Source organism: Streptomonospora sediminis (assembly GCF_054778995.1).
Genome location: NZ_BAAGYZ010000119.1, coordinates 1 through 44,936 on the forward strand (window position 1 = coordinate 1; position 44,936 = coordinate 44,936).

At 72.0% G+C, this 44,936-nt stretch carries 35 protein-coding genes and 1 pseudogene; 15 read left to right on the top strand and 21 right to left on the bottom strand.

Annotated features, from left to right (window positions below):
• Window positions 1–78 precede the first annotated feature (78 nt).
• From ACYVD5_RS23550 to ACYVD5_RS23560, 3 genes are all read right to left on the bottom strand, one after another.
• The gene (locus ACYVD5_RS23550; protein ID WP_461003312.1) at window positions 79–1,368 is read right to left on the bottom strand and encodes a sensor histidine kinase; all 1,290 of its coding nucleotides are present in this window, start codon (window positions 1,366–1,368) and stop codon (window positions 79–81) included.
• A gap of 37 nt (window positions 1,369–1,405) precedes the next feature.
• Window positions 1,406–2,074, bottom strand: a complete 669-nt coding sequence (locus tag ACYVD5_RS23555) for a response regulator transcription factor (RefSeq protein ID WP_461003313.1) — start codon at window positions 2,072–2,074, stop codon at window positions 1,406–1,408.
• A gap of 236 nt (window positions 2,075–2,310) precedes the next feature.
• Window positions 2,311–2,853 carry a GtrA family protein gene (locus ACYVD5_RS23560; RefSeq protein ID WP_461003314.1) on the bottom strand — a complete coding sequence of 181 codons (543 nt, stop codon included), beginning with the start codon at window positions 2,851–2,853 and terminating at the stop codon, window positions 2,311–2,313.
• Between the two features lie 128 nt (window positions 2,854–2,981).
• Here ACYVD5_RS23560 and ACYVD5_RS23565 point away from each other — a divergent pair, with 128 nt between their 5' ends.
• Window positions 2,982–4,139, top strand: coding sequence for a 5-(carboxyamino)imidazole ribonucleotide synthase (locus tag ACYVD5_RS23565; RefSeq protein WP_461003315.1), 1,158 nt, complete (start codon window positions 2,982–2,984; stop codon window positions 4,137–4,139).
• A 154-nt stretch (window positions 4,140–4,293) separates the two neighbouring features.
• On the opposite strand, the gene ACYVD5_RS23570 is transcribed toward ACYVD5_RS23565, so the two are convergent.
• From ACYVD5_RS23570 to ACYVD5_RS23590, 5 genes are all read right to left on the bottom strand, one after another.
• Window positions 4,294–4,854, bottom strand: a complete 561-nt coding sequence (locus tag ACYVD5_RS23570) for a peptidoglycan-binding domain-containing protein (protein WP_461003316.1) — start codon at window positions 4,852–4,854, stop codon at window positions 4,294–4,296.
• 110 nt (window positions 4,855–4,964) lie between these two features.
• Window positions 4,965–5,975, bottom strand: coding sequence for an adenylate/guanylate cyclase domain-containing protein (locus ACYVD5_RS23575; protein ID WP_461003317.1), 1,011 nt, complete (start codon window positions 5,973–5,975; stop codon window positions 4,965–4,967).
• Window positions 5,976–6,202: 227 nt separating this feature from the next.
• Complete coding sequence (locus ACYVD5_RS23580; RefSeq protein ID WP_461003318.1) at window positions 6,203–6,895, bottom strand: CAP domain-containing protein; 693 nt, start codon at window positions 6,893–6,895, stop codon at window positions 6,203–6,205.
• 214 nt (window positions 6,896–7,109) lie between these two features.
• Window positions 7,110–8,132, bottom strand: a complete 1,023-nt coding sequence (locus ACYVD5_RS23585) for a biotin--[acetyl-CoA-carboxylase] ligase (protein WP_461003319.1) — start codon at window positions 8,130–8,132, stop codon at window positions 7,110–7,112.
• Window positions 8,133–8,285: 153 nt separating this feature from the next.
• A complete protein-coding gene (locus ACYVD5_RS23590) occupies window positions 8,286–10,886 on the bottom strand; it encodes a phosphoenolpyruvate carboxylase (RefSeq protein ID WP_461003343.1) in 2,601 nt (866 codons plus the stop codon).
• Window positions 10,887–11,444: 558 nt separating this feature from the next.
• On the opposite strand from ACYVD5_RS23590, the gene ACYVD5_RS23595 reads away from it, so the two are divergent.
• The 6 genes from ACYVD5_RS23595 (at window position 11,445) to ACYVD5_RS23620 (ending at window position 19,061) form a co-directional block, all read left to right on the top strand.
• Complete coding sequence (locus tag ACYVD5_RS23595) at window positions 11,445–13,049, top strand: acyl-CoA carboxylase subunit beta (protein ID WP_461003320.1); 1,605 nt, start codon at window positions 11,445–11,447, stop codon at window positions 13,047–13,049.
• Between the two features lie 109 nt (window positions 13,050–13,158).
• A complete protein-coding gene (locus ACYVD5_RS23600; RefSeq protein WP_461003321.1) occupies window positions 13,159–13,404 on the top strand; it encodes an acyl-CoA carboxylase subunit epsilon in 246 nt (81 codons plus the stop codon).
• A 117-nt stretch (window positions 13,405–13,521) separates the two neighbouring features.
• Window positions 13,522–15,312 (top strand): acetyl/propionyl/methylcrotonyl-CoA carboxylase subunit alpha, encoded by a 1,791-nt coding sequence (locus ACYVD5_RS23605; protein ID WP_461003322.1) that lies wholly within the window; start codon window positions 13,522–13,524, stop codon window positions 15,310–15,312.
• A 630-nt stretch (window positions 15,313–15,942) separates the two neighbouring features.
• Complete coding sequence (locus ACYVD5_RS23610) at window positions 15,943–16,023, top strand: putative leader peptide (RefSeq protein WP_461003344.1); 81 nt, start codon at window positions 15,943–15,945, stop codon at window positions 16,021–16,023.
• 112 nt (window positions 16,024–16,135) lie between these two features.
• A complete protein-coding gene (locus ACYVD5_RS23615) occupies window positions 16,136–17,644 on the top strand; it encodes a dicarboxylate/amino acid:cation symporter (RefSeq protein WP_461003323.1) in 1,509 nt (502 codons plus the stop codon).
• A gap of 145 nt (window positions 17,645–17,789) precedes the next feature.
• Window positions 17,790–19,061: a chemotaxis protein CheA gene (locus ACYVD5_RS23620; RefSeq protein WP_461003324.1), complete on the top strand. Its 1,272-nt coding sequence runs from the start codon at window positions 17,790–17,792 to the stop codon at window positions 19,059–19,061.
• Window positions 19,062–19,239: 178 nt separating this feature from the next.
• Here the strand turns inward: ACYVD5_RS23620 and ACYVD5_RS23625 are convergent, their stop codons facing one another.
• Complete coding sequence (locus tag ACYVD5_RS23625) at window positions 19,240–20,619, bottom strand: NAD(P)H-quinone dehydrogenase (RefSeq protein WP_461003325.1); 1,380 nt, start codon at window positions 20,617–20,619, stop codon at window positions 19,240–19,242.
• Window positions 20,620–20,765: 146 nt separating this feature from the next.
• On the opposite strand from ACYVD5_RS23625, the gene ACYVD5_RS23630 reads away from it, so the two are divergent.
• Entirely contained in the window at window positions 20,766–21,230 is a 465-nt protein-coding gene (locus ACYVD5_RS23630; RefSeq protein ID WP_461003326.1) for a gamma-glutamylcyclotransferase, read from the top strand.
• 163 nt (window positions 21,231–21,393) lie between these two features.
• A complete protein-coding gene (locus ACYVD5_RS23635; protein ID WP_461003327.1) occupies window positions 21,394–22,224 on the top strand; it encodes a purine-nucleoside phosphorylase in 831 nt (276 codons plus the stop codon).
• Window positions 22,225–23,039: 815 nt separating this feature from the next.
• Here the strand turns inward: ACYVD5_RS23635 and ACYVD5_RS23640 are convergent.
• The 5 genes from ACYVD5_RS23640 to ACYVD5_RS23660 form a co-directional block, all read right to left on the bottom strand.
• Window positions 23,040–23,636, bottom strand: a complete 597-nt coding sequence (locus tag ACYVD5_RS23640; protein ID WP_461003328.1) for a PH domain-containing protein — start codon at window positions 23,634–23,636, stop codon at window positions 23,040–23,042.
• A complete protein-coding gene (locus tag ACYVD5_RS23645; protein ID WP_461003329.1) occupies window positions 23,633–24,730 on the bottom strand; it encodes an adenosine deaminase in 1,098 nt (365 codons plus the stop codon). Before ACYVD5_RS23645 ends, ACYVD5_RS23640 begins: the two co-directional genes overlap by 4 nt.
• A 58-nt stretch (window positions 24,731–24,788) precedes the next feature.
• The gene (locus ACYVD5_RS23650; RefSeq protein WP_461003330.1) at window positions 24,789–26,030 is read right to left on the bottom strand and encodes a M20 family metallopeptidase; all 1,242 of its coding nucleotides are present in this window, start codon (window positions 26,028–26,030) and stop codon (window positions 24,789–24,791) included.
• A complete protein-coding gene (locus tag ACYVD5_RS23655; RefSeq protein WP_461003331.1) occupies window positions 26,017–27,267 on the bottom strand; it encodes a glutamate--cysteine ligase in 1,251 nt (416 codons plus the stop codon). Before ACYVD5_RS23655 ends, ACYVD5_RS23650 begins: the two co-directional genes overlap by 14 nt.
• Window positions 27,268–28,089: 822 nt before the next feature.
• Entirely contained in the window at window positions 28,090–29,286 is a 1,197-nt protein-coding gene (locus tag ACYVD5_RS23660) for a YihY/virulence factor BrkB family protein (RefSeq protein ID WP_461003332.1), read from the bottom strand.
• Window positions 29,287–30,206: 920 nt separating this feature from the next.
• Between ACYVD5_RS23660 and galT the strand changes: the two genes are divergently transcribed.
• The 4 genes from galT (at window position 30,207) to ACYVD5_RS23680 (ending at window position 35,194) form a co-directional block, all read left to right on the top strand.
• The gene (galT, locus tag ACYVD5_RS23665; protein ID WP_461003333.1) at window positions 30,207–31,358 is read left to right on the top strand and encodes a galactose-1-phosphate uridylyltransferase; all 1,152 of its coding nucleotides are present in this window, start codon (window positions 30,207–30,209) and stop codon (window positions 31,356–31,358) included.
• Window positions 31,355–32,341, top strand: a complete 987-nt coding sequence (galE, locus tag ACYVD5_RS23670; protein ID WP_461003334.1) for a UDP-glucose 4-epimerase GalE — start codon at window positions 31,355–31,357, stop codon at window positions 32,339–32,341. Before galT ends, galE begins: the two co-directional genes overlap by 4 nt.
• A 164-nt stretch (window positions 32,342–32,505) precedes the next feature.
• Window positions 32,506–33,678 carry a galactokinase gene (gene galK / locus ACYVD5_RS23675; protein WP_461003335.1) on the top strand — a complete coding sequence of 391 codons (1,173 nt, stop codon included), beginning with the start codon at window positions 32,506–32,508 and terminating at the stop codon, window positions 33,676–33,678.
• A gap of 271 nt (window positions 33,679–33,949) precedes the next feature.
• On the top strand, window positions 33,950–35,194 hold the full coding sequence (locus ACYVD5_RS23680; protein WP_461003336.1) for an LCP family protein: 1,245 nt from the start codon (window positions 33,950–33,952) through the stop codon (window positions 35,192–35,194).
• A 589-nt stretch (window positions 35,195–35,783) separates the two neighbouring features.
• On the opposite strand, the gene ACYVD5_RS23685 is transcribed toward ACYVD5_RS23680, so the two are convergent.
• Both ACYVD5_RS23685 and ACYVD5_RS23690 read right to left on the bottom strand, forming a co-directional pair.
• Window positions 35,784–37,001, bottom strand: a complete 1,218-nt coding sequence (locus ACYVD5_RS23685) for an NADP-dependent isocitrate dehydrogenase (RefSeq protein WP_461003337.1) — start codon at window positions 36,999–37,001, stop codon at window positions 35,784–35,786.
• A gap of 275 nt (window positions 37,002–37,276) precedes the next feature.
• Window positions 37,277–37,660 carry a DUF3017 domain-containing protein gene (locus ACYVD5_RS23690; RefSeq protein WP_461003338.1) on the bottom strand — a complete coding sequence of 128 codons (384 nt, stop codon included), beginning with the start codon at window positions 37,658–37,660 and terminating at the stop codon, window positions 37,277–37,279.
• Between the two features lie 482 nt (window positions 37,661–38,142).
• On the opposite strand from ACYVD5_RS23690, the gene ACYVD5_RS23695 reads away from it, so the two are divergent.
• Window positions 38,143–38,748: an FHA domain-containing protein gene (locus tag ACYVD5_RS23695; protein ID WP_461003339.1), complete on the top strand. Its 606-nt coding sequence runs from the start codon at window positions 38,143–38,145 to the stop codon at window positions 38,746–38,748.
• Between the two features lie 161 nt (window positions 38,749–38,909).
• On the opposite strand, the gene ACYVD5_RS23700 is transcribed toward ACYVD5_RS23695, so the two are convergent.
• The 3 genes from ACYVD5_RS23700 to purN form a co-directional block, all read right to left on the bottom strand.
• A complete protein-coding gene (locus ACYVD5_RS23700) occupies window positions 38,910–39,761 on the bottom strand; it encodes a bifunctional methylenetetrahydrofolate dehydrogenase/methenyltetrahydrofolate cyclohydrolase (RefSeq protein ID WP_461003340.1) in 852 nt (283 codons plus the stop codon).
• A gap of 71 nt (window positions 39,762–39,832) precedes the next feature.
• Entirely contained in the window at window positions 39,833–41,401 is a 1,569-nt protein-coding gene (purH, locus tag ACYVD5_RS23705) for a bifunctional phosphoribosylaminoimidazolecarboxamide formyltransferase/IMP cyclohydrolase (RefSeq protein ID WP_461003341.1), read from the bottom strand.
• Window positions 41,398–42,066, bottom strand: a complete 669-nt coding sequence (purN, locus tag ACYVD5_RS23710; protein WP_461003345.1) for a phosphoribosylglycinamide formyltransferase — start codon at window positions 42,064–42,066, stop codon at window positions 41,398–41,400. The genes purH and purN overlap by 4 nt, the downstream gene beginning before the upstream one ends.
• A gap of 306 nt (window positions 42,067–42,372) precedes the next feature.
• Between purN and ACYVD5_RS23715 the strand changes: the two genes are divergently transcribed.
• On the top strand, window positions 42,373–42,792 hold the full coding sequence (locus tag ACYVD5_RS23715) for a DUF4190 domain-containing protein (RefSeq protein WP_461003342.1): 420 nt from the start codon (window positions 42,373–42,375) through the stop codon (window positions 42,790–42,792).
• 50 nt (window positions 42,793–42,842) lie between these two features.
• Here ACYVD5_RS23715 and ACYVD5_RS23720 read toward each other — a convergent pair whose 3' ends face one another.
• Window positions 42,843–44,300 carry a cell division protein PerM gene (locus ACYVD5_RS23720; protein WP_461003346.1) on the bottom strand — a complete coding sequence of 486 codons (1,458 nt, stop codon included), beginning with the start codon at window positions 44,298–44,300 and terminating at the stop codon, window positions 42,843–42,845.
• Window positions 44,301–44,838: 538 nt separating this feature from the next.
• A pseudogene (locus tag ACYVD5_RS23725) lies at window positions 44,839–44,936 on the bottom strand (succinate--CoA ligase subunit alpha); the annotation flags it as partial.

Genomic DNA, 44,936 nt, shown 5'->3' on the forward strand with positions numbered 1-44,936 from the left:
GGCGGCTGAGCCCGCCGCCCGGCGACCGCCCCCGCCCGCAGCCGCCGGGCGCGGTCGCCGGCGTACGGTTCGGCAGGCTCACGCCGGGCTGGCGGCGGCCGATTCGACGGTGCCCGGTGCAGGGGGCAGGAACAGGGCGAAGGTGGTGGGCCGCGCCTGGATCAGCTCGATGCGGGCGCCCTCGGACTCGGCGATGTGGCGGGCCAGGGCGAGGCCCAGACCGGTGCCGTTGCCGCCGGTGACCTCGCGCTCGAAGAGCCGTCCCGCGATGTCCTCGGGCACGCCCGGCCCTTCGTCGCTGACCTCGACCCGCACGGTGCCGCCGCCGTGGACCGTGCGCACGGTGACCGTGCCGGCGCCGTGGCGGCGCGCGTTGTCGACGAGGCTGGACATGATCTGGGTGAGGTCGGTCTCGGGTATGCGGGCCGACAGTCCGCGTTCGCCGGTCAGGACCACGTCGCGGCCCTCCCTGCGCAGGATGGGCGACCACTCCGAGACGAAGCGCCCGAGGGAGTCGTCGAGGGCAACCGCCTCGGCCTCGGCCTGCTGGCTCTTGCGGGCCCTGCCCAGCAGGCTCTCGACCGTGTCGACCAGCCGCTCGGTCTGGGCCAGCGCCGCCTCGCCCTCCTCGCGGACGGTTTCGGGGTTTTCGGCCTCGGCGATGATCTCCTCCAGCCGCATCGACAGCGCGGTCAGCGGTGTGCGCAGTTGGTGGGAGGCGTCGGTGGCGAAGTGCCGTTCCGTGGCGATCAACCCGGCGATCCGCTCGGCGCTGCGGTCGAGCACCTCGGCGACCCGGTCGGCCTCGGAGATGCCGTAGCGGTGCCCCCACGGGGTGACAACGCCCGAGCCCAGCCGCTCGGCGGTCGCGGCCAGGTCGACCAGCGGCAGGGTGAGCCGGCGCGCCTGCAGCATGGCCAGGCCCACTGCAACCCCCATGGCCAGCAGGGACAGCGACGCGATACCCAGCCAGGCGTTGAGGATGTTCTCGCGCACGCGCTCGGTGCCGCGCCAGACCGTGACGGAGTTGCCCGTCGCCGAGGACGCGGTGGCGTGCAGGGTTTCCGAGGCGCCGGGCCCGCGGGGCTCGATCCGCCAGCCGCCGGCGGTGATGACCTCGCCGGTGGCCGCCAGCCTGACCTCGATGTGGCGGTCGGGATGGACCTCGGTGAGCCGTCCCACGTCGACGCGGTTGCGATCCTCTAGCTCGCTGTCGACCTCGGCCGCGATGACCTGGGCTTCCTGCTCCACCTGGCGCTCGGCCTGGCTGCTGACGGTGGTGTAGGTGAGCGCGCCCAGCGGCAGGCCCAGCAGGAGGACCGCGATGACGGTCACCACCAGCGTGGAGAACAGCATCCGCCTGCGCATGTCACACCCCTACTGCCCGGCGGCGGGACGAGCCCGACTAATCGCGTTCAAACCGGAAGCCGACACCCCGCACCGTCGTGATGTAGGACGGCTGGTTCGCGTCGTCGCCGAGCTTGCGGCGCAGCCACGATATGTGCATGTCGAGTGTCTTGGTGGACCCCCACCAGTTGGTGTCCCATACCTCCCGCATTATCTGCTCGCGGGTCACCACCTTTCCGGCGTCGCGCACCAGAACCCGCAGCAGGTCGAACTCCTTGGTGGTCAGTTGCAGCTCGCGGTCGCCGATCCAGGCGCGCCGGGAGTCGTTGTCGATGCGCACACCGTGCACGACCGGAACCTCGGCGCCGCCTCTGCGCAGCAGTGCGCGGACGCGGGCGAGCAGCTCGGCCAGCCGGAACGGCTTGGTGACGTAGTCGTCGGCGCCCGCGTCGAGGCCCACCACGGTATCGACCTCGTCGGCGCGGGCGGTCAGAATCAGTATCGGTGTGCCGTGGCCCTCGGCTCGCAACCGACGGGCCACCTCCAACCCGTCCATTTCGGGCAAGCCGAGATCGAGGACCATCAGATCGATATCGCCGGCGCGGGCGCGGTCGAGGGTCTCATTGCCGTTGACGGTCACCTCGACGGAGTATCCTTCGCGGCGGAGTGCGCGCGCGAGGGGCTCGGAGATCGAAGTATCGTCTTCGGCCAGCAAAACGCAGGTCATAGGGTTGATCGTAAAACGATGGCACGTATTTCCCTATTATGCGCGCCGCAAGGCTCCCGGTTGACCGGAAATACGCCTGCCGCATAACGGACAAAATCCGAAAAACCGCCTGCGAACCAAGAATTCTTTACCGCCGCCTGCGGCGAATTTACCGCCCGGCGAAATCCCGCGGGCCGTATCGGCCCGGTCCGCCGGACCGATCGCGCGGCCCCGCACGCGCCCCCCGGCTCCGGCCGTCAGGAACGCTCGGGTCCCGGCGCGGCAACCTCGGCGCCGGACGCTGCGTTGCCCGCCGCGCCACCGGCCGAATGGGAATCCGCCGGCCGCGGCGCGGGTTCGGCAACCGGCGGCGCCGGAAACACCCATCTGCGGTAGGACCAGAACCGGAACAGCGACCCCAGCCCGACACCGACCACGTTGCCGGCGATGTTCTGCGCCAGCGGGCCGTCGAACCCGAGCAGGTAGACCGACGTGCCAAGGCACCCCAGCTGGATCGCCAGCCCGACCGCGTTGAACACGAAAAACAGGCCGTACTCGCGGGCCAGGCCGGTGCGCGCGCGGTGCCGGAACGTCCAGTACCGGTTGCCGAAGAAGGCCACCACCGTGGCGACCAGCACACCCATCGCCTGGCCCGCCAGCGGCGGAGCGTCCAGCACCAGCCAGCAGAAGTTGGTGGCCGGCACCTGGACCACGTAGGCCGCGCCGCCGACCGTGCCGAACTTGGCCAGCTCGCGGACGAACCGCGGCAGCCAGGACGCGAGCCTGCTCACCGGTTGCACTGGGGGTTTCCGCTCCTTTGGCCGGGTGGTCACTAGAATTCCGTGGGGCGCCGCAGAAGGCGGCTGCCAGCCTACTCCCGCCCTTCGCTGCACCATCAGCGTAGAAGTCGTCAACGAGTTGAGGAACAGTGAGCGAGCAACATCGGCCCGTCCCCCGTGTCGGGATGGTCGGCGGCGGGCAGCTTGCCCGGATGACCCACCAGGCGGGAATCGCGCTGGGCGTGGATTTCCGCGTCCTGGCCGGGTCCCCTGCCGACAGCGCGGCGCGCGTCTGCGGCGACGTCCAACTGGGGGACGACCGGGGGCTCGCCGACCTGCTGGCCTTCGCGAAGTCCTGCGACGTGCTGACCTTCGACCATGAGCACGTGCCCGAACCCGTGCTGCGCGAGGTCGAGGAGACCGGCGCCGCTGTGCGTCCCGGCCGCGCCGCGCTCCAGCACGCCCAGGACAAGCTGCGCATGCGCACCCGTGCCCGCGAGCTGGGCGTGCCGTGCCCCCGCTGGCGCGCGGTGACCGCCATCGGCCAGATCGAGGCGTTCGCCGCCGAGACCGGTTGGCCGATCGTCCTCAAGGCCGCACGCGGCGGCTACGACGGCAAGGGCGTGTGGATCGCCGGCGACCGCGCCGAGGCACTGGCCGTGCTGGAGCGCGCCGACGAGAACGGTGTGTCCCTGCTCGCCGAGGAGAAGGTCGGCTTCCGCCGCGAGCTGGCGGTGCAGGTGGCCCGGTCGCCCTACGGCCAGCTCGCGGTCTACCCGGTCGTTGAGACCGTGCAGCGCGACGGCATCTGCCACGAGGTCATCGCCCCGGCCCCCGGCCTGGACGACGACAAGGCCACCGCCGCCCAGGAGCTGGCCATCGACCTCGCCCACGCCCTGGACGTGGTCGGCGTGCTCGCGGTGGAGCTGTTCGAGACCGCCGGCGGCGTGGTCGTCAACGAGTTGGCGATGCGCCCGCACAACTCCGGGCACTGGACCATGGACGGGGCGCGCACCTCCCAGTTCGAGCAGCACCTGCGCGCGGTGCTCGACCTTCCGCTGGGATCGCCGCGCGCCACCGCTCCCTACACGGTGATGGCCAATGTGCTCGGCGGCGAGGACCCCGACGTCTACGGGCGCTACATCCACGTCATGGCCAAGGACCCCGCGGCCAAGGTGCATTTCTACGGCAAACAGGTGCGCCCGGGCCGCAAGATCGGCCACGTCAACGTGGCGGGCGACGACCCCGCCGACCTGCTTGCCCGCGCCCGCGACGCGGCGTCCTACCTGCGGGGCGACCAGGGCTGAGCCGCGGGTGCGCGGGTGCGCGGGCCTGCGCACCCGCGCGTCCGGGGCTGCAGGTTTCGGCCACTGGACCATTCGCCCATTCGCCCATGCCGCCATGCGGTCGGCGGGGCAGGGAACGGCGGTGGTACCGGGGCGGCGGCTGCGGCCGCCGGCTCTACTGGTCTTCGGCGCCTTCGGCGTACATCGCGCGGAAGGTGACCGGGCCGATGACCCCGTCGACACCGATGCCCCGGTCGCGCTGGAACGCCTTGACCGCCGCGGTGAAGCCGCCGTACCCGGAGGGGGAAGGGCTGAACCCGAGGTGGGTGAGCGAGTGCTCCAGCCCGTTGGCCATCGCATGGCGGGGGTCGCCGGCGCTCATGAGGCCGACGTCGTCGCGGAGCTCCACCCATGTCGCCCCGTCGACCGCGCCGGTGACCGGCAGCCCGCGGTCGCCCTGGTACTGCTCGACGGCGGCGCTCATGTCGTCGTCGAAGGTGACGATCGGTTCCTTCGGGTAATAGCGCTCCTCGGCCAGGATCGCGGCCGCGGCGAGCACGCGGTAGTCCCGGTCGCCTTCCTCCAGCCGCACCCACGGCTGGGCCCGGATGGACTCGGCCACCTCGGGCGGTGTCTGCGCCCCGTCGGCGAGGGCCGCCGGAGCGGTCATCCCACCGCTGCCGAGTGCGATTCCCAGGGCGACTGCGGTTGCGGCTATCCGGCGCTTGGCGGTCAAAGGGGGCCTCCTGCTGCATGGCCGGGGGGTCGGGTTTCGCCGGATGTTAGCCGACGGCCCGCCGCGGTTGCCATGCCGCCGCGCAGCGCGCAGCGCCCCCGGTGGGCGGGTCAGCCCGCCACCGGGCCGGCGGGTTCGAAGCTGCGGCGCAGGGCGTAGGGCTGCAGCTGGCCCAACCCGTGGGCGTGGCGCGCCCGGACCGCCACCACCTGCAGCGACGAATCGTCGCTCAGCAGCTCGGCGAGCGCATCGTCGATCAGGACGGTGCCGGGGCGGGCGAACGAGGTCAGCCGCGAGGAGCGGTTGACCGTGGTACCGAACACGTCGCCGAGCAGCGCCAGCACCGGACCGTAGGCCAGCCCCACCCGCACGTCGGGGACCTCTATGTGGGTCTTGACGCCGTCGGCGAGCTGCAGCGCGATCTCGGCGGCCTGGCCGGCGGTGTTGGCCACGTAGAGGATTTCGTCGCCGAGCGTCTTGACCACGCGCCCGCCGCCGGAGGCCACGATGTCGGTGGCGGTGGACTCGAAACCCTCGACCACCTCGGCGAGTTCGACCTCGTCCAGCTCGCGGCTCAAGGTGGTGAACGAGACCAGGTCGGCGAAGCCCACTGCGAGCGGGAAGTAGGTGGGGGCGGCGTCCTCGCTGCTGCGCAGGAACGCGACCCGCCGCGCAACCGACGCGGCGAGCTGGCGCCGCCAGATGTAGAGCAGCAGGGTCTCGATATCGGGCATGAGCTCCTGGGAGAACCCCACCAGCGGCCCGTGCGGCTCTTGGTCGGTGCCTTTCTCAGGGGCGTGGGAGAGCGTGGACAGGATGCTGGTCTGCCACTCCGCCAACCGGGCCATGGTCTGGCCCATCGCACGGGCCAGCCGGATCGCGGCGTCCTCGTCGAGGATCCCGTTCTTCATCAGCTCGGAGGTGGTGCGCAGCGCTTCGACGTCACCGTCGGTGAAGGCGACGGCGTCGTCGCCGCGTGTGGCAAAGCCCAGCGCCCGCCACACGCGTTTGGTGAACTCGCCGGAGGCCCCGGCCAGCTGCACCGCCTCTTCGCGCGTGTAACGCGCCTCTCCGCCGAGCAGGACGGCTTCGATCTCCGTTGGGTCGGGACGCGACGACATAGGAACTCTCGTGTTGGAGGTGGGTGCTGCGGAGGAGGCGGCGGGGGCCGGGATCGGCCGCGGTCTCCCGCGTATCACTGTCGGTTTAGTACCTGGAACCCATGCACGTCAAGAAACCCGGCTCCCTTTTGACCGGTACCCCCCGGTACCCGCCCGGGTTTCGCACCCGCCGGCGACCGGTCCCCTATGGCCCCGGCCGCAACCGGGCGGCGGCAAAGGGCCCGGTGCTAGCCGCGTCCCAATTCCAAGGTCCAGTACAGGCGCCCGGAGTGCTCGACCACCCCGGTACCGAGTTCGGAGTGCCCGCAGTCCAGCAGGATGCGGCGGTGGCCGGCGCTCGTCCGCCACGCGCGCAGAGTCTGGTCGGCGCTCTGCTGGCCTGCGGCGATCAGCTCGCCCGACCATTGCCGGTAGCCCTTTGCGGCGGCCCGGTCGCCGGGGCCGCCGCCGTCGTTGCCGGTGTGGTCGAGTTCGCCGCGCCGGGCCATGCCGCGGGCGTGGCCGCGCGCGGCCGCGTCGAGCCGGTCGTCGCGGCGCAGCCGCTCGCACCCCGAAGCCGTGTGGACCCGGTTGACCCGGTCGGCCAGCGTGTCGGCGCGGGTCTTGCGGTGGGCGCCGGGCGGTTCGACGTCCGGTGTCGCCGATGCCCCCCGGTCACCGGCGAACACGGCGTCGAACGCGGCACCGGGCTGCACGGGCGCGTGCGGCGGGGGCGGGCCGGCAACGGGCGCCGCCGGCGGTCCGGGATAGGCGGCTGCGCCGGTGCTGCCGGCGGCCGGGCAGAGCAGCAGCGCGCAGCAGGCTCCTGCGAGCAGCGCGGCGGCGCGCCTGCGCAACCGGCCGGCTCCGGTGGGCGGCGCGGCTTCCGGTGGTGGCGGCACCGGCGCCGCGCGGACCTGCGGTGCGGTTGGGTGCGGCATGCGGCGGATCCCCCTTGCGGGTGTGTCGCACCGGGCCCGTTGGGGCGCCCGGTTCAGGCGTCATGGGAAACGTGTCCCGGAACCTGCTTCCGCAACCCTTCGTGCACGATTGACTACATAAAGACTTAGTAGATGACCGTCCCCGGCCGCCCGCTGTTTCCAGCCGGCGGCGATACTCGTGCGGGGTGCGGCGGCGGGGCGCCCACCAGGGCCGTCAGATCTGCTGCGGACGCACGTGTACGACATCGCCCGCACTCAGCGCGTGCACCTTGCCCGTGCCGTCGCGGACGGCCAGGCACCCTTCGGTGTCGACCGCGGTGGCCGTGCCGTGCAGCTCGCGTCCGGCCGGCAGGTGGATCCGGACGCTGCGGCCCAGGGTGCAGCAGCAGGCCGCGTACTCCGCCGCCAAGCCCGACCGGCCGGCGTCGCCGTCGGCGGCGGACCATGCGGCGTACAGGTCGGCGAACTCCTCCAGCAGCGCCACCGCGAGCGCCTCGCGGTCGGCTCCGGGCGCGCCGCACAGCGCAAGCGAGGTGGCGGAGTCGACCGGCAGCTCGCCGCGCTCCTGGGCGACGTTCAACCCGATACCGATGACAACGCCCGCGCCGGTTCCCTTGCCGTTTCCCCCTCCGGCCGCGGAATCCGCAGGTGCCGAAAACGCCGCCTCGGAAAGGATGCCGGCGAGCTTGTGCTCGCTGCCCTGCACCAGGACGTCGTTGGGCCACTTCAGCACCGCGGGCACGCCCGGACCGCCGCGCAGCACCCGCACCGCGGCCACGCCCATGAGCAGCGGCAGCCAGCCCCACCGGGCGGGTGCGGCGGCGGGGCGCACCAGCACCGAGAGGATCAGTGCGGCCCGCGCCGGGGTGGTGAAACCGCGGTCCAGCCGGCCCCGGCCGGCGGTCTGGTTGTCGGTGGCCAGCACCGTGCCCGCGGGTTCGCCGCGCCGGGCGCGGTCGAGCAGCTCGCTGTTGGTGGAGCCGGTTTCGGGCAGCACGTCCACGCGCTGCCACAGGCCGCCGGGGCGGACCAGCGCGGTCTCCAGGGTCCGCCCGCGCAGCGGCGGCCGGTCCGCGCCTCCGGCGGCGCTCCCGCCGTCCTCGGGGAAGCCGGAGGAGCCGGAAGAACCCGCGGCGCCGGAGGCAGGGGGCGTGCCCGGAGAGGCCGGGGAACCGGAGTGGTCTGCGGGAGCGGATGCGCCCGGGTCGCCGGGGGCGGATGGGGTCGGTGTGGCCATGCCTTCATTCAACCGCCCCTGCCCGCCGCCCGCATCCGGCCGGGGCGGCCGCGCGGGTGGGGCGCCCGGTCGCGGGCGACCGGTTCCCCGGACCGCCCGCGACCGCCGCCCGCGGGTGCCGCCAGTGCCGGCCGGAGTCGGCCGGGCCGGATGTCAGCCGGTGTTCTGCAGGCCGGCCGCCACGCCGTTGACCGTGAGCAGCAGCAGCCGCTCCAGGTGCCCGTGGTCCTCCTCAGACCGCTCGTGGTTCTCGTCGCTGCGCAGCGCCTCCAGCGCCCGCAACTGCAGGTGGGACAGCGCGTCGACGTACGGGTTGCGCAGGTCGACGGCGCGCGAGAGCACCCGGCGATTCTCCAGCAGCCGGTCGTGGCCGGTCACCTTGAGCACCAGGTCGCGGGTGCGGTCGTACTCGGCCAGCACCAGCTCGGTCAGCTCGGGCCGCCCGCCCAGCGCCAGATAGCGCTCGGCGATGGTGCGGTCGGTCTTGGCCAGGCTCATCTCGGCGTTGTCCAGCAGCGAGGCGAACAGCGGCCACTCGTTGTAGGCCGCCCGCAACGCGTCCAGGTCGGGTACCGCGGCCAGCCCGGTGCCCAGGCCGAACCAGCCGGGCAGGTTGACGCGGGTCTGGGTCCAGGCGAACACCCACGGGATGGCGCGCAGGTCGTCCAGCCCGCGGGCGGCGCTGCGCCGCGAGGGACGCGACCCCAGCCGCAGCTCGCCCAGTTCCTCCAGCGGGCTGACCCGGGAGAACCACTCGGCGAAGCCCTCGGTGTCGATGAGTTCGCGGTAGGCCCCGTGGGCGGCCTCGGCGACCCCGTCGGCGAGGCCGCGGTACTTGTGCGACGCCTCGCGGGCGCGGTCCTGCACCTGGTCGGTGCTGGCCATCAGGATGGCGTGGCCGACCTGCTCGATGTGGCGGTGGGCGATGGCGTGCCGCCCGTAGCGGGCGAAGATCACCTCGCCCTGCTCGGTCACCTTGAACCGGCCCGCCACCGATCCGGGCGCCTGGGCCAGCAGCGCGCGGCTGGCGGGTCCGCCGCCGCGCCCCAGCGACCCGCCGCGGCCGTGGAACATCGTCATCTGCACGCCGTTGCGTTCGGCCCACGCGGTGAGCTGGGCCTGGGCGTCGTAAAGGCGCAGCGTGGCGCTGACCGGGCCGACGTCCTTGGCGGAGTCGCTGTAGCCGAGCATGACCTCCATGCGGCGGCCGGTCTGCGCCAGGCGCTCCTGCATCCGCGGCAGCGCCAGCATGCCGTCGAGCACGTGCGGCGAGGCCTCCAGGTCGGCGCCGGTCTCGAACAGCGGGACGACGTCGAGCACGGGCGCCTGCCCGCTGGGCATGGCGTAGTCGGCCAGCTCGTAGACGGCGGCGATGTCGTCGGCCGAGCGGGTGAAGCTGACGACGTAGCGGCGGCAGGCCTCGGCACCGAAGCGCTCCTGGATCCAGGCGACGACCCGCAGCGTGGCCAGCACCTCCTGCGTGCGCTCGGAGGGTTCCCGGCCGGCGCGGAGCTCGGCCAGGGCCTGGGCGTGCACCTCGCTGTGCTGGCGGATCTCCAGTTCGGCGAGGTGGAAGCCGAACGTCTCGGCCTGCCAGACCAGGTGCTGGAGCTCGCCGTTGGCTTGGCGCACCGCCCCGGCCTCCGACAGCGATCCCTGCACCCGGCGCAGGTCGGCCAGGAACTCCTGCGGGCCTGCGTAAGCGAGGTCGGCGTTGCGCTCGCGGGTGGCGCGCAGCCGCTCGGCGGCGAACAGCAGCGCCTGGCGGTGCGGTTCGTTGGGCGAGCGCTTGGTGATCTCGGCCATGATCCGCGGATGTCCGGCCTCGCAGGCCGCCAGCGCGTCGCGCAGATCGCCGCTGGCGGGGGTGAGGTTGCCGTAGGCGGTCATGGTGCGGGCGATGCGGCCGCAGGCGTTCTCCAGTGCCCGCAGCACGTGGTCGGCCTGGATGGAGATCGCTTCGCGGGTGATGTCGTGGGTGACGAAGGGGTTGCCGTCGCGGTCGCCGCCGATCCAGCTTCCGTATCGCACGAACGGGCGGGCGCGGGCTGGTTCGCGGCCGGTGCCCTCGGGGTCGATGGCCGCGTCCAGCGCCCGGTAGATCTCCGGGACGACCTGGAAGATGGTCTCGTCAAAGGCCGCAAGTGCGGTGCGGACCTCGTCCAGCGGGTCGAGCTTGGTGTAGCGCAGCTGCGAGGTGCGCCACAGCAGGTCGATCTCCTCCATCAGCCGCCGCTGGGCCTCGGCCTCGGCGGTGCTGCCCGGGTAGGCGGTGTGCAGCCGCTCCAGCTGGCCGCCGACCCGCAGGATCGCGGTCGAGACGGCCCTGCGCCGCGCCTCGGTGGGGTGGGCGGTCAGTACCGGGTGGAACTCCATGCCTTCGACCAGCTCGCGCAGGCCGTCCTCGCCCGCGCTGTCGCGGACGGCGCGCACGGCGGCCGCCAGCGACTCCCGCGGCGGGTTGGCGGCGTCGTCGCGTTCGCGGAGGGCGCGGATGCGCTGGTGCTCTTCGGCGAGGTTGGCCAGGTGGAAGTACACCGTGAATGCGCGCGCCACCTCTTTGGCGCGCTCTAACGGCCAGGAGGCCACCAGTTCGGTGATCTCGTCGCCGCCGACCGAGCCGTCCCGCGCGCCGATCACGGCGCGCCGCAACCGTTCGACGTCGGCGAGCAGGTCCTCTCCGCCGCTTTCGGCCAGGACCGTACCGAGCATCCCGCCGAGGAGCCGCACGTCGCCGCGCAACTGATCGGGCATCTCCTGGCGAGCACTGTCGCGTTCCGCGCTTACCGCTGTCATGTGGACGACCCTACCCAGATTGGTCTGAACCATTGTTGAACGGGGACCATAACTCCGGCGTCGCCGCCGCCCCCGGCCGGGTACCCGTTCGGGATCCGCGCGTATGGCGCTCCCGCGACGAACGGGGTCGCCCGGCTGCCTGCCTGGGTGGCCGGCGTCCGCCGGAGTGACTCCCTGTTCGGGCCCACTCTTCACGAGACGGCAGCGGAGCGGTTGGAAGCCCGGCTACAGGAACCGCCGCGAGCGCGCGGCCCGTCAGTGGAGACCGTCCGGCTTCGGGCCCGCATGTATACGACCGCGCGGCCGGCGGTCCACCGTCCCTTCCCCACGTCGGCCGCGGGGTTCTACAGGACCGTGTCAGTCCAGCGGGAGCGCGTAGGTCCCCATGCCGTTCACCGCGGCCACGCGTCCCTCGTCTGTTCGGTCCGGATCCGGCCACGGTCTAGGTCATTTACCAGCGAGTAACTCCGGGGGACCCGGACACGCGGTCCCGTTGCGCGGCTATCGTGAGGTTCCATGGCCACCGAAGCCCCTGAACCACTGCCCGCGGCCGACATCGACATCCACACGACAGCGGGCAAGCTCGCCGATCTGCAGCGCCGCCGATACGAGGCCGTGCACGCCGGCTCCGAGCGTGCCATCGAGAAGCAGCACGCCAAAGGCAGGTGGACCGCGCGCGAGCGCGTCGACGCACTGCTCGACCCGGGATCGTTCGTGGAGTTCGACGCCTTGGCGCGGCACCGCTCCACCAACTTCGGACTCGACTCCAACCGCCCCAACGGCGACGGTGTCGTCACCGGCCACGGCACGGTCGACGGCCGCCCCGTCGCGGTGTTCAGCCAGGACGTCACCGTCTTCGGCGGCTCGCTCGGCGAGGTCTACGGCGAGAAGATCGTGAAGGTCCTCGACCACGCCCTGAAGACCGGCTGCCCGGTCGTGGGCATCAACGAGGGCGGCGGCGCGCGCATCCAGGAGGGTGTGGTCGCGCTGGGCCTCTACGGCGAGATCTTCAAGCGCAACACCCGGGCCTCCGGCGTCATCCCGCAGATCTCGCTGATCATGGGCGCGGCGGCGGGCGGGCACGTCTACTCCCCCGCCCTGACCGACTTCGTCGTCATGGTCGACCAAAGCTCGCAGATGTTCATCACCGGCCCCGACGTCATCAAGACGGTCACCGGCGAGGACGTCACGATGGAGGACCTGGGCGGCGCCCGCGCGCACAACGCCAAGTCCGGTGCGGCCCACTACATGGGCGCCGACGAGCAGGACGCGCTGGACTACGTCCGCGACCTGCTGTCGTACCTGCCCGCCAACAACCTGGAGGACCCGCCGCTGCAGGAGGGCCCGGGCGAGGACGGCATCACAGCGGCCGACCTGGAGCTGGACACCTTTGTGCCCGACTCCGCCAACCAGCCCTACGACATGCACCGGGTCATCGAGCACACCCTCGACGACGGCGCCTTCCTGGAGGTCCACGCCCAATTCGCCACCAACCTGGTGGTCGGCTACGGGCGCGTCGAGGGCCGCCCGGTGGGCGTGGTCGCCAACCAGCCGATGAGCCTGGCCGGGTGCCTCGACATCGACGCCTCCGAGAAAGCGGCCCGGTTCGTGCGCACCTGCGACGCCTTCAACGTCCCGGTGCTGACGTTCGTGGACGTCCCCGGTTTTCTGCCGGGCACCGACCAGGAGTGGAACGGCATCATCCGCCGCGGCGCCAAGCTCATCTACGCCTACGCCGAGGCCACCGTCCCGCTGGTCACGGTCATCACGCGCAAGGCCTACGGCGGCGCCTACGACGTGATGGGCTCCAAGCACCTGGGCGCCGACATCAACCTGGCCTGGCCCACTGCCCAGATCGCGGTCATGGGCGCCCAGGGCGCGGTCAACATCCTGCACCGGCGGACCCTGGCGGCCGCCGACGACACCGAGACCGAGCGCGCGCGGCTCATCCAGGACTACGAGGACACGCTGCTCAACCCGTACTCCGCCGCCGAGCGCGGCTACATCGACGGGGTCATCCTGCCCTCCGAGACCCGCACTTCGGTGGCCAAGGCGCTGCGGTCGCTGGAGAACAAGCGCGAACAGCACCCGCCCAAGAAGCACGGGAACATCCCGCTGTGAAGCGCTCCGGAAACGGCGGGCGGGCAGGGCTCGGGCCATCCGCGCCGGGGCGCGCAGCGCGTCCGTTGCGGTCCGAGCCGAGCAACGAGCCGAGGGACGAGAGGGCGTCATGACCACCGACCATCCGTCCGGGCCCGCACCCGCACCGTTCCTGCGGGTGGTGCGGGGCGACCCCAGCCCCGAGGAGGCCGCGGCGCTGGTCGCGGCGCTGACCGCCCGCGCGCGCGCTGTGCAGGCCGCGCGCGCGGCCCGGCAGCCGCAGCCCAGGTCGGGCTGGCGCGACCGGTCGCGGCTGCTGCGCCGCCCGCCCGCCCCCGGCCCCGGAGCCTGGCGCGCCGCCTACCACCCGGACTGAACCCCCTGTTTTTCCCCAGTCCCAGGCGGCTTCGACCCCGCAGCCGTCCGCCGCTCCCTAGACTTGTCACAAAACCGGCGCCGCCCCCGCAGGCACCGGACCAGGAGGAATTCCACCGTGCGCAAAGTTCTGATCGCCAACCGGGGCGAGATCGCGGTCCGCATCGCGCGCGCCTGCCGCGACTCCGCCATCGCCAGCGTCGCCGTCTACGCCGAACCCGACCTGGACTCCCTGCACGCCAAGGTCGCCGACGAGGCCTACGCCCTCGGCGGGCAGACCCCCGCCGACAGCTACCTCGATTTCGGCAAGATCCTGGCGGTGGCCGAACGCACCGGTGCCGACGCCGTGCACCCCGGTTACGGGTTCCTCGCCGAAAACGCCGACTTCGCCCAAGCGGTCATCGACGCCGGGCTGACCTGGATCGGGCCGCCGCCCGCGGCGATCAGGTCGCTGGGCGACAAGGTCGCCGCCCGCCACATCGCGCAGAAGGTGGGCGCGCCGCTGGTCGCCGGCACCTCCGATCCGGTCAGCGGATCCGACGAAGTCCTGGCCTTCGCCCGCGAGCACGGGCTGCCCATCGCGATCAAGGCGGCCTTCGGCGGCGGCGGGCGCGGCCTCAAGGTCGCCCGCACGCTGGACGAGGTCCCCGATGCCTACGACTCCGCGGTGCGCGAGGCCGTTTCGGCGTTCGGCCGCGGCGAGTGCTTCGTTGAGCGCTACCTCGACCGCCCCCGCCACGTCGAGACCCAGTGCCTGGCCGATGGCCACGGCAACGTGGTCGTGGTCTCCACCCGCGACTGCTCGCTGCAGCGGCGCCACCAGAAACTGGTCGAGGAGGCCCCGGCGCCGTTCCTGACGGCCGAGCAGGAGAAGCTGCTGTACTCCTCGTCCAAGGCCATCCTGGCCGAGGCCGGCTACGTGGGCGCGGGCACCTGCGAGTTCCTGGTGGGCACCGACGGCACCGTGTCCTTCCTTGAGGTCAACACCCGGCTGCAGGTCGAGCACCCGGTCACCGAGGAGGTATCGGGGATCGACCTGGTCCGCGAGATGTTCCGGGTCGCCGACGGCGAGGAACTGGGCTACGGCGACCCCGCTCTGCGCGGGCACTCAGTCGAGTTCCGCATCAACGCCGAGGACGCCGGCAGCAACTTCATGCCCGCCCCGGGCACCATCACCGCGCTGAACCTGCCGAGCGGCCCGGGCGTGCGGGTCGACACCGGCTGCGAGGCCGGGTTCACCGTGCCCCAGGCCTTCGACTCCATGGTGGCCAAGCTGATCGTCACCGGCCGCACGCGCACCGAGGCGCTGGAGCGTTCGCGCCGGGCGCTGGCGGAGTTCGAGGTCGGCGGGATGCCCACGGTCATCCCGTTCCACCTGGCCGTCATCGACGACCCGGCCTTTGCCCCGGCCGACCCAGCGGCCCCGTTCTCGGTGTACACCCGCTGGATCGAGACCGAGTTCGACAACACCATCGCCCCCTACTCGGGCACGGCCGAGCCCGCCGCACCCGGCGAGCGCGAACCGATCACAGTCGAGGTCGGCGGCAAACGCCTCGAAGTCGTCCTGCCCGCGGGCCTGGGCGCCGCCGCCGGCGACCCGGCCGGTGCGGCCGGTGCCGGCACCCGCAACCCGGCCGGACGCGCTGCGCGCCGCGGCACCCGCACCGGCGGCACCACTTCCGCGGCCGGCGGCGACTCGCTGGTGTCGCCGATGCAGGGCACCGTGGTCAAGGTCGTGGCCGAGGACGGCCAGGAGGTCGCCGAAGGCGATCCCGTGGTCGTCATCGAGGCGATGAAGATGGAGCAGCCGCTTACCGCACACAAGTCCGGCGTGATCACGGGCCTGTCGGTCGCCGCGGGCGACGGTCTGAGCAACGGCGGCGTGGTCTGCGAGATCAAGGACGCTTAAGCCCTGTTTAATAGACCCTGATCGATCGGGTCTGCCCGCATGCCGGTGCCCTGTGCAGCAGCGAGACCCCCGGGTGGACCGATCACCCTGAAGAAGCCGACCCGCACGGAGCCACTGATGACGCACCGGCCATGGCGGCCGGTGCGTCCGGGGACCAGGGCGGACACGGGCCCGCTCGGCGGCCTTGCCCGCAGCCGACCGCAGGTGGCCTGGGGCTGAAAAGCAGCGGCAACGCCCGCGGGCGGCCGGCGCGCGCGGTCACCGGTCCCACCGCAAGCGGCGGGCGCGCGGTCACCGACCCTGCAGAAATGCCCCGAATACAACGCTAAGACCGGCAATTCCGCATGATCAGCAACGGGAAACCGACATAACGGGCGCACAGCCACCCTGTAATCCGACACAACGGGCACACGCGCGCCCGCCCGGCCCGACCGCCGCCCTCGGTGCCGCTTTTCCGTGCAGGCCACAAGGCCGCACAGCGGAGCGAAGTCAAAGCCCTTGCCGCACCGGCAGCGACCGCACGCACAACATCGACTCCCGAGAGTGACAAATTCGGGCGCAAATGTGATCCGTGTGGCATTCGTCCCCAATCGGGGAATAACTCGGCGGTGGCCTCCATTGTGCTTGTTCGTGACCAACCTTTGGGGCCTGACCGTGCGCCGGCACATCGATCTGTGCCGTGTCGCCTCCCAGGCGTGTCGGCGTACCTGACACGCCCACCAGCCTGTTCCCGCGCGCAGGCTCTGTGCCGACCGCGCCTGTTGTCCCCGACGTGCCCGCCACCAGCCGGGCACCGGTTACGTCCTGATTCAGGAGTCACCCCGTGCTATCCGCACTGCGGCGCATACCCTTCGCCGTCCAAGTCCTCGCCGCCCTCGCCATCGGCATCGCCCTGGGTGTGGTCGCCCGGCAGATGGGCGGCACGGCCGACGATCCCAACTGGCTCGCGCTGACACTCGACACCATCGGCTCCACATTCGTGACGCTGCTGCGCACGATCGTGCCGCCGCTGATCGTGCTGGCGGTCATCTCCTCCATCGCCAACCTGCGCAACACCTCCAACGCCGCCCGCCTCGCCGGGCAGACCCTGCTGTGGTTCGCCATCACCGCGCTGATCGCGGTCGCCATCGGCATCGGGCTGGGCCTGCTCTTCCAGCCGGGCGTCAACAGCGGTGTGGACGCCGGGGCCGCTGAGGCCCCCGACGCCGGGTCGCAGGGCTCGTGGCTGGCGTTCCTGGAAAGCATCGTCCCGGTCAACTTCCTCGGCGTGACGGCCAGCACCTCCGAAGAGGCCGGCGCGCTGACCACCAGCCTGGACTTCAACGCGCTGCAGCTCATCGTCATCGCGATCGCGATCGGAATCGCCGCGGTGCGCGTCGGGTCGGCGGCCGAACCGTTCCTGGCCTTCACCCGCTCGGCGCTGAACGTGGTGCTGAAGGTGCTGTGGTGGGTCATCCGCCTGGCCCCGCTGGGCACCGCCGGCCTGCTCGGCAACGCGGTCTACAGCTACGGCTGGACCACCGTGGGCGCCCTGGGCAGGTTCGCGCTGGCGATCTACGTGGGCCTGGCCCTGGTGATGTTCGTCGTGTACCCGCTGCTGGCCCGCCTGCACGGCCTGTCCCCGCTGAAGTTCTTCACCGGCGTGTGGCCCGCGGTGCAGTTGGGCTTCGTCTCGCGCTCCTCGATGGGCACCATGCCGGTGACCGAGCGGGTGGCCGAGACCAACTTCGGTGTGCCGCGGCACTACGCGTCCTTCGCAGTCCCATTCGGCGCCACCACCAAGATGGACGGTTGCGCCGCGATCTACCCCGCAATCGCCGCGATCTTCGTGTCGCAGTTCTACGGCGTGCCGCTGGGTGTGACCGACTTCCTGCTCATCGTGTTCGTCTCGGTGATCGGTTCGGCCGCCACCGCCGGCACCACCGGTGCCACGGTCATGCTCACCCTGACCCTGTCGACGGTGGGGCTGCCGCTGGAGGGCGTGGGCCTGCTGCTGGCGGTCGACCCGATCCTGGACATGGGCCGCACCGCCACCAACGTGGCCGGCCAGGCGTTCGTGCCGGCGCTGGTGGCCAAGCGCGAGAAGATCATGGACGTGGCGCGGTTCCACGCCCCGCGCGGCCTGGGCGGTTTCGTCTCCCCTGAGCCCGGAGCCGACCTGGAGACGGAGACCGCGGCCGGCAAGACCACCGCGGCCGAGGACGGTGCCGGCGGTTCGGACGGCGGCGCCGACACGCAGGCGCGCGACGCCGATGACTCCGGCGGCGAACCCGCCGGAGCGGCGGCCGCACCTGCTGCCGGACCCGCCGGCGGATCGGGCTCTTCGGCCTGACCCCCCAGCGACCCGCTGACTTGTTCCACGGGCGGCCCGCCACAGCGGCGGGCCGCCCGTAGTCTTGGGTCTAAAGCCGCCTGTTCTGGGAACCTTCCAGCCGACCCGTTCGTCTGTACGGATGAGGGAGGCGAGAGGAACGATCATGTTGCGCCGCTTGGTAGTACCCGCCCTGCTCGCCGCAGGGCTCACCGCTATGGCAGTGGCACCGGCCAGCGCCGACACTGCCCCCGCGTCGAACGAGGTCGTCGACGCGCTGCGAAACGACAACGTCTATGTCGACCCCGAGATAACGACCGACCAGCTGCCCCAGGCCGAACGGGACACCCTGGCCGACGCTGCCGACTCCGCTGCCAACCCCACCTACTACGTGGTGCTCTCGGACGGCACGCTGAACTCCGAAGCCAGCGTCAACAGCTTCCTTGAAGACATCCAGCCCCAGGTCGGCGACGGCACCTACGCCGTTCTCGCCGGCTCCCAGGAGCTGATCGTCAACTCGACCGAGCTGAGCTCCTCGGAGAACCAGGCGCTTGAGGAGGATCTGCTCGCGGCCAACGAGGGCCAGATCGACACTCTCGTCGCCGTGCCCGAGACCGTCGAGGAACAGCAGTCCGCCGACGCCGCCTCCGGCGTCTTCGGTGCGATGCTGCTGGGCCTGCTGGCGCTTGCCGTGGTCGGCGGCGGTTTCTTCCTCTACCGCGGGAAGAAGCGCCGCGACGAACAGCAGGCCAAGGAACTCGCCGAGATCAAGCAGATGGCCAACGAGGACGTCGTGCGCTTGGGCGAGGACATCGCCCAGCTCGAACTCGACGTCTCAAAGGTCGACGAGGCCACGCGTACCGACTACACGCACGCGATGGACTCCTACGACCGCGCCAAGGCCACGCTCGACTCCATCCGCGAGCCCGACCAGGTGCAGCAGGTCACCAACGCGCTTGAGGACGGCCGCTACTACATGGTCGCCACCCGCGCCCGGATGAACGGCGAGCCGGTGCCCGAACGGCGCCAGCCCTGCTTCTTCAACCCGCAGCACGGGCCCTCGCAGCAGGACGTCATGTGGTCGCCCCCGGGCGGCACCGGCCGGTCCGTTCCCGCCTGCCCCTCGTGCGCACAGGCCGTGCTCTCCAACCGCGACCCCGATGTCCGGATGGTCGAGGTCGACGGCAACCGCAGGCCCTACTACGACGCCGGTCCGGCCTACGCCCCCTACGCGGGCGGCTACTTCGGCATGGACATGATGATGGGCATGTTCACCGGCATGATGATGGGCTCGATGATGGGGTCCATGATGGGCGGCGGCATGATGGGCGCCGGCATGGGCGACATGGGCGGCGGCGACATGGGTGGCGGCGACTTCGGCGGAGGCGGCGATTTCGGCGGCTTCGGCGGCGGCGACTTCGGCGGGTTCGACTTCTAGTCGGCCGGATCCGCCTCCGCGCTCGCGCTCTCCCCATCCCATTGCATGGGCAGCAACGAACAGCAGATACGAACAGCATGCGCGAACAACGGCCCCGGCGCAGCGCCGGGGCCGTTGCCGTTTCCGCACCCCGGTGCGCCGCCCGCCCCGGGCGGGCGGCGCACCGGGGTGCGGGAAGCTACTCGGGCGAGCCTTGCATCAGCGAGCGGGCGGCCTCGGTGATGCTGCCCGACATCGACGGGTACACCGCGAAGGTGTGCGCGAGGTCGTCGACGGTCAAGCGCTGCTGCACGGCCACCGACACCGCCAGGATAAGTTCGCTGGCGCGCGGGCCGACGATGACCCCGCCCATCACGATCCCGGTGTGCCGGCGGCAGATCAGCTTGACGAACCCGTCCTGGCTGTTGGTCATCTTCGCCCGCGGGTTGGTGTCCAGCGGCAGGTTGACCACCCGCGCGTCGATCCGGCCGCTGCGCACGTCCTCCTCGGTGGCCCCCACCGACGCCAGTTCGGGGTGGGTGAACACGGTCGCGGCCACCGTCGACAGTTTCAGCGGCGATACCGCCTCGCCCAGCGCGTGCCACATCGCGATGCGGCCCTGCATGGCCGCCACCGACGCGAGCATGTTCACCCCGGTGCAGTCGCCCGCGGCGTAGACGCCCGGCGCGGAGGTGCGCGAAACCCGGTCGACCTGGATGAATCCGCCGTCGTCGAGGCGCACACCGGCCTCGTCCAGCCCGATTCCGCCCGTGTTCGGGATCATGCCGACCGTCATCAGGCAGTGGCTGCCCTCGACCGTGCGGCCGTCGGAAAGGGTGACCACCACCCCGTTGCCGGTGTTGGTGACCGACTCGGCGCGGGTCTTGCTCAGCACGGTCATGCCCAGGCGCTGGAACACGCCCTGCAGCACCTCGGCGGCGTCGGGGTCCTGGGCGGGCATCACGCGCTCGCGCGAGGAGATCAGCGTGACCTCGGCGCCCAGCCCTTGGTAGGCGTTGGCGAACTCGGCGCCGGTGACACCCGAGCCCACCACGATGAGCTTCTCCGGCAGGGTCTCCAGGTCGTAGAGGTGGCGCCAGGTGAGGATGCGGTCGCCGTCGGGCTTGGCCGACGGCAGTTCGCGCGGGTGGGCGCCGGTGGCGACCAGGACGACGTCGGCGCTGATGCGCCGGTCGCCGACCGCGACGATGCCGGGATCGACCAGGCGGGCTTCGCCGGGGATGACCTCGACGCCCTCCTTGATCACCCGCGCTGCGGTGTCGTCGGACTGGGCCTGGGCCAGGCGCTTCACGCGGGCGTTGACCGTCTGCAGGTCGACCGAGACGTCGGGGCGGCCCTCGGTTGCCGAGATGTCGATCCCGAGCTCGGCGGCCTCCTTGACATAAGTGGAGCGCACAGAGGTCGCGATGAGGGTCTTGGAGGGGACGCAGTCCGTGAGGACGCAGGCGCCGCCGATCCCGTCGCGGTCCACGATAGTCACGTCCGCACCGAGTTGGGCGGCGACCAGGGCCGCTTCATAGCCCCCCGGCCCGCCACCGATGATCACGACCTTGCTCACGTCTGCTTCACTCCTTCTGGCGGGCGCGTGTCGCTGCGCCGCTGCCTTGTGGGCCTGCGCCTGGAATGTCTCTCCTCTGCCGTCTACCCATTGTCCGCCATGCCGGGCGGCGGAAATCTCAACGGGGGCGAGCCCCGGTGCTTAGCATGGTCGCCGTGGCCCTCTATGCCGCTTACGGCTGCAATCTCGATCCCGAGCAGATGGCGGGGCGCGCTACGCGCTCTCCGCTGTGGGGCACGGGCTGGCTGGAGGGCTGGCGGCTGACCTTCGGCGGCGCTTCCGGGCCGTGGGGCGGCGCGCTGGCGACCATCGCCGAGCAGGCCGGGGCGAGCGTCTTCGCGGCCCTCTACGATGTGCCCGAATGCGACGAAGCCCACGTCGACCAGTGCGCCGGCGCCGCGTTCGGCCTCTACACCCGTATCCGTGTCAGGGCGAGCACGCTGCTGGACGGCGATACCGCCGCCTGGACCCACGTGCTCAACGACTACGAAGGCGGGCTGCCTTCGGCGCTGTACCTGGCCATGCTCGCCGACGCGGCCGAAAACGCCGGTGCGCCCCCGTTCTACCTCGCCGACCTGCGCTCGCGCCCCTGCACACCGGCGCGGCCCTGAGCTGCGGGCGAGGTCGTTTGGGCGAACCGGTGGGCGCCGGGCGGGCGCGCCCGCGTCCGGATGCGCGCGCGGCGCTAGCAGTTCACCCCCGTTCCGGACGTATTTGAACACCCTGCGTTGCGTTCCGAATCAAGATGATTACTCAGGGGTACTCTCCGGAGATGTGAGCGAATCCACGCAAGTGCGCCCAACGACCAAGACCGCCCAGGCCAAACAACTGGCCGTCCAGGCGGCCGACGAACTGAAAGCCCGCACCGGTGCCACCGCCTTCGACGCCATGGTCATCCTCGGCTCGGGGTGGACGGGCGCGGCCGAGACCCTGGGCAGCTCCGATGTCCAGCTCGACATGACCGACCTGCCCGGTTTCGTGGCGCCCACGGCAGCCGGCCACGGCTCCACCGTGCGCAGCTGCTGGGTCGGCAACAAGCGGGTCGCGGTGTTCTCCGGCCGCACCCACCTCTACGAGGAGCACGACCCGATGCGCATCGCGCACGCGGTGCGCACCGGTATCTCGGCCGGAGCCTCGACCGTCGTGCTCACCGGCGCGGCCGGGTCGCTGCGCGCCGACTTCGCGGTGGGCCAGCCGGTCGTGCTGCGCGACCACATCAACCTGACCTCGACCTCGCCGCTGTCGGGGCCGGACTTCGTCGACCTCACCGAGGCCTACAGTCCCCGGCTGCGCGCGCTGGTGCACGACACCGATCACACGCTGGCCGAGGGGGTCTACGCCTCGCTGCTGGGACCGCAGTTCCAGACCCCCGCTGAGCTGGGCATGCTGCGGATGGCAGGAGCCGACCTGGTGGGGCGTTCGATGGCACTGGAGACCATCGCCGCCGTTGAGATGGACGCCGAGGTGCTCGGACTGTCGGTGGTGAGCAACGACGCCATGGGGGCTGTCTTTGAGCGGTTCGACTCGCTCAAGGCGCTGGACGTGATCCAGCAGCGCGCGCAGCGGCTGGGCGGCCTGCTCAACGCGGCGCTGCTGCGCATCTGACCCGATCGCAGCGGCGGGCGCACCCGCAACACGCTCACAGGTTCCGGGGTTCCCGGGTTTTCAGGTTCATCGGACCGGATGTGCGCACCCGGCGGCTTCCGCGCAGAGCCGCCGGGTGCGCACTTTTTCCGGTGGAACACGGGTTCCGCTGCCGATGCCGGGCGCCGGCGCCCGCGTGGCGAGCAGCCTGCCGAGCCCCGGAAGGCCCGGAAGGGTGGCGCCGGCACCCGAACACCGGTGATGCGGCGCTGGGCGGGATCCCCGCAGATCCCGTGGCGAGCCCGGCCGCGTTTTCCAGTGGTGCATCGCGCCGCCGAGGTGCGGGCGCCCGGTCCCCGCGACCGGGTGGTCCCGCACGGACACGGGTGGCGATCCGTGCCGGCGGCGCGCCTCTATTCAGTTGACCCATGCCGCCCAACCCGGCCGCGGGCGGACGGACCGCGTTCTTCCGGCCGCCCTGCAGCGCCATTAGGCATGCCTTACCTAACCAGGAATCGCATGCGCGGTCAACCCCCCGCACAGCAGAACGCGCCACCGGAGCGACCGGCCGTACACAACGAACCCGACAAAGCCCTCAATCGGCCGCATAAGAACTGCGGTGACCGCGACGCGGTGTGTGCCGGCAGAGAACGCGCCGCGCAGGCGGCGGGCTACCGGGGACCGCGGGAGCACAGTGCCCGCGGAGCGAAGGGTCGGCCGGCGCCGACGGCGACCGCGCCGCGGTGGGCGGCGGCAGTGGGCAGCGGCCCGTCCGCCCGTGCCCGCGGCGGCCGATCGGGCCGGGCGGTCGCACCGGACGGGCCGGACCGCGCCGTTCAGACCACGAAGAAGAGCATGACCAGCAGGAAGACCGGGATGCCCAGCGCCGCCGCGGCATCGGGCGCCCATACGGTGGCGGGCTCGCGCTGCACGGTGGCGCCGTCGCCCGAGCCGTGCTGCGGCTGGGCCTTGCGGCGCTCGGCCTCCTCGCGCAGCTGCCGGGCCGCGAAGTCGACCGGGCGCAGCGAACGCGGATCGGTGCCCTCGTCCAACGCGGGCACCGGCCCATCACCCGCCCGGCGCAGGTTCTCGCGCACCTTGGCGCGCTTGGTCTCGCGCAGCGGCCAGGAGCGGTACACCCGGTCGCCGGCGTGCACGCGCAGCACGTCGGTGACATCGGCCCAGGTGAACACCGACCAGGGCACGAAGGTCTCGCGCAGCGGATTGACCAGCCGCACCCCCTCGTCGGTGGGCACCACGCGCGGGCGCAGCCACAGCACATAGGCTCCGCCGACGGTGAACAGCAGCACCGCCCCAGCGAACATGCTGGAGGCGCCGTCGCCGTTTAGCACGAGGTCGACCAGCAGCAGGGCGACGACCGCGACCCAGCCCCAGCCCAGCACCCGGGACATCGGCGAGACCAGCGGCTTCATCGGGTCGCCCACTTCAGCTGCGCGAAGCCGGGCTTGATCTGCCCGTTGATCAGGGCGAGCCGCTCGTCAAAGGGCAGAAAGGCCGACTTCATCGCGTTGACCGTGAACCACTGCAGGTCGTCCCAGTCGTAGCCGAACGCCGAAGAGAGCTTGGCGAACTCCTCGGAGAGGCTGGTTCCGCTCTGCAGCCGGTTGTCGGTGTTAACGGTCACCCGGAACCGCAGCTCCCGCAGCAGCCCGATCGGGTGTTCGGCGATGGACGTCGCCGCACCCGTCTGCACATTGGAGCTGGGGCACATCTCCAGCGGGACCCGCTGGTCGCGGACGTAGCGGGCCAGGCGCCCCATCCGGATCTTGCCGCCCTCGGCGTACTCGATGTCGTCGACGATGCGCACGCCGTGGCCCAGCCGGTCGGCACCGCACCACTGCAGCGCCTCCCAGATCGACGGCAGGCCGAACGCCTCGCCGGCGTGGATGGTGAAGTGCGCGTTCTCCCGGCGCATGTACTCGAAGGCGTCCAGGTGGCGGGTCGGCGGGTGCCCGGCTTCGGCGCCGGCGATGTCGAAGCCCGCCACGCCGGCGTCGCGGTAGCGCACCGCCAGTTCGGCGATCTCGCGCGAGCGGGCGGCGTGGCGCATGGCCGTCAGCAGGGTGCCCACGATGATCGGCCGCCCCTGCTCGGCGGCGCGCTGCCGGCCGACGCGGAATCCCTCCAGCACCGCCTCGACTACCTCGTCCAGGGACAAGCCCTGTTCCAGGTGCAGCTCGGGCGCGTAGCGGACCTCGGCGTAGACGACGCCGTCGGCGGCCAGGTCCTCAGCGCACTCGGCCGCGACTCGCTCCAGCGCCTCGCGGGTCTGCAGCACCCCGACGGTGTGGGAGAAGGTCTCCAGGTAGCGCTCCAGCGCCCCGGAATCGGAGGAGTCGCGGAACCACGTCGCCAGCTCGGCGGGGTCGCGTGCGGGCAGCCCGGTGTAGCCGGTGTCCTCGGCCAGCTCGACTATGGTCTGCGGACGCAGCCCGCCGTCGAGGTGGTCGTGCAGCAACACCTTGGGGGCGCGCCGGATCTCGTCCAGGGTCAACGGGTGGATCATGCTTCTCAGCATGCCACCCCGGCGGCCCGGTGCGGCCCCCACCCGCCGCAGCGGCGGATCAGGCCAGCGCGGCGTCCTGGACCTGGTCGCCGCCCGACGAACGGGAGAACTCCCACAGCGCGGTCAGTGCGGTGGCCGCCATGAGCTGAGTGCCCACTCCGATGGCCCGCTCGTCGACGTCGAAACTGCCGCGGTGCAGGTCCAGCATCGGCGCGCTGGACTGCGGCGGGTGGGTGCCCAGCCGGGCCAGCGCGCCCGGGACGTGCTCCAGGTACCAGGCGAAGTCCTCGCCGCCCAGGCTCTGCGGGGTATCGGCCACCGCCTCGGGTCCCAGCGCCCGGTTGCAGGCGTCCTGGAACATCCGCACGCTGGTGGCCTCGTTGATCGTCGGCGGCACGCCGCGGCGGTAGTCGACTTCGGCATGGGCGCCGTAGCCGGCCACCACCGAGTCGACCAGCTCGCGGATGAGGTCGGGCGCCGCATGCCAGGCGTCGTCGTCCATGCAGCGCACGGTCCCCTCGGCCACGCCGTCGTCGGGGATGGCGTTGGGTGCCGAACCTGCGCTGACCCGGCCCCAGACCAGGCTGAACCCGGCGCGCGGGTCGACGCGCCGCGACAGCGCGGCGGGCAGTTCGGTGACGACCTTGCCCAGTGCGTAGACGAGGTCGGCGGTCAGGTGCGGCCGCGCGGTGTGGCCGCCGGCTCCGGAGAGCCGCACCAGCACCTGGTCGCAGGCGGCCGTGATCGGGCCGGTGCGCAGCCCGACCTGGCCGGCGAGCAGCCGCGGGTCGCAGTGCAGCGCGAAGATGCGGTCGACCCCGTCGATACCGCCGGCGTCGACAACCTCGCGCGCCCCGCCCGGCAGCTCCTCTGCGGGCTGGAACAGCAGCCGCACCCGGCCCGGCAGCGCGCCCGCACGGGCCTGCTGGGCCAGGAACATCCCGGTCGCCAGCAGCACGGTGGTGTGGACGTCGTGGCCGCAGGAATGCGCGGCGCCGGGAACGGTCGAGCGGTAGGGCACATCCTTCTCATCGGTGAGGGGCAGCGCGTCGATGTCGGCGCGCAGCGCGATGGTGGGGCCGTCGCCGGCCCCGATATCGCAGACGAGGCCGGTGGTGTGCGGAAGCGGCTCGGGCGCCAGGCCCATACCGCGCAGCCGTTCGACGATCCGCTGTGTGGTGCGGTGCTCGGCGAAGGCGAGTTCGGGATGCATGTGCAGATCGCGCCGGAACTCCGTGAACTCGCGCTCATGGCGAGCCAGAAAAGCGTTCAGTTGCTCCCGCAGGTCACGCCCCTGCATGGGATGGCCCCCTGTTCTTCTTCGTCGCATGGTCGGTGCCGGTGCCGCCGTGGGCCGCCTGGGGACCGGTGGCCGGTTCCGGAGAGTCCGCGAGGGAGGGTGCCGCCGGCGGTCCGTCGGCGCGGAACTCCGCCACCAGCGAGTCCACGACGTCGTCCAGGGTGCCGCCGTCGGCGACGACGGCACGTTGGCGCTCGTAGGACGCGCCCTTGTCCAGGATCTCCCAGGCGACGCCGAGGTCATCGGCGCAGCCGAGCCGCGCGGCGACGGGCTCCAGTTCGCGGAGCAGCTCGTAGAGGTCATCGCGCAGCGGCACGGTGCGGCCCTGGGCGTCGGTGATGACCCGGGCGTCCAGGCCGTAGCGGGTGGCCCGCCATTTGTTGTCGTTGACCACCCATGAGGGCGGACTGGGTAGCCCGTAGCCGCGGTCGAGTTGCTGATCGAACAGCCGGACCAGGCTCTGGGACAGCGCGGCGGCCATGCCGACCTCGCGCAGTGTGGGTATGCCGTCGAACATCCGGATTTCGATGGTGCCGAAATCAGGATGGGGGCGGACGTCCCACCAGACTTCCTTGATACTCGATATGGTCCCGGCCCGGAGCAGGGTTTCCATATATTCCTCGAAAGCGGCCCAGTGCTCAAGCCGGGGCGGCGGCCCGGCGGTGGGCAGCGCACCGAAGATGATCGAACGGCTGGAGGCGAGCCCGGTGTCGTGGCCGCTCCAGAACGGGCTGGAGGCGGTCAGCGCGAGGAAGTGCGGCAGGTACCTGGCCAGCGCGTTGACGATCGGGATGGCCTTCTCGCGCGAGCGCACACCGACGTGCACGTGCACCCCGAAGGTCAGTATCCGGCGTGCCAGCCACTGCATCTCGTCGATGAGCTCGCCATAGCGCTGGACCGGGGAGAGTGCCTGGTCGCGCCAGTCGTCAAGGGGGTGGGTGCCGGCGCAGATGAGCGCGGTATCGCGCGACTGCAGCACCGGGCCCAGGCGGCCGAGGCTGCCGGCCAGATCCGACCTGGCCTCCTCGACGGTTTCGCAGACGCCGGTGACGACCTCGACCTGGCACTGCATCAGCTCGTGGCGCAGCGGGCTGGCCGGGGTCTCGCTCAGATCGGGCAGCTCGGCGAGGACCTGCGGTGCCTCCTGGCGCAGGTGGCGCGTGTGCTCGTCGACGAGTTGCAGCTCCCACTCCACGCCGAGGGTGGCTCGCTGGGAGTCGTTGAATTCGATGGCCACGGTCAACCTCCGCCCTGTCGTCCGGCCGGTTCGCACACCGACACGGACCGAACCCTAGGCCGTGTCTGGTGGGTCCGTCCGTAGCGAGCGGCGCACTCGTGTGTGCCCCGCGCCCGATGCGCGAAGCGCCGTTGCGGCGCGGGGCGCTGCGGTAGGGCCGCCCCTACTCGGCGGGCTTCGCCATTTTCGCCGAGCGGGGGCCCGTGCCGCTCTCGCACGGCCGAGGAGGGAGTAAGGGCGGGCCCCCTTTCGATCAACGAGAACGCCGCGAGAGTGAGAATCCCTACCCGAGACGGCCGCGCAGTAGGACAGCGACCCACCAGGCATGGCCTGGGCGAGTAGTTGCCACTACCCGTTCTGTTAGGTCGTGTCATGCGGATTCCGTTCCAGGCTGCGTCGGGCGGTTGTGGCGGTGCGCCGGCTATGGGCGGCGCTCAGCGGATGATGGGACTGTGCTCGGGAGAACGGGCGCCCCGGCGGCGGGGCGGTCCGGCCCGATCGGGCGCGGTGCCGGCAGAGTCGATGTCGCCGGTGTCCAGGCCCACCGGTTCCGAGCCGCCGCGAAGGAACCGGCCGAGCGCCGCGACGATTCGGCAGCGGCGCAGGTCGGTGCAGCCGTCCTCCGCGCTTCATGATCACGCTACACAACCCGAGCCGACACCAGCGCGAAGTAACCGATACGTGACCTGAGCAGCAGGTTCGGTTTCCGAACCGTTGTCGAAGACCGCCGCGGCACCGCAAGATGTCGCTATCGCCCCTATTGGCGGTCCGGCGCGATGGATCGTGCGCGTCGGGCGGGTTGCCCCGGCGGTCGCGGACCGCTCAGCCGCGGCGGGCACGACCGTCCGCAGGGCTGCGGCGGCGCCGGACCGAGCGGCGCCAGGCCAGTGCGCCGGCCGCCGCTCCGGCCAGCGCCGCGGGCACGGCCAGGCGGCGCAGCGCCGCGAGCACCCGGCGGCGCCGGTCCAGCCGGCGGGAGCGCCGCATCAACCGCTCGGTGGGGCGGGCCGGCAGCACGGCGGCCAAGGTGCCCAGGTCCTGGCGCACCGCCTCGCGCGCGGGTTCGTCGTCGGACAGCCCGATCGGCAGCCCCGTGGGCACGGCCCCCTGGTAGGGCGGCGGTACCGGCAGCCACGTGGCGGTCCAGGCCGCGCAGAAGAGCACCATCCGCATGACCAGGTTGATCCACACCAGCAGCCCGACGATCACCGCGAACGAGGCGTAGACGGGGTTGCTCAGCGTGCTGCTGATCAGCAGTGCCGCAGCCGCCTTGAGGATCTCGAAGCCGATCGCGGCCAGCAGGGCGCCGCGCCACAGCAGGCGCAGCGGGCGGCGGGTGCCCGATAGGCGCGAGAACAGCACCAGGAAGATGACGGTGTCGACCGCCACGGCGATCGCCGGGCCGAGCAGCCGGGTGGTGGCCACCGCACCGGCCGAGCCCTCCAGCCCGGAGAAGCCCAGCAGCCGGCTCGTGGCCGTCTGGGCCACACCGGTCAGGGCGACCGACCCGAGCAGGCACACGGCCAGTACCGCCATGACCGCGACGTCGATCAGCTTGGCGACGACGAAGTTGGGGCCCTTTCCGGGGTCCTTCAGCCACACGCGGTGCAGCGCCTCGCGCACCGCGCTGAGCGCACCCACGCCCGCGTAAACCAGGCCGAGCAGTCCGAGGATGCCCGCACCGGTGCGCGCTTCGGCGATCTCGGCGACCGGCAGCCCTTGGGCCAGCCCGGGCAGCGACTCCGCGATGGCCCGGTCGAGGTAGTCGCGGGCGGCCGGTTCGACGGCGGCGGCGTAGCCCACTGCGGCAAAGGCCAGCGCCAGCAGCGGGAAGAAGGACAGGAACGCGAAGTAGGTGACCGAGGCGGCGAGCCGGTCGCCCTGGGTGGCGGTGTAGCGCTCGTAGGCGCGTACGACGTGGTCGACCGCCGGGCGCCGGCGCCGCACGCTCCAGTAGGTGTCAACGGCGAGGTTGCGGTAGTGCCGCACCCGATCCTTGAGCACCGTCATCGCGGCCATCGGCACCGCACCCCTTTCCCGTAGGCCTGCACCGATACCGTCCCATCCATCCCACCGTCCCGCCGCGCCGCCGGGCCCGGCCGGGTCGGGCGTGTCGCACGTGCGCCCTCCTTGTCCACTAAGCCCTGTTTAGGACAGTGTGTGTTGGCGGCACCGAGGACGGCGGCCGACCCGGGCAGGGTGGGCGGGCGGCTCCTCATGCCTGGAAGGGGCGGCCCGGGTCCACTGTGCGGCCTTGTGACCTGCCGAGCGGCGGGCGGCCTGCACGGAAAGCGGCACCGAGGGCGGCGGGCGGCCCGGGTGGTCGCGCACGTGTCCGGTGTGTCGGATTGCAGGGCGTCAGGGCGCCCGTTATGTCGGTTTCCCGTTGATGACCCTGCGGAAATGCCGGTCCCGGCGTTGAATTCCGGGCATTTCCGCAGGGCCGGTGGCCGCGCGCCCCGGCCGCCTGCGGTGTGGGACCGGTGACCGCGCGCGCCCGGGCCGCCCGCGGGCGTTGCCGTTGCTTTTCCGCTCCAGGCCACCTGTTGCCGGCCGCGGGCAAGGCCGCCGAGCGGACCCGTGTCCGCCCTGGCCCCCGGACGCACCGGCCGCCATGGCCGGGCCGCCATCAGTGCCCCCGTGCGGGTCGGCTCCTTCAGGGGTGATCGGTCCACCCGGGGGCCGCGCTGCTACACAGGGCACCGGCATGCCGGCAGTCCCGATCGATCAGGGCCTAACCCCGCTGCCACCCGGGCCGGCCGCCGGGTGCGCGCGGCGGGCGCGGGCGGGCGCGGGCAGAGACGGCGGCGGCGCTCAGCGACCGCCCCCCTTGCCCCAGCAGCCGGGCATCGATCAAAAACATTCACGACTGGTCTAATTGCATCGATATGGCCATGCCCTAGACTGATCTTGTGCGAACTCGACAGGTTTTTCGATCGGTGGGCAGACTCGCTGACGGACGGGAGATCATCTACTTCGACGAATCCCCCGATACAGGACGATCCGCGACCGAGGACCGCAGGCCGCTGCCGCCGTTCGCGGCCGGATCCCAGCTGCGCTACGACCCGCTACTCAACGAATGGGTGGCGCTGGCGGCCCACCGGCAGAACCGCACCTTCCTTCCCCCGCCCGACCAGTGCCCGCTCGACCCCACCGAGGGCGAACGGCTGAGCGAGATCCCGGCGGCCGACTACGACGTCGTGGTCTTCGAGAACCGCTTCCCCTCGCTGGCCCCGGCACCCGGCGCGCCCGCACCCGGCTCCGCCGACGGCGACCCCGCGCTGCACACCCGCCCCGGCGCCGGACGCTGCGAGGTCGTGTGCTTCACCTCCGACCATTCCGCGTCCTTCGGCGACCTCTCGCCCGAACGCGCGCGCACCGTCGTCGAGGCCTGGGCCGACCGCACCGCGGCACTGGGCGCCCGGCCCGACGTCGCCCACGTCTACCCGTTCGAGAACCGCGGCATCGAAATCGGGGTGACCCTCCAGCACCCCCACGGGCAGATCTACGCCTATCCCTTCGTGCCGCCGCGCATCGCGGCCATGTGCGAATCCGCCCGCAAACACCGCGCCGCCACCGGCCGCAACCTCTTCGACGACGTGGTCGCCGACGAGCGCCGGGCAGGCACGCGCGTGGTCACCGAAGGCGAGCACTGGACCGCGTTCGTGCCCGCAGCGGCCCGCTGGCCCTACGAAATCCGCCTGTTCCCGCTGCGGCGCGTGGCCACCCTGGCCGACCTGGACGGTGCCGAACGCGACGAACTCGCCCGCATCTACCTCGACCTGGTGCGCGCGTTCGACGGCCTCTTCCCCGCCCCCGACCACGGCACCGACCCGCCCACGCCCTACATCGCGGCCTGGCACCAGGCGCCCGTCGAGGCCGACGGCACCCCCGACCCCGAGTTCGGGCTGCACCTGCAGTTGTTCACGCTGCGCCGCGCCCCTGGGAAACTGAAGTATCTCGCGGGGTCGGAATCGGGTATGGCCGCGTGGATCAACGACGTGGCCCCCGAGGACGCCGCCGACCGCATCCGCGCCGCCCTGCCCTCCGCCGCCGCGGCGCATCCGACAGAGCACAAGGAGCAGCGTTGAGAGTCCTGGTCACGGGGGGCGCCGGTTACATCGGCAGCGTCGTCGCCGCCCAACTTCTCGAAGCCGGCCACGAGGTAACCGTCCTCGACGACCTCTCCACCGGCCACAGCGGTGCCGTACCCCGGGGCTGCCGGTTCGTCGAGGGCGGCATCCGCGAACGCGCCGCCGAGGTCCTGGGCGACCACGCCATCGAGGCCGTCCTGCACTTCGCCGCCCGCTCGGTGGTGCCCGAATCCGTGGCCCACCCGGAACGCTACTGGGACGGCAACGTCGGCTGCACGCTGGCACTGCTCGACGCCATGCGCGCCCACGGCACCGGCCGCATCGTCTTCTCCTCCACCGCCGCCGTCTACGGCGAGCCCGAGTCCTCCCCGATCCCCGAGGACGCCCCGGTGCGCCCCGGCAACCCCTACGGCGCCACCAAGGCCGCCATCGACACCGCGCTCACCGAGTACGCCCGGCTGCACGGCATCGGCGCGGCCAGCCTGCGCTACTTCAACGTGGCCGGCGCCTACGACGGCCTGGGCGAACGGCACGACCCCGAAACCCACCTGATCCCCATCGTGCTGCAGGTGGCCCTGGGGCTGCGCGAGTCCGTCGCTGTCTACGGCGAGGACTACCCCACCGCCGACGGCACCTGCGTGCGCGACTACATCCACGTCGCCGACCTCGCCGAGGCCCACCTGCTCGCCCTGGACGGCTGCCGCCCCGGCCGGCACCGCATCTTCAACCTGGGCAACGGCACCGGGTTCTCGGTGCGCCAGGTCATCGACGTCTGCCGCGAGGTCACCGGCCACCCCATTCCGGCCGCCGCCGCCGAACGCCGCCCCGGCGACCCCGCGACCCTGGTGGCCTCCAGCGAACGCGCCCAGCGCGAACTCGGCTGGGTCCCGCGCCGCCCCGAACTGCGCCGCATCGTCGCCGACGCCTGGGAGTTCCACACCGGACACCAGGCCGCCGGCACCGGCGCAGCCGCGGGCTGAGCCCGGCCCCCAAGGCGCACACCCCCGCAGCCGGCGAGGGCGGCCGAGCCTGTTGGCCCGCCTTCGCGCGCCGCTCCGGCGCACGGCCGCGCCCGGACCGGGCGCGGCCGCCCCACCGAAAACCAGGAGCCGGGTGGGACCCGGCAGACGAGGAGACCGGACACGTGGTCGACACCGACGAGATCACCGCCGCCTTCGCCGCCGCCTACGGCCGCGACCCGGCCGGCGTCTGGCACGCGCCCGGCCGCGTGAACCTGATGGGCGAGCACACCGACTACAACGACGGCCTGGTGTTGCCGATGGCGCTGCCCTGGGGGGTCTCGCTGGCTCTGGTACCCACCGACGACGGCGTCGCCGAGGTCCGCAGCGAACAGCGCCCCGGCGAACCCGTCCGCTTCAGCACCGCCGACCTCACCGACGCCGACCCCGTCGGGGGGTGGGCGGGCTACGTCGCCGGCGTCTTCTGGGCGGCGCGCGAGGCCGGACACCTGCCGGCCGGCGCCGGCGCGCGGATCCTGCTCGACTCCGACCTGCCGGTCGGCGCCGCCCTGTCCTCCTCGGCCGCCGTGGAGTGCGCCGTGCTGCTGGCGCTGGCCGAGGCCCACGGCCTGTCCGGGCTGGCCGCGGACCGGCCCGCCATGGCCGCGATCGCGCGCCGCGCCGAGAACGCCTACGTGGGCGCCCCTACCGGCATCCTGGACCAGAGCGCCTCGCTGCGGTGCGCCGAAGGCCACGCGCTCTACCTGGACTGCCGCAGCGGCGCCGCGAGCAACGTGCCCTTCCCGCTGGAGGACGCGGGGATGCGGTTACTGATCATCGACACCCGGGTCGAGCACTCGCACAGCGACACCACCGGCGGCTACGCGGCCCGCTTCGAGGAGTGCACGCGCGCGGCGCGCGTGCTCGGCGTCGACGCGCTGCGCGACGTGGAGGACCTTGAGGCGAGCTTGGCCAAGCTGGACGAGCCCCTCCTGGTCGACCGGGTGCGCCACGTCGTCACCGAGATCCACCGGGTCAACGCCGCGGTGGGCCTGCTGCGAGCGGGCGCACTGGCCGACATCGGTGCGCTGTTCACCGCCTCGCACCTGTCCATGCGCGACCAGTTCCAGATCTCCACCCCGGAACTCGACCTGGCCGTGGAAACCGCGGTGGCCGCCGGTGCCCGCGGCGCGCGGATGACCGGCGGCGGTTTCGGCGGCAGCGCCATCGCCCTGGTCCCCGAAGCCCGCCTGCCCACCGTCGAACAGGCCGTCACCGACGCCTTTGCCGAGCACGGTTTCACCGCCCCTGCGCTGCGGGTGGCGCTGGCCGAAAGCGGCGCCCGCCGGGTGCGCTGAGCAGCGCAAGGGGGCACCGGTACCGCCGCGCGCAACCGGCAACGGTGCGTGCGGCGGCGTATGCGGCGGCCGCCTGTGACGGGTCGCACAGCCGCCCGCCGGGGCACCGGCTGCCCGGAGGTTGCGATGGGGCGCCGGAGCACCCTTGTGAACGGCTCGGGACGGATTGCGTCCGAACCTGGCTAGGCTGTGCCGAGTCCTATGGCATAGAGGGACAAAGGGACAAGCCGAACCTCACATGTGGTGATTTCACAGATGGGCGAGCAGATCCATGGCTGACGGGCCGAACGGGCGAGGACGCGGGTCGGGCAGCGGTGACGCCGACCGGACCGGGGTGTTCCGCCGCCCTGCCAAAGGCGGGGCCGACGAGATCGAGAAGCTCTACCGCCCGCGCGGCGCCGAGGAGCGCTCATCCGCGGGTCCCACGCGGCGGTTGCCGCCCGTGGAGGACGAGCCGGCACCGCGCCGGTCCCCGTCGTCCTCCGCAGGCTCAGGCGGGCGCGGCGGCTCCGGACCCGGCGGGCGCGGCTACGACGGGTCGGGCAGCGCGCGGCGCCGCCGCGAACAGCGCCGCAAACGCCGCCGCACCATCCTGGTGCTGGCGCTGGTGGCGCTGCTGGTGCTGCCGACCGCCTTCTACTTCTGGGCCGACTCCCGCCTGGAACGCGACCAAGCGCTCGAATACGAGGGCAAGCCGGAGGACCAGCCCGGCGACACCTACATGATCGTGGGCTCCGACAGCCGCGACGGCCTCACCGAAGAGCAGATGCAGGAGTTGGGCACCGGCGACGCCGCAGGCAAGCGCACCGACACGATCATGGTGCTGTACGTGCCCGAGACCGGCAAACCCACCATCATCAGCGTCCCCCGCGACTCCTACGTCGAGATCCCCGGCGTCGGCCAGAGCAAGATCAACGCGGCTTTCGCCGAGGACCTGGGCGGCGGCCCCCAGCGGCTGGTGCAGACCTTCGAGCAGTCCAGCGGCGTGCGCATCGACCACTACGTCGAGGTCGGGTTCTCCGGGTTCGTCGACATCGTCGACTCGGTCGGCGGCATCGAGATGTGCCCCGAAGAGGCCATGAAAGACCCGAAGGCCGACCTGGACATCGAGGCCGGCTGCCAGCAGATGGACGGCAAGACCGCGCTGGGCTACGTGCGCACGCGTGCCACCGCCCGCGCCGACCTCGACCGTATCCAGCGCCAGCGGGAGTTCTTCAGCGCCCTGGTCGAAAAGACCACCTCTCCGGGCACCCTGCTGAACCCGTTCCGGTCGGTGCCGCTGGTCACCGAGGGCACCAAGACCTTCGTCGTGGACGACGGCGACCACCTGACCGACCTCGGCGGCATGGCACTGGCGATGCGCGAGGACCCGGCCACCTCCGCGGTCCCGGTCGGCTCCACGCCCACGCTCCCCGGCGCGGGTTCGGTGGTGCTGTGGGACGAGGCGCGCTCGGCCGAGATGTTCGACGCGATGCAGCAGGGCAAGCCCATCCCCGAGAGCGCCATGCAGGACTAGAACCAGCAGCAGACCGCTGAAGATCTTGGGGGTGGGTTCCGCCGGGACCCGCCCCTTCGTTGTGCGCGCGGGTCTGCGGACGGTCAACCGCCGCGGCTCGCTGCTGTTCGGGTCCGGCTGTGCGGCTATGGCGGGCGGGCTAACGCACGCGCCCGGCGCCGCCGAGTCCCCGAGCGGCTGCAATGCCCCTGAAAAAGCAGAAAGGGCCCGCCGCAAGCAGCGGCGGGCCCTTTCCTTGACGTTCCGCACCGCGCGCGCCTACCCCCCAGCGGGCGCACGGCCGGCACGTCGTCCGGGAAGCTCCGTGGTCTGTTATCCGCCGGGTTAACCCAACGGGCAGACATCTCCAAGATAGGGCAATATTCGCGAAACACGCGAACCACAGGAGAGTGGTATTCGCCGCACTACCGCGGTGTATTACGCTGCGTGTCCACTCGGCCCCACCAAGCCATCCTGCCATCCGCGGACCGCGGCGGGGACCGAATCGCGGCAACCGCCGGCATGGGGCCGCCCCGCGCGGCGCGGAGCGGCCCCATGCGGCCCTATGCGGCAACACGGGCCCGGCGCAGGGCGCCGGGCGCGCGCGGCCTCAGGCCAGGCGCTTCTGCAGGTTCTCGTCGAGCGCGGCGAGGAACCCCTCGGTGGTGAGGTGGCCCTGGTCGCCGCCGACCAGCAGCGCGAGGTCCTTGGTCATCTGCCCGCCCTCAACGGTCGAGACGACGACCTGCTCAAGAGTGTTGGCGAACTCGACCACCGCAGGGGTGTTGTCGAGCTTGCCGCGGTGCTCCAGCCCGCGGGTCCAGGCGAAGATGGAGGCGATGGGGTTGGTGGAGGTGGGCTTGCCCTCCTGGTGCTGGCGGTAGTGCCGGGTGACCGTGCCGTGGGCGGCCTCGGCCTCGACCGTGCGGCCGTCGGCGGTACGCAGCACCGAGGTCATCAGACCCAGCGAGCCGAAGCCCTGCGCGACCGTGTCGGACTGCACGTCGCCGTCGTAGTTCTTGCAGGCCCACACGTAGCCGCCCTCCCACTTCAGGGCGGCGGCGACCATGTCGTCGATCAGCCGGTGCTCGTAGGTGAGGCCGGCCGCTTCGAAGCGGTCCTTGAACTCGTTCTCGAAGACCTCGGCGAACACGTCCTTGAACATGCCGTCGTAGGACTTCAGGATCGTGTTCTTGGTGGACATGTAGACCGGGTAGCCGCGGTCCAGGCCGTAGTTGAGGCTGGCGCGCGCGAAGTCCTCGATGGAACGCCGGTAGTTGTACATGCCCATCGCCACACCGCCCCCCTCGGGGAACTCGGCGACCTGGAGCTCCATCGGCTCGCTGCCGTCCTCGGGGGTGTAGGTGATGGTGACCGTGCCCGGGCCGGGGACCTTGAAGTCGCTGGCCTTGTACTGGTCGGCATGGGCGTGGCGGCCGATGATGATCGGCTGGGTCCAGCCGGGCACCAGACGCGGCACGTTCTCGCAGATGATGGGCTCGCGGAAGACCACGCCACCCAGGATGTTGCGGATGGTGCCGTTGGGCGAGCGCCACATCTTCTTCAGCCCGAACTCCTCGACGCGGGCTTCGTCGGGCGTGATGGTGGCGCACTTGACGCCGACGCTGTGCTGCTTGATCGCGTTGGCGGCATCGACGGTGATCTGGTCGTCGGTGCGGTCGCGCTCTTCGATGCCCAGGTCGTAGTACTTCAGGTCGATGTCGAGGTAGGGCAGGATCAGCCGCTCCTTGATGAAGGACCAGATAATCCGCGTCATCTCATCGCCGTCGAGCTCTACTACGGGATTCTCAACCTTGATTTTGGCCATGGCTCGTGGCTGTCCCTTCGTTTCGGCTAGCCGTCATGTGGCTGCAGGCCGTGCCGGGGCGCACTGTCTCCCCACTGCGGCGGAGACTGCGGCGCTGTGGCCGCGCTCAGCCGCGTGGAGGCCGGTGTGTCCGCGACACGCCCCATGAGCTCGCCGCAGAGCCTCAGCCGCGCCGTGGCCGGGTCCGGCGGGTGGACGTCTCCACCGGGCGCCAGCGGGCGGCGGCTCCGTCGATCGAACGTTGGCGGTATCTCGATATCAAGCTTATTAGACGCCTACTGGGACAGCTGCGGCGCTACCCATGCGAGCACGATCAGCAGCACCGCCAGGGTGCTGAAAGTGATGATGTCGATCCACCGGCTGCGCACCGCGAGCATGCCGATCCGGTGCGGCGGCAGCAGCACGCGGAACACCGCGGCCAGCATCAGCGCGCCGGCGATCAGCGCCGGACCGCGCTTGAAGTGCGCCGCCGCGACGACCACGATCCCCGCCGACATGGTGGACAGCACCAGGAAGTAGGGGACCTGCGAAAGCCACCCGGGGGCGGCCTCGCCGGCACCGGGTTCGGGTTCGTGCTCGTCTGGAGTAGGGCCGGGCTCCGGGTCATCGGACCGGCCAGAGCTGGTTGCTACCGCTTCCTCCACCGTGTTCTGGCTCACCGTCAACCCCACGCTAGCGCGCTCCGGCTGCAGAGCGCTTCGGGCATTCACCGGCCACCCGGCACGAACCGGCCATCGGCCCCCGGAACACCGGGGCCGTATGCGGGATCCGCCGAGCGGCGCGCACCGATCGGCCCGCCCGCGCCATCGGCCAAGGACGCCATCAGTTTAGTGACACCCGATACCCCTGCGCGCACAGCACCACCGAATCGGTCCCATCTCGTTCCGAATTCTGCTTGCTCCGTTATACGGAAAAGAGCGTAAACCTCCCGAGATACCTGTCTAACTCCTGAGTAAGAGCGTAGAACCAACAGCGCCCGGGTAACCACTGGAGAGATGAGTGCCACGGTGAGCGAGGACGACCCCCTATGAACCCCTCTCAACCAGCTACGACCGGTCTGCACGGCCAACCTGCAAGGCACCCGTCCGCGCACCGCCGTGCACTCCCTCATCGGCCGCGCCCCACACTGGGAGGAAAAACCGTGGACGGGCCCTATATGCGGGTCGAAGAGAGCGGGGACGTACAGCAGTTGAGTTCCGAGGTCACCACAGTCGGACGCGGAGACGGAACCGACATCCGCCTCAGCGACCCCAGCGTGTCGCAACTCCACGCCGAACTGGTGCGCCGCGGTCCTTATGTCTACGTCGTCGACCTCGGCCTCTCCCGCAACGGCACCCGGGTCAACGGCCGTCCGATAGCGCGCAGGGTTCTCGAAGAAGGCGACGTCCTCAGCTTCGGCAGCGCGCGATGCAAAATCGGCGGCCTGCCCAGGGAGGAACTCAACCCCGACGTCGAACTGCGCAGGGGAACCGCACCTGAACTGACCCGGAGGGAGCTCGACGTCCTCACGTCGCTCTGCCGCCCCGCTCTCTCCGATGAAGCCTTCGTCTCCCCCGCGACCGCCCGCGAAATCGCCGAGGACCTGGTCGTGACCGAAGCAGCCGTCAAGCAGCACCTTCTCCGCCTGTACCAGAAGTTCCGGGTCCCCGAAGGCGCCAACCGCCGCACCCGCTTGGCGAACGAGGTCGTCGCACTGGGCCTGGTGCGCCCGATGCCGGTCCTCGACCGCGAGCGCAAGGCCAGCTGACCGCGGGGGCCGGGCACCGCTGCCGGCCCCGGCTCCGGTGGATCCGCCTGCGCCCTACGGCGCGGCCGGCACGGCCGGGCTGCGCGACCCGACCTTGCCGGCCCCATCCGCCTGCCGCGGCCCGCTCGGCAGGCCGCCTCCGCTCGACCGGCTCCGCCCGCTCAGCCGGCCAGGCGCTCGGCGGCCTCCACAACGTTGACCAGCAGCATCGCCCGGGTCATCGGGCCCACACCACCGGGGTTGGGCGCCACGTACCCGGCGGTCTCGCGCACGTCCAGCGCCACGTCACCGCGCAGGCCTTCGTCGGTGCGCGTGACACCCACGTCCAGCACCGCCGCTCCCGGCTTGACCATGTCCTTGGTGATCAGCCCCGGCACACCGGCGCCGGCCACCACGATGTCGGCCCGGCGCGTGTGCTCGGCCAGATCGCGGGTTCCGGTGTGGCACAGCGTCACGGTCGCGTTCTCGCTGCGGCGGGTCAGCAGCAGCCCCAACGGGCGCCCCACGGTCACCCCGCGGCCCACCACCACGACCTCGGCGCCTTTCAGCGGCACGCCGTAACGGGTCAGCAGTTCCACGATGCCGCGCGGAGTGCACGGCAGCGGCGCCTGCTCCATCAGCACCAGCTTGCCCAGGTTGACCGGCTGGAGGCCGTCGGCGTCGCGGTCCGGGTCGATCAGCCCCAGCACCCGGTTCTCGTCCAGCCCGCGCGGCAGCGGCAACTGCACGATGTAGCCGGTGCAGGCCGGGTCGGCGTTGAGATCGGCCACCACACCCTCGACCTGCGCCTGGGTCGCGGTGGCGGGCAGGTCCCGCCGGATGCTCTCGATGCCCACCTCGGCGCAGTCGCGGTGCTTGCCGGCCACATAGGATTGGCTGCCCGGGTCGTCACCGACCAGGACCGTGCCCAGGCCGGGCGCCGCACCCTTGGCGCGCAGCGCCGCCACCCGGTCCACCAGCTCCGCGCGGATCGCCGCGGCCGTGGCCTTCCCATCGAGAATCTCTGCGCTCATCTGCGTCCTTCGCCCCTTCCCTGGGCTCTGCTGCGTCCGCCGACCGCCACTGCCCGAAGCACTCGCCCCGATCAGTGGAAGAAGTGCCGGGTACCCGTGCCGTACATCGTGATGCCCGCCTGCTCGGCCGCCGCCACCACGGCCTCGTCGCGCACCGACCCGCCCGGCTGGACCACTGCCCGCACTCCGGCCTCGGCCAGCACCTCAAGGCCGTCGGGGAAGGGGAAGAACGCGTCGCTGGCCGCAACCGACCCGCTCACCCGGTCGCCGGCCCGATTGACCGCGAGGTGGGCGGCGTCGACCCGGTTGACCTGTCCCATGCCCACACCCACCGTCGCGCGGTCGGCGGCCAGCAGGATCGCGTTGGACTTGACCGCGCGCACCGCCCGCCAGGCGAACGCCAGGTCCGCCAGCACCGCCTCGCCGGCGGGCTGCCCCGCCATCAGCTGCCAGGCCGCGGGGTCGTCGCCGGGCGCGTCGACCAGGTCGGTCGACTGCAGCAGCGTGCCGCCGCTGATCGGGCGCTCCTCGGCACGGGCGGCACGGTCCGGCGGGGTGACCACCAGCAGTCGGATGTTCTTCTTGCGGGTGAGGATGTCGACCGCGCCCGCCTCGTACTCGGGCGCCACCAGCACCTCGGTGAAGATCTCGGCCACCTGCTCGGCCAGCGCCACACTGACCGGCCGGTTCGTGGCGATCACCCCGCCGAAGGCCGACAGCGGGTCGCAGGCGTGCGCCTTGCGGTGCGCTTCGGCGATGTCGGCGCCCACCGCGATACCGCACGGGTTGGCGTGCTTGATGACCGCGGTGCACGGCTCGGAGAAGTCGTAGGCGGCGCGCAGCGCGGAGTCGGCGTCGACGTAGTTGTTGTACGACATCTCCTTGCCGTGCAACTGCTCGGCGCCCGCCAGCCCGGGGCCCGCGGCACCGTCGCCGCGGTACAGCGCAGCCGGCTGGTGGGGGTTCTCGCCGTAGCGCAGCGTCGTGGTGCGGTGGCCGACCGAGGCGTAGAAATCGGGCCAGCCGGTCTCGGCGGCGACCTCGTCGGGGGCATAGACCGCGGCGAACCAGGTCGAAACGGCCGCGTCGTAGGCCGCGGTGTGTGCGAACGCCTGCGCGGCCAGGCGCTTGCGCTGCTCCAAGCCGTATCCGCCGGCCTGCACCGCCTCGATGACCTCGTCGTAGCGGGCCGGGTCGACGACGACGGCCACCGAACTGTGGTTCTTGGCGGCGGCGCGGATCATGGCCGGGCCGCCGATGTCGATCTTCTCGATGCACTCGGCCGGCGAAGCCCCGGCGGCAACGGTCTCCTGGAACGGGTAGAGGTTGGACACCAGCAGGTCGAAGGCGCCGATCCCCAGCTCCTCCAGTGTGGCGCGGTGGCCCGCGTCGGCCCGGTCGGCCAGCAGGCCGGCGTGCACCCGCGGGTGCAGCGTCTTGACCCGCCCGTCCAGCACCTCGGGGAACCCGGTGACATCCTCGACCGCGGTCACGGGCACGTCCACCTCGGCGAGCCTGGCGGCCGTGGAACCGGTGGAGACGATCTCCACCCCCGCCTCGGCCAGCCCGTAGGCCAACTCCTCCAGTCCGGTCTTGTCGTAGACGCTGATCAACGCGCGCCGAATGGCCTGCTGGCTCACCGGTTCTCCTCTGCGACGTATTCGGTTGACGGGGACGGGGGCTGTTCGGCGGGCCGGTGCTCGGCCGCGCCCAGCCGCACCTGGCGGCCCGCAATGCTCCAGCCTTCGCGCGCCAGGCGGCCCACCACATCGACGAGCATGTGCCGTTCGACGGCCTGGATGCGCGCATGCAGCGCGGCGGTGTCGTCGCCGGGCTCGACCCGGACCGCGGTCTGCTCGATGACCGGGCCGGTGTCGACACCGGAGTCGACAAAGTGCACGGTGGCGCCGGTGATCTTGACTCCGTAGGCCAGCGCGTCGCGGACCGCATGGGCGCCGGGGAACGCGGGCAGCAGGGCCGGGTGCACGTTGACGACCGTGTGGCGGTCCAGCACCTCGGCGCCGAGGATGCGCATGAACCCGGCGGAGACGACGAGGTCGGGCGCGTAGGCGGCGATCCGCTCGCTGAGCGCTGCGTTCCACCGGCCGCGGTCGCTGTAGTCGGCGAACGGCACGGTGAACGTCTCGATACCGGCCTGCTGGGCGAGGACGAGCCCGCCGGCGTCGGCGCGGTCGGCTCCCACCGCCGCCACGGAGGCACCGTAGCCGGGCTCGGCCGCGGCTTCCAGCAGGGCGGCCATATTGGTTCCCGCGCCTGAGATCAGAACGACAACTCGCGCCGACAGAGTGCTTCCTCCTCAAGGGAAAAACGGTGCGGGAACGCGCGCCTGCGGGCCCGCTGAGCGGGGGCGCGCCGACCTGCGGGAGCGGGCGGACACGGGCGCGCGCACGCGCCGGGCGAGTGCGCTCAGGGCAAGCACGGCTCCCCCACCCGCGCTGCAAGCCTATCTCGGCAGGTAGCGTCTACTCCACGGGACCCCGTCGGGACCCTCCGGGCGCCGGCGCGCTGACTACGCCGTCCGGCACCGCCCGAGGCCCCGCCCCGAAGCCTTACACCAGCCGCCACCAGGCCCCAGCCGCGAGGAGCCCCTGTGACCGATGATCAGCCCCAGCCGCGTAGCGACGGGCAGCAGCCCACCGTCGAACGAGGCGGGCTGTGGGGACTCTTCCTTTCCGCGGCAGGGCTGGTCCTGCCGCCCTACGGCATCGTCCTGTCCGCACTCGGTATCTTCCAGGGCCGCCGGGCGCGCCGGTCGGCCCGGGCGAACAACGGGGTCGCGCCGGGCGCGACCATGAGCATGGCGCTGGGCTGGGCCGGTGTGGCGCTGTCCGGACTGATGATCGTGGGCTATGCGGTCTTCTGGAACGAGTACCAGGTCTACGGGCAGTGTTCGGCGCAGGCGCTGACACACGCCTCCCAGCAGGAGTGCGACGATTCGCTGCGCGAGGCGGTCGCCGAACGCGCCGGAGTCCCCGCGGAAAGCCTGCCGCCCATCAGCGGCATGGGCTGAACCGGCGGATTCGGCGGAGCCGCCGCTGCCGGCGCGCAGAAGCGGCCGGATCACCGCTCGCGCGCGTGCTCCCCACCGCCGGGGCCGGATTCGGGGCCGGATTCGGCGGGGTCCTCGTCGGCATCCGCGCCGGAACCGCCCGCCTCGTAGGTAATGCCGTAGAACTCCTCGGCGTCGTCGCCGTCGTCGGCGCGGCGCCGCAGCTTCGGCAGGCGGGGCTTCGGCACGCGCGGCACCCGGGCAACGCGGGGCAGGCGTACCCTCCGCCGCCGTTGCGGATCCGGCTCGCGCGGTTCGGGCGGCTCAGCCGGTTCGGGCGCATCGGGGGCGGCTGCCGGGGCCGCAGCAGCGGTTCGCGAGTAGTAGCGCCGGTAGTAGCGCCAGTTGGCCACCCAGGCGGCGATGGCGGCCGCCACGCCCACTTCGAGCGCGGTGATCAGCCCGACCTGCCACGCCGAGGGGCCCACCTGGGCCAGCCGGTCGGCGCCCAGCGGCCCGCCCGCCGCAACCGATAGCGCGGCGCACACCAGGCCGGTGGTTACGCCGCAGACGAAACCCCACAACGGCGCCGACTCGCTGACCACGGCCGGCGCGCTGCGCTGGGTCAGCACACCGCCCAGCCCGCCTGCTGCGAACGGCACCGCCAGCGCCGCCAGCGACAGTACGGGGGCCGGACCATTGCCGGGCAGGGCTTCGAGCATGGGCAGCACCGGCAGCGCGCCCACCGACACACCTGTCGGGGCGACCACCGTGCCCGTGCCGACCGCGAAGCCCGGGCCCACCGCGTAGGCCAGGCCGAACACGATGGCGTTGGGCACGTACAGCAGTTGGACGAGCAGCAGTAGCGCGCCGCCGACCAGACCCGGTGCGAGGTCGCCGGTAGTGGCGGCGGCATCGCCGAAGCCGGCGGCCAGTCCTGCGCAGAACAGCAGCATGCCGGCGGCCAGCAGCGTGCCGGTGGCGCTGAGCGTACCGACCAGCAGGGAGCGCGGGCGGTCGGGCATCAGTTCGAGCAGCCGCCGTTTGGCGATGCCTTTGTCGCGGAGCAGTTGGACCAGCACCCCGGCCCCGCCGGCGACGAACGCCAGGCTGAACCCGGCGACGAGCGCCTGAACCATGCTGGGGCGCACGGTCTCGGTCTGGCCGATCAGCGCCAGGGTTCCCGCGATGGCCGCGTAGGGCCCGGCGATGGCCAGCGCCGCGCGGAACAGGTGGCGCAGCCGCGGCAGGTCGCAGCTGCGCGCCAGCCAGCGGCCCGCCCGGTACAGCAGCAGGCCCGGCAGCACGACCAGCCCAAGCGGCAGCATGGCCACATCGCCGCCCGGGATGCCGAAGCCGATGTGGTGGCCCACCAGCCACGCCTGCACGGATGCGCGCAGTACGTCGCCGATGTCCTCGCCGAAGGTGCCGTGCGGCGCCGCCACCCAGCCGACAACGGTGAGGGTCATCAGGACGGCGAGCCCGATGCCGGTCGACCAGGCCGCAGCCAGGCCGCCCGCCGTGTACAGGGGGCGCGGCTGGTCGCCTGTGGCGGGGCCGGAGCGGCCCCGCCCCGCGCCGGAACCGCGCGCGCCCCGGCCGCCGCCGGAACCGCCACCGGATCCGGCCCCGGAGCCACCGCCCGTGCCTGGAGCGCCGCGGCGGGGGCGGTCGCCGCCGCGGTTCGGGGAAGGACGTGCGGGCGCGCTCACCCGATCCATGCTGCCAGCCCGGCGCCGATCCGCCTGTCTTTGCACCGGGCGTGTCGCCCAGCGGGGCGCGGGGGCGATGTGCTAAGCCCTGCTGAGGAAGTGTGTTAACGGCGCCGGGGGCGGCAGTCGGCCGGGGTACGCGCGTGTGCGCCCGTTATGCCAGTTTTCCGTTTTCGATCATGCTGGAATGCCCATCTCCGCCTTGATATTTGGGCATTTCCGCAGGGTCGGTGCGCCGCCCGCCCCGGCCACCGCGGGCGGGACCGGAAACAGCAACGGGCCGGCTCCGCCGCCCGGTGTATCCGGTGGCGGGGCCGGCCCATTCAATGTGCAGCGCGGTGCGCGGCGGTCCGTTTTAGAACAGCTCGCGGGCCAGGCGCGCGGTCTCGCTGGGGGTTTTGCCGACCTTGACGCCGGCGGCCTCCAACGCCTCCTTCTTCGCCGCGGCCGTAC

What these genes read in the sequence shown, in the direction of transcription:
- ACYVD5_RS23575 (WP_461003317.1), bottom strand. Translation starts at nt 5,975, where the DNA reads ATGTCGTCGCGTCCCGACCCAACGGAGATCGAAGCCGTCCTGCTCGGC.
- ACYVD5_RS23555 (WP_461003313.1), bottom strand. Translation starts at nt 2,074, where the DNA reads ATGACCTGCGTTTTGCTGGCCGAAGACGATACTTCGATCTCCGAGCCC.
- ACYVD5_RS23595 (WP_461003320.1), top strand. Translation starts at nt 11,445, where the DNA reads ATGGCCACCGAAGCCCCTGAACCACTGCCCGCGGCCGACATCGACATC.
- ACYVD5_RS23685 (WP_461003337.1), bottom strand. Translation starts at nt 37,001, where the DNA reads ATGGCCAAAATCAAGGTTGAGAATCCCGTAGTAGAGCTCGACGGCGAT.
- ACYVD5_RS23645 (WP_461003329.1), bottom strand. Translation starts at nt 24,730, where the DNA reads ATGATCCACCCGTTGACCCTGGACGAGATCCGGCGCGCCCCCAAGGTG.
- ACYVD5_RS23630 (WP_461003326.1), top strand. Translation starts at nt 20,766, where the DNA reads ATGGTCGCCGTGGCCCTCTATGCCGCTTACGGCTGCAATCTCGATCCC.
- ACYVD5_RS23550 (WP_461003312.1), bottom strand. Translation starts at nt 1,368, where the DNA reads ATGCGCAGGCGGATGCTGTTCTCCACGCTGGTGGTGACCGTCATCGCG.
- ACYVD5_RS23640 (WP_461003328.1), bottom strand. Translation starts at nt 23,636, where the DNA reads ATGAAGCCGCTGGTCTCGCCGATGTCCCGGGTGCTGGGCTGGGGCTGG.
- ACYVD5_RS23650 (WP_461003330.1), bottom strand. Translation starts at nt 26,030, where the DNA reads ATGCAGGGGCGTGACCTGCGGGAGCAACTGAACGCTTTTCTGGCTCGC.
- ACYVD5_RS23580 (WP_461003318.1), bottom strand. Translation starts at nt 6,895, where the DNA reads ATGCCGCACCCAACCGCACCGCAGGTCCGCGCGGCGCCGGTGCCGCCA.
- ACYVD5_RS23620 (WP_461003324.1), top strand. Translation starts at nt 17,790, where the DNA reads ATGTTGCGCCGCTTGGTAGTACCCGCCCTGCTCGCCGCAGGGCTCACC.
- ACYVD5_RS23660 (WP_461003332.1), bottom strand. Translation starts at nt 29,286, where the DNA reads ATGGCCGCGATGACGGTGCTCAAGGATCGGGTGCGGCACTACCGCAAC.
- ACYVD5_RS23590 (WP_461003343.1), bottom strand. Translation starts at nt 10,886, where the DNA reads ATGCCCGATCAGTTGCGCGGCGACGTGCGGCTCCTCGGCGGGATGCTC.
- ACYVD5_RS23700 (WP_461003340.1), bottom strand. Translation starts at nt 39,761, where the DNA reads ATGAGCGCAGAGATTCTCGATGGGAAGGCCACGGCCGCGGCGATCCGC.
- ACYVD5_RS23585 (WP_461003319.1), bottom strand. Translation starts at nt 8,132, where the DNA reads ATGGCCACACCGACCCCATCCGCCCCCGGCGACCCGGGCGCATCCGCT.
- ACYVD5_RS23680 (WP_461003336.1), top strand. Translation starts at nt 33,950, where the DNA reads ATGGCTGACGGGCCGAACGGGCGAGGACGCGGGTCGGGCAGCGGTGAC.
- ACYVD5_RS23600 (WP_461003321.1), top strand. Translation starts at nt 13,159, where the DNA reads ATGACCACCGACCATCCGTCCGGGCCCGCACCCGCACCGTTCCTGCGG.